This window comes from Thermococcus thioreducens (assembly GCF_002214545.1).
Taxonomy (GTDB): Archaea; Methanobacteriota_B; Thermococci; order Thermococcales; family Thermococcaceae; genus Thermococcus; species Thermococcus thioreducens.
Genome location: NZ_CP015105.1, coordinates 1,217,499 through 1,271,286, shown reverse-complemented (window position 1 = coordinate 1,271,286; position 53,788 = coordinate 1,217,499). Strand labels below are relative to the sequence as shown.

The window sequence follows — 53,788 nt, the reverse complement described above, 5'->3', positions numbered from 1 at the left end:
CTCCTTTCCATTGGACTTTCGAAGGGGTCGTAAACCTTTGAAAACCTATCATACTTTCTGGCTGTTTTTGAGGTGTTCATCAAGTTAACCTCATGAAAACATTTGATTGGCCTTATCCTTTCATCCCTGAAAGATTTGGGGATGTCCTTTCACATTATGTCAATGGTAAGCCTATTATCCCTTCGGCCTCAATGTACAGAGGGAAGCAAAATGGAGAGGTGATGCGAAATGGAGTGGAAGTCCCTGTTTATCGGGCTCCTCATCGGAGCGCTCATAGCCGTTCCCCTTGGGATGGCCCACACTGGAGGATTCGATATCGCGGAGAGAACCGGAAGCCGCTGGGGCTTCGGGCCCATGGGCGGCTACATGCACGGCGGCATGATGGGCTACGGCATGCACGGCATGATGGACGACGAGATGTACGCGCAGATGGAGGAGTACATGGCCAGCGGCAACTTCACCGAGATGCACGATGAGATGGAGCCCCTCATGGAGGAGTATATGACCCAGTACATGGGCGGCAACTGGACGGAGATGCACGAGACCTGCGAGAAGTATATGGGAGTCGAGGAGAGCGGCCAGTGAGCCCTCTCCAGGTTTTCATTGTTGTTGAATTTGTAGTTCCTAGTGGTGAGCGGTGAAAGGTTATGAGAGATGCGGTAAGGGGAACTGTGGCAGTTCTGGCAGTGTTGCTTCTAGCCCTCGGGTACTTTTCATTTGGAGGTAACGGGGTCCAGGACACTTTTCACGGCGTCCTTGTTGAAGGGCGGCCTCTGAACTCCACAAACGCCGTGGTTCTGGCGGATACAAACTGCACTCCGGATCAAACCGGCACAAGGCTCACCTGCACCGCGATAATAGACGCACAAGGCGAGATCCTTAAGGTCAGATACACCCATCCAGTAGAAGTTCCGTGCCTCGCGAGGGGGGACAAGGTTAATATATTAATGAATTCAACTTCATCCGTGGAGATCGTGCGCCTTGGGGCACCATCCATGGAGCACTAGGTGAAGCATATGCCGGTTTCGGAAGCAATACTGATGACTGCCGCGGATATACCGCTGGACTCCCTGAGCCAGGTGACGGAGTTCACTGGAGTAACGTTCTCAATAATCGCCCTCGGAATCCTCAACGCCCTCCGGCCGTCAATATTCCTGATGATAGTGTTTCTCCTGTCGATGATAGCGCTGACGGACGAGAAGAGGGTTTTGAGGGTCGGCCTGGCGTTCACCGTCGGCGCGTTTCTTGGGTACTCGATAATAGCCGTTGCCCTCATGAACCTGCACACCAAGATACCCCTGCTCAGGTACTTTGTGGTCGCCTTTGGGATAACGGTGGGGGCTTACAAGATACTCTCCGCCCTGGGATACGTGAGACTCCCGGTTTCCAGCCCGCTTAGGGAAAAGAGCAACATAATACTTGAAAAGGCCACCTCCCCGCCGGCAGCCTTTGCTGTTGGGGGCGTGATGGCGTTCCTATCGCTGTCCTGTGTGCTCCCTTCGTACCTACTGGTGAGCTCCCTGCTTTCCGGCCAGTATCCCCCTGGGATCACGGCGGCGCTGCTCGTGGTGTTCATTGGAATATCCGTGCTCCCCTTTGCCATAGTCACTCTGGGCTTCCACTACGGGAGCAGATACGCGAGACTTGGAAGGGCCGTGGACAGGCTCTCCTCGGTAAGCGGAAGGGGAGATTTAGTTATGGGCGTGGTGCTCGTGCTCGTGAGCGTGCTCTACTTTGTCCTCTTCCTTTAATTTGAACTTCTCTATGTTCTCCCTCGTCTTCTTGAACTCCCTTAAGCAGGTGGGACAGCAGAGGAAGTAAACCCGGTTGTGGTACTTGTAGACTATCGGCTCCCCCACTATCTCTTTGCCACAGTAGTCGCACTTGAAGGGTATCTTGACCTTCGGGGGAGTGGTTCTCTCAATGCTCTCAAGGACGGGCATTATCTCGATGACCTCGAATCCGGCACCCTCTATGACCTTCCTCAGCTCTTCCATGTCCTCAACGGCGATCTTTATGAGGTACTTCCTGCTTGTGAAGCGGTTTATCTCTATTATCTCCTCAAACTCGCTCATCTTTTCCGGACTGTCCGTCTTGACTATGAGGGCGACAACGTTGTGAGCCCTGAGCAACTCCGGGTTCAGCTTTACGGTATATCCAAGGATCACCCCTTCCTTCTCAAGCTTTTCAAGGCGGGATTTTACTGTCGGCCTGCTGACACCGAGTCTCTCGGCAAGTTCTGATATGCTCAGGCGCGAATTGTCCATCAGCAGGTAAATGAGCTTCAAATCAAGGTCATCTATCTTCATTCCCCTCACCGGTACATTTTATCTCTTCCAAACTATAAAAATCCTCCTATTGCTCTTTCCACTTTGGCAAAAAATAACTTCATGAATTCACTAATGAAGCATTTATTGGAGGTGAACTCCGGTGGAAGTGAATATTAAGATTACCGGAATGAGCTGTGCATCATGTGCCAAAACGATAGAACTGGCACTTAAAGAGCTCGACGGCGTAAAGGACGCCAGAGTAAACCTGGCAACCGAAAGCGCCTACGTAAAATTCGACGAATCGATGGTGAGCATATCCAGCATAATCAGGGCCATCGAAAGCGTTGGCTACGGTGTTGTCAGGGAGAAGAGGGACGCGGTTATTAAAATCGGCGGTATGACCTGCGCCTCGTGCGTCAGGACGATAGAGATGGCCCTCAAGGAGCTCCCCGGCGTTCTGGACGTTAGGGTTAACCTGGCGACCGAGACGGCAAACGTTACCTACGACCCGACCATGGTTGATATGGACGACATAAAGAAGACCATCGAGGAGTTCGGCTACCAGTTCCTGGGCGTTGAGGGCGAGGAGAGCATTGACATAGAAAGGGAAGCGAGGGAAAGGCACCTCAGAGAAATGAAAAAGAAGCTCGTGGTGGCGTGGTTCTTTGGCGGCATAATAACGTTCATGACGTACCGCTGGCTCCTTGGGCTGGACTTTGAGATACCTTACATGCTCTGGATACAGTTCCTCCTGGCGACCCCTGTCATAGTCTACTCAGGAAAGGACATCTTCCTCAAAGCTATCCGCTCGGTGAGGCACAAAACGCTCAACATGGACGTCATGTACTCCATGGGCGTCGGTTCAGCATATATAGCCAGCGTGCTGGCAACCATCGGCGTTCTTCCGGCGGAATACAACTTCTACGAGGCAAGCGTACTCTTACTGGCCTTCCTGCTGCTGGGCAGGTACCTTGAGCACATGGCGAAGGGAAGAACAAGTGAGGCCATCAAGAAGCTCATGGGCCTGCAGGCGAAGAAGGCGACGGTCATAAGGGACGGCAAGGAGGTCGAAGTCCCCGTCAGCCAGGTCAAGGTGGGCGACATCGTGATAGTGAAGCCCGGTGAAAAGATACCGGTTGACGGTGTTGTGCTTGAGGGCGAGAGCTACGTCGACGAGTCAATGATAACCGGAGAACCCATACCCAACCTCAAGAAATCTGGAGACGAGGTCATCGGCGGAACCATAAACAGGAACTCCGTGCTCAAGATCGAGGCGAAGAGGGTCGGTGGCGACACGGTTCTGGCTCAGATCATCAAGCTCGTTGAAGAGGCCCAGAACACCAGGCCCCCGATCCAGAGGATAGCGGACAAAATAGTGACCTACTTCATCCCGGTAGTGCTGACGGTTGCACTGGCATCTTTCGTCTACTGGGCCTTTATAGCCAAGGAGCCGCTCATCTTCGCCTTCACGACGCTCATCAGTGTCCTGGTAATAGCCTGCCCGTGTGCCTTCGGCCTGGCGACTCCAACGGCTCTAACCGTCGGGATGGGCAAGGGGGCCGAGATGGGCATACTCATCAAGAACGGAGAGGTGCTTGAGATAGCGAGGAAGGCAACGGTGGTGCTCTTTGACAAGACTGGAACGCTCACAAAGGGCAAGCCTGAAGTGACTGACGTAATAACCTTCGGCATGGACGAGAAGGAGCTTATAAGGCTCGTCGCCTCGGCTGAAAAGCGCTCCGAGCACCCGCTTGGAGAGGCCATAGTCAGGAAGGCGGAGGAGCTCGGCCTTGAGCTAGAGGAGCCGGAGGAGTTTGAGGCCATAACCGGCAAGGGTGTCAGGGCCAAGGTGCAGGGCAGGGAAATCCTCGCCGGTAACAGGAAGCTCATGACCGAAAACGGCTACTCAGTAAAGGACGTGGAGGACGCGCTTCAAAGGCTTGAAGACGAGGCAAAGACCGCCATAACCGTCGCCGTAGACGGCAAAATAGCGGGAGTAATCGGTATAGCCGATACGATAAAGGAGAACGCAAAGGAGGCCATCGAGGAGCTCCACAGGATGGGCAAGAAGGTCGGCATGATAACGGGCGACAACAGGAGAACTGCAAACGCGATAGCGAGGCAGCTGAACATAGACTACGTCCTTGCTGAGGTTCTACCAGGGGACAAGGCTAACGAAGTGAAAAAGCTCCAGGAGAAGGGCGAGGTCGTTATCTTCGTCGGCGACGGCATAAACGACGCCCCGGCACTGGCCCAGGCGGACATAGGCATAGCCGTAAGCTCAGGAACGGACATAGCCATGGAGAGCGGCGAGATAGTCCTCATGAGGAACGATATAAGGGACGTCGTTAAGGCAATAAAGCTCAGCCAGAAAACCCTATCTAAGATAAAGCAGAACTTCTTCTGGGCGATGATATACAACATAATCCTCATCCCGATAGCGGCGGGGGCGCTCTTCCCGCTCTTCGGAATAATCTTCAGGCCCGAGTGGGCCGCTGGGGCAATGGCGGTAAGCAGTGTCAGCGTCGTGAGCAACTCGCTCCTCCTGAAGAGGGCCAGGATCTGAGCCCTTTCCTTTTATTTCCCGGAGGTGAGGAGATTGATAGTTGAGTATGATGGAAAGATTAACTTCATGGACGGAAAAGCCGTGCTGTGGTTCTCCATCCCGGGCTGTCCACCGTGCAGGATAGTTGATAGCTTCATGGAAGAGCTCAGTGCGGAGTTCCCGGAGATAACGGTCGTCCACATCAACGCCGAGGAATGGAACGACCTTGTGAACCGCTTTGACGTCCTCAACGTCCCGACGCTGATTTACCTTAAGGATGGGGAAGAGGTGGCCAGGCAGAACCTCATACGGAGGAAGGAGGTTCTAATAAGGTTTGAAGAACTCAAAAGGCTCTGACTACTCCCCCGGAATCCCAAGCGGGAAGATGTAGAGCGGTTCGCCCGGCACTTCTAGCACCTTTTTTACCTCATCGTCCCTGAAGGCTCCAACGGCAACGGTGCCCAGGTTCAGGGCAGTGGCCTGGAGGTAAATGTTCTGACCCATGTGGCCTGCATCAATGTGGACGTATCTCACCCCACGCTCGCCGTACCGCCTCGTGGTTCTCTCATAGTGAGCCGTTATGACGATGCTCACCGGAGCAGTGGCAACGCACCTTTGACCAAGGCATGCCTCTGCAAGGGACTTTCTGAAATGCCCCTCTCTGATAAGTTCCAGCCTGTGAGCTTCCCCATCGTAGCGATAAATCCCAGGCTTCAAGCCCTCAACGTTTTCAACAACGACGTAAACCTCGAAGGGGTAGCACGCCCCGGCACTCGGCGATGTCCTCTTCCCCCACCTGTTGATTCCGTAAGCCGCCCAGAGCACCTGGGAGACCTCTTCAAGGGTCAGGGGCTCGTCCTTATACCTCCTTATGCTCTTTCTCCTGTCTATTGCCTCCTCCAGGCCCATTCTACCCTCGCGCTTGGGGGCGGGCAGTTTGATCTTCATATTCACCACCGCAACCTATGATGCTTTTTTCATACATTAGGCTTTTGGTGCCATTTCAAAATCAGGGAAACATCCTGGGCTTCCAAAATGGACAAATTTCAAACAAAACCCATATAAATTCCAAAGTAGAAGTGTCTTAAATACAGGGCGGTGGGAACATGTCCGCTGTTAAGAAATCCCTTCTTGGGGTTGCACTCCTCCTGCTCCTGACTGCCCCCCCGGTCTTGTCTTCGAAAGTTTTAGTATGGAACACCGGAGGCTGGATACTTCACCCGAGGTTTTCTCCGGACGGCCTTTATTTCAGCGATTACAGCGGAAGATTAGGTCTGAAGACCAGCGAAACTCACTTCATCTTCTGGCGCCTGCCGATCATGCCAAACGGGATGTCCGTGAGCGATAGGGTATACATCTCAGCCGACTGGGGGCCTCCAGCCGTTTTTGACCCCATTAATGACACAGTTTACATCTGGAGTTATCCGGGGGTATCGTTTGTCCACGTCTTTGCCGTTCCGGGAAGGGCGTACTACGCCGGAAAAATCAACGAGAGCGGTGGAATAGGAGTTCTCACTGGAAACGACCTCGTCTTCTACGACCTTTCATCCGCAGGAATTGTGAAGGTTTACGACACCTACGCTACTCCAGAGGGGATATACTTCACCGCCGAGCTGAACGAGAGCCCCCGCGGCGGCGTAGGCCTTCTTCAGCCCGAAAACAAAACCTTTATCCTCTGGCGTTTTCCCTCCAACTATTCAAGGCTCATACCGGACGGCATCGTCCTTGGCCACGACGGCTTTCTGTATGCGGCCATAATGGAGGGGGATGCGACAGGACTGGTAAGGTTCTCCCCGGAAAACGGCAGCTTTTTCTTCAAAGAGCTGAGTGGGAGGCCCCTGCACGTGAAGGCCTTTGGAAACAGGATTCTCCTGATGGCTTCTGAGGGGTTCCTCGCGCTCATAGATCCACCGAACGTTACTTGGACCCTCGAAAGCGTCCTTGAGAGCAGAGAATACCGGTTTGAAACGGTCTTTCTTGGAGGGCCCACTAAGACTGAGAACGTAACAAGGGAAGAGCGGGAGATAAAGCCAGAGTACAGAGATGTGGTGAAGGAGGAACTCAACGGGGTCGTCCTCTACAACATACTGGGAACCCACGACTTCGGTGGTGGGTACGTGGGGGAGGGCGGCGCACTCGTCCTTGTTGATGAACTCCGCCCGAAGGTTCATCTCCTCTATGAAAACGGAACCGTCAGGGCGTGGGTAACGCCTGAGGACATATTCACAGCCCCCGTTTTCCTCTACGTCAACGAAAAGCTCGTGAGATGGGGCAAGGAAATAGTCTGGAACGTAACGTTCCTTGCTGGGGAGTACAACCTTACGGCCGTTTACTTCGACGGTGAAGACGTTTACATGAACACGACCCCCGTGGTGAGCGACCTGAGGCCGGGGCTTCTCTGGAGCCGGTCCGTGAAAGTTGAAGGTGGGACTGTAATCTACGGGATGGCCAGCCATCCAGGGGTGCCAGTAAACGTGTCCGGCAGGACGGTATGGACGGACGGGAGGGGCTACTTCTCTTTCTTCGTTGCAAACGCCACGGAGACAGAAACGACCCCTGTAGAAGAAGAAAGAGGGCCCAACCACTGGAGCGTTGCCCTTCTCATATTCGCCGTTTCAATCGGAGTTGCCGGCGCGGTGCTGATTGGAAGAAAGGAACGGAAGGGCTATGCACTCGTGGTAATCGCGCTGATCCTTACCGCGCTGTACTTCACCGTTCCAAAGGCTCCCGGAGAAGCTGGAGAAGAAAAGCCCCTAACGCTCTCCCTCATCGTGGTCATGCCACCTGGCTTCTACGCCTCAAATGTTACGGTAATCGTTGATGGCGAGAATACCGGAAGGACGAACTCGACAGGCATGCTTGAGGTCCCCATCGATTACGGGCTTCACGAGATTAGACTTCTGTCTGGAGGTGCGGAGACGAAGTTTGATGTGGCGATGGCTGAAAACAGGACTTTGACGGTTCCCTTCTTTCCGGGAGTAAACGCGACGCTGACCAACGGTCCCGGCTACGCGGGCTTCTCGGCCTCTGTTGGGAGCGTCACCCTCAGCTCGATGCATCCGGGTACGTACCCAGCCGGGCCTATGAAAGGCGGCGAAACCGGTGGAGAACTCGACTCTGGCCAATGCGACGTCTGCAAGCTTAAGGCGGCGATGGTCGGTGCAGTCGAAGGTGAGGCGTGCAAGCTCTGCTGTCTCCAGAGCAAGAACTTTGGGCCTGCGGTTGTTTTCAACTACTACTTCCACCTTGTGTGGGCGGCAATAGAGCGCTTTGGCTGCATAACTCCCTGGCCACCGATGCCCGAAACGGATTCCATCGTCGGAGGAGCGGCGATAAACAGCTACGCCAGTGACCTGGAGAACAACCTTCCAAAGCCTGGCTGGGGAAGCATACACCCGTGCCTGTCGCCCTTGGATGGCCTTAACCCCGCAGACCCAAGTACAATCTGCAGTGCCCTCGAATGCGCCGACATTAAGTTTGACTGCAACTGCTACGTTACCTGCTCCCTCGGGCCGTTCAAGATGTGGAATGCGTTCATGAAGTGCATCGGGAGCTGAAGTTTTTTCTTTTTTAGCCAGAAGGCTAATAATTCACGGGGGCGATATTAAAGATTGGAACAGACATTCTGGCAACTAAAGCGAGTGCTCGCCCTCCTGATCCTTTCCCTCCTTGAGGTCTGGATTTATGGATTGCTTATCACGGTGTTTTCGGAGTTCAGGATGCAGACCTTGACGGTATCCAAGATCCTGGGCTGGCTTCTCATGCTTCCACCCACGGTAAAGCTCCTCGTGGTGTGGAGAAGCCTTTCAACCGATTGGAGCGGGCTCACCGCGTTTTTACCCACTTACTGACTTTACAGGATGTTTGATGGGATTCTTGCCAACGATTACGGCGACTTTCCGGTGGCGGTGCTCATGCATCTGGCCTGGCTCATCCCGCTGGTGGTGCTGTTTAGGAGAAGGGTGATTTAGCCCTTTCACTTTTGAGAACAGAAAAGAATGGCTAAGAGAGGAAAGAAGCTCAATCAAGCTTCTTGTGGCAGAACCACCAGTCGTAGCACTCGATTTCTCCGCGAGCCTTGGCCTCCTCGCGCTCCTTGATCTGCTCGACGGTTCCGGCCGGCGGGACGATGGCGCGGTCGCCGATGAGCTCGTTGTTGGGCCACTTGTGTGGAAGTGCAACTCCCTTCTCTGTGCTGGTCTTGAGGGCCTTGACGAGCCTGAGTATCTCGTCCCAGTCCCTGCCGACCTCGGCCGGGTAGTAGACTATGGCCCTTATTATTCCCTTGTCATCGACGATGAAGACCGCTCTGGCGGTTATCGTTGCGCCGCTGGGTATCATGCCGAGCTTCTCGGCGAGGTCGCCGCGGTCGTCGGCTATGACCGGGAAGGTTATCTCCTCACCGAGGTTCTCCTTTATCCACTCCATCCACTTCAGGTGGCTGAAGACCTGGTCAACGCTGAGCCCTATGGGCTCGACGCCGAGCTCCCTGAACTGGTCGACCCTCTTCTGGAGGGCGTAGAACTCGGTGGTACAGACCGGGGTGAAGTCGGCGGGGTGGCTGAACAGCATGAACCACTTACCCTTCTCGGCGAAGTACTCCGGCAGCTTTATCACTCCGTGGGTGGTCTTGACCTCAACCTCTGGGAACTTTTCTCCTATGACGACCATTTTCCATCACCTCTCCCTTTTTCTGTGTCGTCTTCAGTATAAACCAATTAGGTTCGAATATATAAACTTTTTGGTTTGCCTAATATGAAGATATTGACAGATATTCGAAGATTTCAATAGGTGTTCCGAATGGATATCGAAGGGCTTCATTAATTTACTGTCACTTTGTAACTAAAATCAAAGTAGGGTTTGTCAAAAATCGACTGTGTGGGGGATTTGTTGTTCAAATCCTCTTCACATCGACCCACGTTGAATGATATGCCGAAGCGTTTCCGTATTTTTCGACGGTTTCATCGGCCGTCAGAAAGTTGGCGTTCCATCCGAGAATTTTAACCCAGAACGCCTTGTAGAGCAGAACGACTCCGGGTGGAACATCATCGCTGAGCCTTGCAATCGTCCTTATACTGCCGTAGTCGTTGAAGACCTCAACGGTGTCCCCGTCCTTAATTCCCCTCTCAGAGGCATCGGAAGGATTGATATAAAGGTTCGGGTCGATCATGACGTAGGTGTTGTGGTACTGGCTCGTTATCGTCATCCTGTGGGTGGGGGGGAGCAGGCGAAGGGGGGATTTCCCTTCGGGCTTCCGGTACTCTGGGAACGGATTCAGACCGCGCCCAACGGCACGCTGGGAGAAGAACTCAATCTCCCCGCTCGGTGTCTCCCACGCCCTCGGCTTCTCCGGGACTTTGACGAAGCCCTCCCTTTTCAGCTCTTCCCAGCTCAGCCCGTTGATTTCTATGACCTTTTTGATGACATCCTCGTCGCCCTCGTAAATGTACGGGTTGTTTATCCCGAGGGCCTTCGCGAGAAGCCTCGTCACCTCGCTGTTGCTCTTCCCGTAGAGCCTCGCAACGGGCTCGTTAAGTGCAACGTAGCGGTGGTAGTAGGAATCGGCTATATCGGGCCTTTCGAAGAAGGTGTTTGCCGGAAGGACGACGTCGGAGTAGAGGGCGGTATCTGTGAGAAAGATGTCGTGTGTGACGACGAAAACGTCGCTTTCCACCAGCGCTTTCCTCAGCCGGTTCTGGTTCGGCAGGCTCGCGAGGGGGTTGGAGTTGTATATGTAGAGGAACTTAATCTCTCCCCTTTCGATGTACTCGGCCAGCTTCATCTGGGGGATCTTCTTGGCGGGTTTGGTCCGCAGAAAGGCGCCCTCGGCATAGGACTTGTCTATCGTCTTCATGTCGTAGATGAAGCCGAAGCGATGACCGACCAGGGCTGGAAGGATTGCAATCGCTCTCACCGCTTCACCGCCTGACAGGGAGCGCTGGAAGCCGTAGCCGATGTGGATTACGCCCCTCTTTTCGGCAAAATCTCTCGCGAATGTCTCTATCTCCTCAACGCTCAAACCGGTCTCCTCACTTACATAATAAAGCGATAGTGTTTTTACATAATTCTTGAATTCTTCAAAGCCGTAAACATTCCCGCGGACGAAGGCTTTGTCGTAGAGTCCCTCCTCGATTATGACCTTAGCAACCCCCAAGGCGAAGAGAACGTCGGTGTCCGGCTTTATCTGGAAGAACCTGTGAGAGCGCTTGGCCGTTTCGGTTCTGACGACATCGACCGTCCAGATTTCGAGGTCGTGTTTTTTGGCGAAGGTGAATCCGTGCAGGTTTGTCCAGAAAGCGTTTATTCCCCAGTAAATTATCAACCGCTGGTTTTTGAGCTCCTCGGGATCCATACCAATTGCGGTTCCATAGACGTCCCTCAAAGCCTCCTGGCCTGCCCTATCGCATATGCCGTAGTCAAGCATGGCAGTGTTGAGGTAGTGGAAAAGCCTCAGCGGAAAGGCATAGTTGACCACACCTCTGTCCCCGGCATATTGATAAACTAAAACGCTTTCGCTTCCGTGCTCCTCAATCGTCTCCCTAAGCTTTCTGGCAATAATGCCGATTGCCCCATCCCAGTCAGTTTTCCGAAACTCACCGCTTCCGCGTTCGCCGGTTCTTATGAGCGGAGCTTTGAGCCGGTCCTCGGCGTGGAACCACCGGGGGAGAAGCGCCCCCTTCGGACAGAGGAAGCCGGCCGTTATCGGGTGTTTGGGGTTTCCCCTAACCGTGAGCCTTCCGTTTTTGACTTTGGCCACCATCGAGCAGGTGTCGTAGCAGTCCCTCATGCAGGCGGAGAAGGGCATTGTAATCCCATAAAAAGGGATTATGTGAGATATAAAAACCCTTTGCTTTAGCTTGAAGGATATAATTTCATTATTTGGGTCGAACTTTGAATCTTTGTGTTAACAAACTGTCGCTCATAACACTTCCAATGATACAAAATGGGGGCAGGTGGGTGATGTTATACTTTTGTTTTTAACTGTGAGTTTACGAAATTCTTTTAAGTCTGGATTATTTGTCCATGATTAGAACATTTCTGAGGTGGTAAGATTGAACCGCCGGATAGTTGGAGTCTTAATCCTCCTGCTCGTACTAATACTGCCCGAAGCTTCGGCAATGACCCTGCCGTGATCCGGGCTCCCCGTTTTCGGGACAAGCTCGGCATACCCAATCCGCCTCGACGGCATTGAGCAGAGCGGCAACATTGCCATCGTCACCTGGGACGTCCCGCCGAACTGTTTGACTGGCTACGGAACGGTCCTCATCAGCAAAGACGGCAGGAGAATCACCGAGCGCGTGAACCTTGGCCGATTGAAGCCATGGGGCAAGAAGGTTGCCGTCTTCCTCAACGTCAGGGAGCCGATTTACGTTAAACTGCGCATCACCTCTGGAAACGGCGTTTTCATGAGTTCATGGGTCAAACTTACACCACAATCCGCGCCGAGATTCTTCCCCACCGGCTATACAGTAACCTACCCCGTGCAGAAGGGGGAAATAAGACCGCAGTTCCTTCCAGCTGTAGGCGCGTTAATCGTCGTTGGGTTAACGATATGGGATGCCTACGACACTTACAAGACGTGCAGGAATTATGGCATGGATTCAATGGAGTGTAAGGTTCAGGGGACGCTCTTCATCGTAGGCCTCGCCGTTCCGGGCGATGAGGAATTAAAACTCGTCACAAAGCTCGGCAAGAAGTTCGGAGTGACGGATGACATTTACAGGATTCTTAAGAGGGCGGGAATAATAGACCATGCCGACGAAGTCATCAGCAAGTTCACCCACATCTTCGACGACATTGTAAAGCACGGCGATGACGCCGCGAGGGCCCTCGATGACCTCGTTAAGGCTGGAGTTTCAAAGGAGGCGGTTGAAGAAGCCGTCAAGCACGGGGCGACGATAAAGGCAGTGAAGGAAGGGATTGAGAGGTTTGCGAAATCAACGTCACCCATAAAGAACTCTTATGGGTACACTATAATCATAGAGAGAGGCAACGAGAAATATGGCCTGATCCACGGCTGGCTAAGACATGTACATGGCTACGAGATGGACTATAAAAGGGAAACATCGTTCTTCCCAATGGGTCAGGAGATAGTGTACTATGTGAACGGTCAAAAGAAAACAATGAAACTCCCTAAGACAATACAGTCTCCAGAGGAACTTTACAACGAGATCGTAAGGTTGATAGAACAGCATAAAGATAAATTAACCGGTGATTATACTGTGGTTCTGCATGTACAGAGCTCTCTTCCGGGCATAGACAAGATAACCTTGGTGTTTAAGAAAGCTGGGTCTAGGCAGTATAAGTTAATAACATTCTGGCCTAAAAGTGGCAGTGCAGTGTTCAAGTTTGAAAGAGGTGGAACGTGGTACAAGTATGACCCATTAACAGGAAAATGGAGAAGAATATAAAACCATGGCGGTGGTGGATTATGACCGTGAACATTTTTCCACTTTATTTTTCAGGCAGGATGCTCCGAGTAATGATAGAGGCCCCAGTTCTGGACGAATGGGGGAGGTTGGTCGACTGTATATTCCCCACCCCAATTTTATTTTTTGTCCAAGGGACTCCCCTGAGTTGGGCCGAGATAAATGGAGAGCTTCATGGAATGGACGCTAACCCCGTTGATTTTTTTGGAGGATTGCTTGCCGCTATAGCTTGCTTGCTAAATGAAAAGGAGTGCCCCCAGCGAGAACTTAGAAAGCAGTGGCTTAAGAATGCCCTTTCATTGGGGTTTGAGGTTAAAAAGGAGTCTTGCTTTTATCTCACTAATCTTGGTATTCAGTATAACTGGTATCTCTTTGAGCGTTTGGGAGACAAGCTTAGAATACATTACCATAACGATTGGGGGGAGGGTACTAAGGGAGTTGTAGAGGTGCCTTTTGTGGAGTTTGCAAGGGATTTAATAAACGTGGCCGAGACATTTACAATGATTTTGGATGAGAACCTTAATGCGATTAGAAGCTATTTGCTAGAGAATAGATGCGACCCCAGCATGTTTGGTTTTGATGAACCAAATATTAAAGAACTTTTTAAGCACATAAAAATATTGAAAAAGACAATTTCGGGGATATAGCAGAATAGAAATAAACTTTCTGGCCCATGGGCCAGAAAATTGTTGATCCCAAAACTGGACGGGTTGTTCAGCTTCCAAAAGTCTTCAGGGATGAGCGCGAACTCAGAGAGTTCCTTGATGAAGTACTGGAGAGGGCGCTTAAGGATCCAAAATACAAGAAGGAGTTCATTGATCACGCTAGTGAGGGTAAGGTCTTTGGAATTTCAGTGGATCTTAAGAAGCTTGGAATCAACGTTGACGGGATTGATGTTGTTAGGTTAGAGTTCAAGTTTGAGAGGGGGGAATTCGTCTTGAAGACTGCTTTTCCTGAGAAGGGTAGTGCCGTGTGGGAGTATAACAAATATCTTGGGTGGAGGGTTAAGCGATGATGGAGTATTTTGATTTAAAGGGAAAGCACGTGTTCGTAAGAGTCTGGACGGAGTACGTGCCATCCCCAGACCCCTTCACTTTAGTTTTTATCATCGATAACACAATACTCGTTGGAATCTGCTGGGACGGAAAACTCGAAGGAGCAGCCGTTAACGTTCACGGATTCTTCCAAGAATTGTTAATGGCCAGCAGTTACATGCTGAGGCCAGATGACCCTAAAGTTCAGGATTTCTCCCAGTCCGAGAGAGAACTCGCCAAGTGGGATAAGTTCCAGCTGAACAACGAGCCAGTAGTGTTTAGGACAACCCTTAATACAGAAGCGGCTGAGTTGTACTACTTCTGCGCCACTGAAGACCTTGCGAGAATCTACTACTACAATGACCTCCTCGAAGTCACTAACTGTCCAGAATTCAAAGGCAAGCACAAGGGTGTTGTCGAGCTTCCCCTCAGGGAGTTCGTTGAGGACGTTTTGAAGGTCAGCAGGGAGTACTTGGAGGAGTACGCTCCGCTTATTGCGGAAATCCAGCGTGAGCATGGGGATACTCCCGAGAATTACGACTTCCTCTGGGAACTCTATCGAGAAGTGGAGGAGCTGTACGAGAGGGGGTTTAACTTGGAAACCTCAGTTAACGGCCGGGAGAAGTAGCTGATGAGGGTCTTCGAGAACAAGAAAAGCAGGAGCTTCTCTAATTGGGGACCGGATGGGATAACTCCAAAAAAGTGCAACTCATAGTGAGATTTAGAAGTTAATAGCAATTATCTCTCCACAATAGGAAAAGATAGTGTTCTCTGAGGCTTTCCAGTAGAGGTATTTCAAAAAACTTTCATGGTGCGATCCTTATCCTTTCCGCGGCTTCCCTCTCCACAAGAACCTTTCCAAGGATTCCCGGAATAATAACTAAGTCTCCTGCCCTGAACGGCCCGTATTCCCTCAGCTCCGGGTCGAGTATCCTGGGCAGGTCAACTTTGATTATGTATGCCTCCCTGGGAACCTTTTTCTTGGGGGTTTCTATCTCCCGGATCTCTTCCTGAACCCCAGCGGCCTCTTCCGGAACCTCCGGCAGCTCTTCACGCTCTATGAACGCCCTGAGTATCGTGAAAATCTGCCTCTCCTCCTCGGTCATTCCGTAGGGGATGCCCTCGACGGCGAGGTCAACGATTTTATGGAGCCTGATTTTGATTATCTCGCGCATGAGCTTTTCTGCTATGCTCAGCTGGGCGAGATAAAGGCGCTCCTCAACGTCCTCGCCCCTCTCACGGGAGCTCTCAGCGCTTAGCTTGAGGGCCTTTATCAGACTGTCGAACTCGCGGTAGAACTCCCCGTCTAGTTCGGTCAGTTCTTGGGAGGAAAGCTCCGCCTCAAGCAGTTCCCTGAGCTTGACGATGTCCACGCTCCCACCAGCCTAAAGATTCAAAGGTGTAAAGAAATGGAGAAATCAGTCCTCGACGCGCGGGGCGAGGAGGAATATCAGCTTGCCCTCGTCCCTTATCGGGTACTCCATCTGGAGGGGCATCTCGTTGCCGAACCGTATTATAACCTCGTCGGCCTTGCCGATGCCCTTTATCATGTCCGCGAGGTAGCTGATTCCGTAGGCGCTCTTCGTTTCTTCCTCGACTTCAAGGTCGAGCAGGCCTTCATCCTCAAGGGTGAGCTTAATCTCGACCTCATTCGTTTCTCCCTCGGCTTTCATGGTGAACTCGTTCTCGGTGGCGATGAACTTGAGGGCGTCGCTGACTAGGGAAGCATCTTTAACCGCCTCCTTGAGGACCTCTCCGAGGACAACGACCTTGGCCGTGAACGGAAGCTCTGGAAGGTCAAGCTCAAGCTCCTCCACCTCGATGAGCGGGAGCTTGAAGGTTCTCTTTGCGGTGCCCTCGAAGGTGACCTCAAGGAAGTTCTCGTCACCCTTCCTGAGGATGAGCGTGTCCTTGTTCTTGCCGCGCTTGAGTATCTTCTTGAAGTGGTCCATGTTGATTCCTATGGTTTCCTCTTCCTCCACCTCGTACTTGGAGAAGATGCTCTCGGGCAGGTTGAGGTCGATGAGAACGACCCTGCTCGGGTCCATGGCCCTCATCGATATCCCTTCCTCGGTTATCTTGAAGGCGGCCTCGTCGATGAGGTTGCTTGCGGTGGCTATAAGATCGGCGAAATCCTTGGCACCATCAAAAACTATCTCGAACGGCATCTTTACCCCTCCTTTAATATATCGAGCATCAGCCTAACCCTTTCTTTCCCGCGGAATAAATAAGCTTTTCCGTTGTCGGTGTCGGGTATTCTTTTATAAGCTTCCTCAAGCTCCTTCAGGGCCTTCTCCGCGAGCTTTCTGAGAGTTTCACGTTCTAGCTCATTCACTCGTAGGCCCTCCAGGTGTGGCCGCACTTGGTGCACCTGTAGAATATCGTGCTCGGCTCGTCTCCAGCCCTTGTCTGCATCTCCCACCAGTAAGCTGTATCGTTGCCGCACTTGGGGCAGGTTATCTTAGTCGTTGGCAGGGTCTTGACGTCCTGCTCGACTACAATGATGCCCTCGTCGGGCTTGTGCTCGACCTTCTGCTTTATGACGGTCTTCTCCCTGTCCTTCTTCTCGTCAAAGGGCTCCTCATAGCCACATGAGCGGCAGACCCAGACCTTCTTTTTCCGATCCGGGAGCATCAAGTTACCGCACTTTGGACAGAACTTCATCTTTCTCACCCCTTTAGCCGAGGGTTCGGTATGTGGGAGGAGAATAAAAAGTTTTGCCAGAAGGGGCAGTCAAAGAACACCGCTGATTTTCAGCCTCATGACCTCGTGTCTGTGGGTTATCCCCACCCATTCTTTCTCGACCGCTTTTCCGAGCGCGAGGCCGAGCAAACGCTTTATCATCCCCGGATAGACCTTTGCAATCGTCTCCTCCTGTGGCTTCACTATCGCCAGGAAGTCCTCGTTCACCTTTTTCAGATGCTTCCTTATTGGTGCCAGCGTCTCCACCGTTGGGTTGAGTTCCATCTGCAGAATTCCCCCGCAGAGAAGCGTTGGATCTCCCCTCGGTGTCGTCCCGTTTTGATTTTCTCCTCGCCATTCGAAAGGTTTATAAGAATTTCAGTCAGAATTATTCTCATGAGAATAATTCCCAGAAGGATAGAGTTGGTCCGCCTCGCATCCCCCGGCTGGAAGATGATCTACGGAAGGAGAAAAACAGGCAAGACCTTCATGGTCGAGCACTTCACCGAGTATGACGAGTTTTTCTTCGTGAACAGGGATGGAACAGTTCACGACAGGCTGAGCGGCGATAAAATAACTTATCCCGAGTTCATCAGGCTCTTTCCGAGGCTCATCAGGGGGAAAAAAAGAATCGTCATCGACGAGTTCCACCGCCTCCCCGAGGAGTTTTTGGATGCACTCCACGCCTACTCCACGGCACTGGAAGGGGAGTTAATCCTTATAACGTCAACCATGTGGCTCGCCCAGAGGCTGCTCTCGATGAAGGAAAGCCCACTCCTCGGAATAGTGTCTCCAGTAAAGATTGGACTCATAGACGAGCGCGAAATCCTCGTGGAGCTGTCAAGGGAAGTGAAGGGAAAGGAACTGGTTGAGGCTTCCGTTTATCTGAGGGAGCCGATGCTCGTGCCGATTTATAATCCCTCGCTGAGGAGCTTTTTGGCCGGGTTTTTCTTATCCTCCGGTTCCTTCATGAACGAGCTGGTGGGAGAGACTTTCAGCGAGGAAGGGCACGAACTGACGAGGATTTACCTTGGAATAATGATGGAAGTCGCGAACGGGAAGGGAACGAGCACCGAGCTGTCCTCCGCCCTTTTCTCCCGCGGACTGCTGAAGAAAGACAACCCTGGAGTCCTACAGAAATACCTCGCGGTACTCACTAAAATGGGCATCCTGCGGAAGTTTTTGGTTCACGGAAAGCGGCGTAAAAAGTTCGTTTATCGCCATGCATCCCCCCTCCTTGACCTGCACTTCTATCTTGAGGTCAAGTACGCCTACACGGAGCTTGAAACACCCCTGGAGTTCATAAGGAAAGCAATCGATTACAAGCTACCGAGGCATGTTGAGGATTTTATAGCTGATTTGCTTGCGAAGGTTTACGGGCTGAGGCAGGTGAGAGTTGAACTCCCGAAGCTTGAGCTTGACGTTGCGTTGCAGGGTTTCAAGAGGCTCGAAATCGTTGGAGAGGTCAAGTGGAAGGAGCGGGTTAAGCGGGATGAGATCAGGAAGATCGAGAATAAGCTGTCGCACTTCGACTGTAAAAAGGTGCTCGTTGTTCCAAGTAAAGATGTCCTTGAGAGGGAACCCAAGGGGATTGAGGTGCTAACGCCCGATGATCTGCTGGAAATAGCAAAGGAAAGCCTTGAGAGAACCCCTTAGCGGAGAACTCCGGGGGATGGAATAACTCCTGCGCTATACTTCTTATTCTCTGCGGTCAAAGTAAGAGGCGGGATACAGTTAACACAGTAAAGCTTGATGGTTAACGGTAGCGTAAAGTTCTATGGGTTTACGAAGTTAATGATAGGGAAGCATCGTGCCTCCTTTGCACCACTTGCCAGTCCTTTGCCTTCTGTAGGCTATGATGAACTCTGTTTTTACGATGATGAACATAATTTACCCACCAGCAAACTACTCGCAAGTAAATTATCCGGTCGTAGTTTTGGGGGTCTCATACCGTCCATGACTCGCTTCTCAGGTTCTTTTTCACTCCCTGACTTTAAACTCCACGCTCGCGTTTCTGCATCCCAGGGGCCATCCGCAGATCCTCTTTACGAGCCTGTACCGCCCGGGAGGAAGATGGGGGTAGGGACGGGGCTCTCCGGGGGACTCGTTTTCCGGCAGGTATTTCAGGGTAACGCTCTGCTTCCAGGAATGGAATGGGGACAGGTCGTAGAGCCTCGCTATAAAGAAAAATGGAGTTTTCATTTCAACCCAGCTCCTGTTTTCCCACCGGTAGAGGAGGTAGCCCTGGCCGAAGTATATGGGCGTCAGACCGACGTTCCTTACCCTCAGTTCCGGCTCTTCTCCGGGTGAATACGTGCTTTTATCGAGGCTTACAGTAAAGTGTGGTCCGCTCAGGCCCCAGAGGAGCATCAGGACGACGATTCCGGCGCCGGTCTTCCACCTCATCCGACCACCTCGAACTCCTCCGAGAGAATTATCTCGCCACTCCTGCCCCCACAGCGCCCCCTGTCAATGCTCACAGTCTTCATAATCCTGTACCTACCGGGCGGCAACGGTTCAAGCTTCCCGGCACCGTCAGAAGCGTGTGTAACAAGGGGCACGGTTTGGCTCCAGTTGCTGCCGGGAGGTATCGTGTAGCCTATACCAGTGAACGAGAACCCAATGTTGAGTTCTTCCCATCTTCCGTTTTCCAGGCGGTAAAGTCTGTAGAAAGAGCCCACGAGAAGTGTCTCGCTCCCTGTGTTCTTTATAGTCAGGATGAGGTCCTCACCGGATTTGTAAACGGTTTTATCAAGTTCAAGGATGGCCCTCGCCTCTCCAGGAGAACTTCCCGTATTGACACCCGGTCCAGCGTAGAGGGCGACCGTGATACCAGTGAGGAATATAAAGAGGCCCAAGAGAACTGTGCTCCTCATCACAACTCCCCAGGAGGTGCTTTCCACTATCCATTGATATCGAACTCAGCCCCGGCCTTAACCGTCGTGCCCCCGAGGTAGACTTCCTTGACTATCTTGTAGTGCCCAGGTGTGAGGCCAAGGTCGGAGAGCTTTACCTTCTGCTCCCAGCTCTTCCCGGGCTCTATTACGACGGCGATCTCTATGAACATCAGATTCACTGGGACTTCCTTCCACTCCCCACCTTCCAGCCTGTAGAGCTTGAAGTGGTAGCTTGTGGTGGCGTTGGTATCGGCGTTGTTTAGGAGTGTGAGAACCATCACGTCGCTTGGGGTGTAGCTGCTCTTGTCGAGCTTCAGAGCGATTCCTTCACCACTCGGGAGGTCTTGCACTCCGTTGCTTCCCCCGCCCTTTGATGCCATGTAGTATCCAATCGGAACCAGCAGGACTATCAGCAGGACCGGAACTATCTTCCTCATGGCAGTTCCCCGGAGAAAACTTGTCCCCAATATTATTAAGGGTTGCCAAAGCTTCAAAGGAGATTGAAGTGATTTCAGCCCTTATTTGACCCATCTTATTTGAAGGCCTTTGCTGTGGTGTCCGGCCGTTAGATATCACAATGATGTATAACTGCGGTGGCCAAACACCATCTGGGGACATTGAGGAGGTGTTTTATAACTTTTTCTAAAATAAAATCCGAGATATGGGTCCAAAATTTGCAAATATCCCAGCTTACACCTCGGTTTGCGGAGATATCCTCAATAAACGCTGGAAAAATCTCAATTACTACATGCCAAAATTGAAAAAAGAACGGAAATCACTCCCTGAGCGGCAGGCCATAGTCGAAGGAGTAGTAGACCCTCTGGAAGTTCTGCCTGAAGTAGAAGACGTCGCGCTCGACCTTCTTCGGATCCTCCCTGTCGATGAGGACGCGCCTGATGAACCTCGCTATCTCCTTCATGTCGTCCTCCATCATGCCAACGCGGGTCATCTCCTGGACTCCTATGCGCAGGCCGCTCGGCTCGTTGACCTTCTCAAGCGGGTCCCAGGGCAGGAGGTTCTTGTTGAGGATTATGCCGGCCTCCTCAAGGAGTGGGGCCGCCCATCCTCCAGCCGCAGGGTGGAGGTCTGAAACGTCAACTATAACCTGGTGGCTCTCGGTGTAGCCCCTGTCCTCGCCGATGACCTTGAAGCCCTCCTCAGCGAGAGCCTCGGCGAGGGCCTTGGCGTTCTTGACGATCTGGGCCGCGTACTTCTCACCGTACTCGAGCATCTCCGCCGCGGTGACCACCTTTCCGGCCATGTGGTGGAGGTGGTGGTTGCTTAGCACGCCGGGGAAGATGGCCCACTGGAGCTTGGCTATCTCCTCGGTTTCTCCAAACCTCTTGTAGATTATGACACCACCCTGCGGCCCCGGGAAGGTCTTATGGGTTGAGGCGGTTATTATGTCAGCTCCTTCGCGGAGCGGATCCTGGAACTGCTTGCCTGCTATAAGACCGAGGACGTGGGCGGCGTCATACATCACGTAAGCACCGACCTCCTTGGCCACCGGGGCGAGCTCCTTGACAGGATGCGGGAACGGGAAGAGCGAACCTCCGAAGACGACTATCTTGGGCTCAATCTCGCGGATGAGCTTTTCAGCTTTATCAACGTCAATGTTGAACTCATCGTTGTCGAACGGCCAGGTGTGGACCTCAAGCCCGCGCATTCCTGCGGCACCGAAGGGCATGTGGCTTATGTGCCCGCCGTGGCTGGTGTGGAGGACTATCGCCTTGTCCCCGGGCTGAGTCAAGCCGAAGAAAGCGGCCTGGTTGGCGTTGGTTCCGGAGATCGGCCTGAGGTCGGCGAAGTCACTCCCGAAGAGCTTGGTGAAGAGTTCTACTCCAATCAGCTCGACCTCGTCAACGTACTTACAGCCCTGATAGTATCTCTGCCTCGGCCAGCCTTCAGCATATTTGTGCATGAACCCGCTCTTAACGGCACGGGTAACGCTGGGGGAGGTCACGTTTTCACTTGCGATGAGGTTTATCGTGTGGCTCCTCCACTTCTCGTGCTCCTCCAGAAAGTTCAGAACCCTATCGCGGTAAGCCTTGTATCCTTCAGCCATGGGAAACACCTCGATGGGGATTTGAACGGGGGGAATATAAATCTTACCTCATGTGTGCACGTGTTCAGAAATGTGCATCACAATACAGAAAAAGGGGCAGAAAGGCTCACTTCCGGAGCCTCGCAGCCAGCCACATGAGTATCGGCAGCACTATGAAGGCCATCAGGTCGCCGGTGTCGCCTGCGAAGGCCAGCACATCGGCGAAGTTCCTGACACCTGCGAAGTAGAGGGCCGCCGGGGGAACAACGGTCAGCGCCCACGCTGCTTTTCTGCCCAGCCTCACGAACTCCTCGTTGTTGCTCTGCTGTGCCAGTGCGATGCCTATGAAGCTCGTCGTTATGGCGAGCAGGGGTATGAAGTTGCCCACGAGCCAGCCAAGGCGACCGTATATCTGCTCAAGCGCCTGCGTTGCCACCTGGGGGGTGGTTCTTCCAAAGACGAGCAGGAACGAGGCCATGAATACCGCGTAGATTGCGGTAGGTATGAGGAACGCCAGCACTAGCACCTTTTTGGTCTCCTCGTAGCTCCCGAGCCCCTTGTAAACGTCCGGAATGATCGTGTGGCATCCAAGGGCGAAGATTGCCACACCGGTTATGCTGAGCAAGCCGCTCCACTCGACGTAGAGCGCTTTTTCTGGCTCTGCATGCGGGAAGAGCATCGCGGTAACCGCTATGAAGAGGGCAAGCATAAAGTAGCTCATTATCAGCTCGGTCTTTCCGCTGGCTTCAAGCCCCTTGTAAACAACAATGGAGGCCAGAACCCAGAATATCGCCGCTCCGACCGTGTCGGTGACCCCGAAGAGGCTCGCAAAGACGTGGCCCATTCCGGCTATATAGGCGAGGATGGCGCCAAAGCTCATCAGGCTCACGCTCAGGTACATCAGCCAGCCGCCGGCCCTTCCGAGGGTCCTCTGGGCGATGGTGCTCATCTGGGCCCCACCCATTTCAGCGCTGAACCTGAGCACTATGAAGGCAGTGCCCAGCATGAGGAGCATTACACCGATGAGAACCCCAATGGCAGGTATCAGGCCCACTTTGCTGGCCGCGTAGGGGAGTCCTAGAACTCCGGCGCCTATCTGGGTGCCAACAAGTATCGCGAGCGCCTCGTTCTTTGTTATGCGGGCCTTGTCCACCCGTATTGTGCTTGTCCGTATGCCCCTCACACCCTTCCTCTTGCGGATATTCTGGATGACAGTGAGCTTCTTGCGGCGCTGGGAGGCCAGCCTTGCCTGATAATACCTCCCGTGAGAGGTCGCAACCTTCTCTCTCCTAACTCCCTCAGACACGGGCATTTTTCTCACCTCGATTAAATGTATGCATGAATACAATTTAAACCCTCGCACGGAAACTTGAATTTGGTCTCAAAGATTCTTCGGTTTGGGGAGGGAGATGGCTCAAGACCGGGCAGAGTTTTTAAGGAATGCCGAGTAGGTGATAACATGATAGAGGAAGCCGCCAAACTGCTGGCCCGCTCAAGGTTCGCGATTGCTTTTACCGGCGCCGGAATTAGTGCCGAGAGCGGCGTTCCGACCTTCAGGGGATTCAACGGACTGTGGAAGAGACACAGGCCAGAAGAGCTCGCAACGCCCGAGGCCTTTCGAAAGGATCCCTACCTCGTCTGGGAGTTCTACAGGTGGAGGATGGGCCTGATAAGGAAGGCCAGGCCAAACGGGGCACACCACGCTCTGGCGGAGCTTGAGCGCATGGGCATCTTAAAGGCTGTTATCACCCAGAACGTGGACGACCTCCACCGCGAAGCGGGAACCAAAAACCTCATCGAGCTCCACGGCAACATTTTCAGGGTGAGGTGCACCTCCTGCAACTACAGGGAAAACCTCAAGGAGAGTGGAAGACTGGAGGAGTTCCTGGCAGAGAAAAGCCTCCCAAGATGCCCGGACTGCGGCTCACTCCTGAGGCCCGACGTTGTGTGGTTCGGCGAACCCCTGCCTAGGAAAGCCATAGAAGAGGCCTTCAGACTGGCCGAGCGGGCGGATCTTGTTCTCGTCATCGGGACGAGTGGCGTGGTCTATCCCGCCGCATACATACCGCAGATAGTCAAGGAGACCGGCGGAAAGGTGATTGAAATCAACCCTGATGAGAGCGGGATAACGCCCATAGCGGACGTTTTTCTGCGCTGTCCGGCTGTGGAAGCGATGGAAAAGCTGATGAGCAGGATTGAGGTGTTGGTGAGATGAGCGGAAGGGTTCTTCTAATAGGGTTCTCCAAGGAGGAGGTCAATGCTCTTAGGGAATCGCTCCCGGTTCCGGCCTTTGAGGTTCCGGAGTACTGCAGGGACTGGGTGGTCAGCGAAATCGTTGAGAAGGCGGAGAATCTGAGCGGCTCAAGCGACTGGCACCTCAGGAAGTTCGTGATAATGCACGGCCTTGACAACGAAACGCTGAAGGACATCATAAGAACCGTTAAGTCCCTCAACCCGGGCAGGGCGATATTTGCAACAACGACCGAGACCTCCCTCACCTGGAGGCTTGAAGACCTTCTAAACGAGCTTATCAAAGAAGACGAATACTTCAGGGCCCTGCGCTGGGCACGGGAAGAGGCCGAAAGGAGGAGGGGGCCCTTCCTCGACATCGGGAAGGGTTAAATATCTTGAGCGAGTAGAGTGTGGTGGGTGAAGGGATGATAAAGGCCGTGTTCTTTGACCTGGACGACACGCTCGTGGACACGAGCAGGCTGGCCGAGATGGCGCGCCGAAACGCCATAGAGAACATGGTACGCCATGGCCTGCCGGTCGATTTTGATACCGCCTATCATGAGCTCCTTGAGCTGATAAACGAATACGGGAGCAATTTTTCGAGGCACTTTGACTACCTGCTCAGGCGCCTCGACCTTCCAAACAACCCCAAATGGATAGCCGCCGGGGTTATAGCGTACCACAACACGAAGTTCGCCTACCTGAAGAGCGTCCGCGGTGCCAGGAGAGTCCTCCTTGAGCTGAAGAAGTCGGGCTATAAGCTTGGCATAATAACCGATGGTGACCCGATAAAGCAGTGGGAGAAGGTAATCCGCCTCGAACTGGACGACTACTTCGACGGCGTCTTCATCTCGGACTACCTCGGCGTTAAGAAGCCGCACCCCAAGATATTTCAGAAAGCCCTGAGGAAGATGGGCGTTGAACCCGGCGAAGCCATAATGGTGGGCGACAGGCTGTACTCCGACATTTACGGTGCCAAGCAAGTGGGCATGAAGACCGCATGGTTTAAATACGGCAAATATGCTGACAGGGAGCTGGAATACCTTGAGTACGCCGACTTTACAGTGGAGAGACTTGAGGACGTCCTGGATGTAGTCAGGGGGCTGAACCTTGAAGAGGAAGAGCGTGCAGATAAGGAAGTTCATGCTGGTTGACAGCGCATACAAGTCTAGGATTCTGAGGGGAGACAAGGTCACAACGATACGCTACGGCGACTACGAGGCCAGGCCGGGAAGTGAGATTTACCTGGTCATCACGCCGAGCGACACGGCTATAGCCAAGGTCAGGATAACCCGCGTCGAGAAAAAGAAAGTTAGGGAGCTCACCAACGAGGATGCAAGGCTCGACGGCTTCTCCGATGTTAAAGAGCTCCTCCGTGAGCTGAGCAAGATATACGGCGAGCTCTACGGCGACGACGAGGTTACGATAATAGGCTTTGAAGTCATCAAACGCTTTGCCGACGGAATACCCCTCAAGTGGCTCAAGGGGCTCAATTACCGTGAACCGGAGGAGATAGCGAGACTCTACCTTGAGAACCAGGAAAAACTCAACCTCAACCGCGAGACGGACTTCATACTGCGCAGGATGTACAACGAGGGCCTCGGAAGGGCCGTTAGAACCTTTGGGCCAAAGAAGGTCCAGGGGGCGCTCCTCAAGGCATATCATGCGCTCTACGCGGCTGGAATAATCTAGCAGAAAAGCTTTTTTACCGGTTTCACCTTCTTAAAGTGCCATGAGGCTGGAAAAAAACCTCCTCGCTCTGACCGTTGCGGTTATCGCGGTGCTGGCTCTTGAGGCCAGCGGTGCGTTCATTGGAATAAACGGATGGGTCAATTCGAAGCTCCCCCTGATAGACACCCCCATGATGAACTTTCTAACTGGACTCGGAGGCGACGTATTTCTGGCACTCTTTACCGCCTCTGCACTGCTGACCGAATGGAAGAAGAACGGCAGGGTCTCTCGGGGCACTCTCCTTTTCATCCTCGCCGTTGTCCTCGGCCTCGCCGCCGTCGGGACCTTAAAGTTCATCTTTGCTGAACCGAGACCCAGGTCTTACGGTTCGGGAATCGGGGGCTACGCCTTCCCCTCCGGCCACGCCTTTAGGGCGGCAATAATAGCGAGCTACGGCTCCGACAGGTGGAGGCGGTACGCCCATCTCTTCTGGGCCTACGCCGTTGGAATAGCCCTCACGAGGCTCCTCCTCCACGTTCACTGGTTCAGCGACGTGCTCTTCAGCCTGCTCTTCGCCCCCTGGCTCTACCTCCTGCTTAAATCACTCCTCGGAGGGAAGTTCCAATGAACGGCTTCCTTGAGGTGTTCCTCCTCTCGCTGGTTCCAACCTTCGAAGGCAGATACGCGATAGTCTACGGCATTGGGAGGGGTTACCCCCTCTGGGAGACCCTCCTGAGTGCCTCCCTCGGAGTTCTGCTCCTCTCGCTGGTCCTCCCTGCCCTGCTCCCCTACATAGACAGGCTGATGCTCTGGCTTGAGGGGACTTTCCTCAGAAAGGTGGCCCACCTCTACCTCTACTACGTCGAGCGCGTGAGGAAGAAGGCCCACCCCTACGTTGAGAGGTGGGGCTTTATCGGGCTGACGATTTTTGTCGCGATACCGCTTCCAGGGACGGGCGTCTGGACTGGAGCGTTAGCTGCTTACATCCTCGGAATAGAGAAAAGGCAGACGGTCCCGGCTTTAATCCTCGGCGGGCTGTTGAGCATGGCGATAACACTGCTGCCGGCTCTGGGCTTGTTCGGGTAAAAAGGAAATGCTTTAGAGTTTCCGGGCAATAGCCACCGCAACAGTCACGAGAGCGATGCCGCCGAGTACGTATGCCACTGTGCCCGAGATGGGGAATCCCCTGGAATTCCCGTTGGTGGAATTTCCCTTGGGGATATCATCATGGTTCTTTATCCTGGGGTCAAGCGTGTACCTCCTACCGCTCAAATCTGTGAGAGTCGCTGAAATAACTCCGCTATCCCCTCCATTTACCCTGACCGTGGTCCTGTAATCCCTGAAGCCTTCCTTTTTGAAGATCAGGGTGTGAGTTCCGGGGGTTAGGTGATGTTGCAGGGCGTTATGCAGGCGGTGGAATTCCCATCGATGTAGAGGTTGGCCCCCTCTGGAACGGACACTACCTCAAACTTCGGGTACGGTGAGAGCGTGAGGTTCAGGATTAATTGCTCTCCCGGTGCAAGGATTACTTCCCTGCTCTCCGCAACAAAGCCGTCAGCGCTCCCTGTGATTTCGTGCTCCCCTGGAGTTACGTTTAGGACGCATTTTCCGGCACACACGGTTTTGCCGTCTACAGATACCTTCGCGTTTTCGGGGTACGTCGTTATAATGAGTGTCGAATTCAGAGGGGTGTTATTCTCTGCATTCCCTCGATTTTCTTCTACTCCGGAGCTTCCCTCAGATGTGCTTTCCAGTCCGTTGGGAAGGTTCCGATACTCTGGAGGGAGACCGTAGACAATCTCCAGCGATATCGCCTGAGTTAACGTGGTGAAGTTAACACCAATCTCGGCTCCATTCACAGTTGGATTCACAATGAAGCTGATACGGGGAGCGAGTCCCCCGGTGATGGTAACGTTGGAGGCAAGTGTTATGTTGTACCCCGGAATCGGGTTGAGCCTGAAGTCCACGCGCCTGCCGTTCATATCAAAGCCGTATCCTTGGGTAGTGTTGGTTATTATCGGCACGAACAGCTTTATGGGTGTCCTTAGTACGTTGTAGCTGGCGCCGAAGACGAGAACGGCCGAGTCCTCAGGGTAGGAGTCTATTTCAACTTTCCTGTACTCCGGGACGTAGGTCGTCCAGTTGAGAAAATGACCGACTGATGCCCATCCGTCCTCTATTCCGTACATCTCTGTGAGATAGTACTCTCCACAGATTTCAACGGGAGTTCCGTTGGGCAGGAGGAAGTAGCCATCTCCGTTGGGGTTCTTCATGAGTTCAAACACCAGTCCGTGTCCGTTTATCGGGCCGTAGGTTGCCGCCATACATTCAAGGGCGGGTTCCGGGCCTTTGAGTTTTGGGGGAAGGCTGATGGATGAACCAAACTGCACTTCAACGGCGCTGGCCCCTTTGGCTAATATGGACTCCTCTATTCTCTCACCTTTCACCTTCACTATTGTGGTCAGACTCTCTTTGATTAGAACCGGGATTTTCACCCTCAGCCTGTTTATCTCCATAATAAGGGTGTAGTTTTCGCCCTCTTTCGATGCAGGGAGTTCCACCCACGCCGGTGCTGTGAAGTTTGTCCGTTCTTCCACGATGAAAACACTTGCGCCAGAATCCGAGTCCACGACTAATACGCCGTAACCGCTTTTTGGAAGCGCACTAACACTCCCAGTCGTGATGGAGAGCAGAAGCATCATGCTGACCAGGATTGCGGTCTTTTTCATTATCCTCACCTCACAGGGGAAATGCTTTTTCCAGCAATGGGTAGACGTCCTCGGGGGAACCAGCGGCCTGTACCTTCCCCGCAGCTATTAAAACAGCGTAATCTGCTATTTCCATGAAGGGGCGCCAGATGTGGGAGATTACCACAAGATTCAGGCCGTTCTTGTGTTCTTCTTTTATAACCTCCATTACATCCCTCATGCCGTTTAGGTCGAGATTGGCCAGCGGCTCGTCGAGGAACACCACCTCCGGGTCTCCCACGAACGCCTGGGCGAGGGAAAGCCTCTTCCTCATGCCCGCGGAGTAGTCTCGAATCTTTTTTGCGATGAATTCCCTGGCCTCGAACATCTCCGCGGCCTTTTGGACGCTCTCTCCATCGCCCCCTCTGGCCTCTGAGATGTATTCCAACCACTCCAGCCCTGTCCTCAGCGGTGGGAGGGCCGGCGGGTCGAAGGAGACGCCGATTCTCCTCTTTATTTGCTCGTTCTTCCAAGGGTCATCTCCGAGAACCTCAACCCTTCCCGCAGTCGGCCTGTACGCTCCGGCGGCGATTTTCAGGAAAGTGGACTTGCCACCCCCGTTGGGGCCGACTATGACCGTTAATCCCTCCGGAATCTCAACCTCAACGGAGTTCAGGGCAAGGACACTTCCGAAGCGCTTTGTAAGCTTCTCTGCCCTCACTATCATTGCCTCACCCCCACCCAGACTAGCGCGGCGAGAACAAATGCTACCGTTCCGCCAATTAGGTACTCAATTTTCAACACTCCTCTAGATGGGTACATCGCGAGGGTTCCAACGGCTATCCTCGCAGTGCCGTTTCCATGGTACACGAAATAGTACGTCCCGGAATCGGGAAGCTCCATCTCCCGGTACATGTTCCCCATTGCGGTCAGGTTCGTGATGAACCTGTTCCGGACGCCATCGAACACCTCGATTTCACACCTATCCAGATTCTCCGTTACGACGCTGATGGCGACCCTTCTTGCGGTCGGGACAAACACCGAAACGGAGGAACCATCGTCACTGAAGAATCCGTAGGCCGTTGGGGTCTCCTGGTAGTACCGGGGAAGAAGTAGCGATTCTATGGTGAAGAGTAGAAGGGCGAGCAGAAGGAACGCTGCAAACCTCTTCACCGGGCATCCCTCCTTTCGCTGAGGATTACCGATGCCGCCAACAGCGTGGAGGGAAGAAAGAACCCAACCCCAGCCACATTCCCGTGGGCGGCAACTGTGTGTCCCATTCCATAGGCCACCGAACTCAGATAGGATGACATAGCGGCGGAGATGCTGAACGGGGGCAGGCTGGATATCCCGAGAATAACCGGGACGTACAGTACTGAGAGTCCCCCCAGAATCGAGGCAAACGAATTCGGTGACAGCAGGGCTATGAAAATGGAAACCGAGACCGTGTAGAAGACCGCAATCAGGAAAAACGTCAGAACATTACTCCAGACCCCGTCTCCGAGTATCCCGGCGAGGAGAGAAGGAGAGCCAGAGAGGACGTATCCCACGGCCAGGAAATAGGGGATCACGAATGATAGGGCCGTCAGAACTAGGACTGAAACAAATTTGATCAGGAACAACTTCCACTTCCTGATCGGGAGCGAGTATACGGTTAGGGCAGCCAGCGAGTCAATCTCACCCCTTACTGAAAGGGTGGAGAGCATAACTGCAACGAAGATAAGAACGCTGTAGGCTTCCTGGGATAAAACTGGCAGGGCAAGCCTTGGAATGGTTTTGGCGTAGTGAACGGCGGATCCCTGGCTGAAGGGGCTCAACATGCCGGTTGCTCCCATACTGAGGGCGTCCTTCAAGAACGCCAGCCCTGCCAGCAAGAACCCGAAGAGGAAAACAACGAGCTTCAGTGGATCATTCAGCTCCCACTCCAACTGGGTTCTAACGGTGCCCATTATTCCACCACCTCACCAGAAGTGAAGCCATCAGTGCCAGAATTCCGGAGTACAGGTAGTACCTCCAGAGACTATCGGGAGGGGAAGAGTTTCCTTCGTCGGGAAAAGCGATGTTCGTGTCATACAGTTTGATGCCGTCTGGCCACACCCCAGCTTCTGATTTTCCGCGGATTCTTCTGTCCATACCATCAATACTAAAAACTCCAAGGGCCATCAGCTCGGTGGAGTGGCTGAAGGTTCCCGCTATCATGACGCCGGTTAGGAAGTCGTAGGTGTACTCTTCCTTTCCCCCTCCAGAGATTGACCAGTTCTCCCCGGCATCGCTGAAGTAGAAACTCCTGGTTGTTATTCCGATGTGGGGCGGCTTGAAGGGTCTGTAGTACGTCAGAACCGTGCTGTTGCCATAGGCACTGTAGGTGACGTTTCCTACCGAGACGTTGGTCTCCATTGAAAGCCCCTTAAGTCTGAAGAGCACTTCCCCGGGTCTCGGTGTATCCGATGGATCGATGAAGAGGGTGGCCTTTCCGATGGGGGTTCCGTTATCAAAGTACGTCATGGTTGTCAGGTTAAGGTTCAGCACCTTCCATATCGTCAGATTGGGGATTATTTCGAGATAGTTGCCCTCGAGGGTGGCATTCACAAACATCACGCTGATGTTAACCCGGGCAAGTTTCTTTTGGATATCGACGATTTCAAAACGAAGGAATATCCCTGTGCAGTCTCCGATTACAAATGGGAAACCGTCTTTTTTCCAGGGAGAATCGTCGCTCAAGCGGCTTATGATGTCGATTCTAACACTGGAAGGAAGCATTTCTGGATAGAGCTGGAACATGTACAGGTCCTTGATGTCCCTTGGGCCGCCTGGGGGTTCAAGGAGCGCGTACGTTGCGTGGGTGCCTTCTTTGAGCCACCTAGCTGTTCCCCATGCTGAGGTGGTTGAGGGCACCTCTTGAAAGGCAAGAATTAGTGCAATTAGTGCAATAACTCTTCCGAGTTTTCCTCTAATCGGAGGCCACCACCAGATGTGACGATTGAATATCTTATAAAGGTTACCTTCAAAAATAAAAATTAATGGACCGCTGATGCCTCAAGTGAGTGCCTTCCCCATTGTCTCCTCTCCCAGCGCCAGAACGTCCAGCGCGCCGATTATCGCCACCACCGCGATCACGAGCACCGCCAGCGCGCTCCCGCTCAGCTCCATTATCCTGCCCGCCAGGATCGGCGCTATTCCGCCTCCTATCCTCGCCATCGCTCCCGCCCAGCCGGTGCCGGTGCCCCTGACGGCCGTTGGATAAAGCTCCGGGGTGTAGGCGTATACCGCTCCCCAGGCACCGAGGTTGAAGAAGCTGAAGGCTACCGCGCTCGCGACTATTGCAGTTTCGTTTCCTGAGCTGGCCGCGAGGTAGAAGCCCACTCCAGCCATTCCCGAGAGCAGAAGATAGTAGGAGAGGGTCTTCTTCCTCCCAATCTTCTCAAGTAGGTAAGCGGCGCTCCAGTAGCCCGGCAGCTGGGCTATGGCGGTGATTATGAAGTACTGAAAGCTCCTGAAGACGGTGATTCCCAGCGTTGCCGAGAGAAACCTAGGAAGCCATATGAAGAAGCCGTAGTAGGCGAAGGCTATGCTGAACCAGGCTATCGTGAGCATGAGGGTCGTTTTACCATAGCGCCTCCAGAGGTCTCCGACCGAGGCTTTCCTTTCCCCTTTCGGGGCCTCAAGCTTAACGCTCACCCCGAGGGCTTTCCTGATGGTCTCCTCGGCTTCCTTAACGCGTCCCCTGATGAGCAGGTAGCGGGGCGATTCAGGCAGGGTTAGAAGAAGCGGCAGGATGAGTATTATCGCGCCGCCGAAGAGCAGTATGTTCCTCCAGTCGGCCTTGACGAGAATCGCAACTACGCCTATGATTATCGTGCCTATCGCCCAGAAGCTCTCAAGGACTGAAATCATCGCGCCTCTCACAGATTTCGGCATGAACTCGGCGAAGTAGGAGCTTGCAACCGGCAGAGAACCGCCGAGGCCGAGGCCGACGATGAAGCGCAGGACTATGAGGGCGTCGAGGTTTCCGGCGAAGGAGCTGACTATCGAGGCAAGGGAGAAGGTGGCAACTGCAAGGGTGAGCGTCTTCTTCCTTCCAATCCTGTCCGCGAGGTAGCCGAAGAGCCACGCCCCAAAGAGCATGCCGAAGAGCGCCGCCGAGCCGAGGGAGCCGAGCTTTGTGAGGCTGCCCTGGAAAGCCGGATCGTTCTTGAGCAGGGCTATGACGAATCCTGCCGAGATGGTATTCACCGCTATGAACGCCCACACCGTTCCGAGGATAGCCAAAAGCGTGTAGTGGAACTTATTCAACCGGGAGTTTTCGATGGCCTCCATCTTCCACCACCCGGTTTCATTTGCATGAAGAAGTTTTTAAGCGTTTTCTCAGCCGTCCCACCTTGTTACGCAGATTTGGGCAATTTCCCGGAGATTTTGGAAAGTAACGTGACTTACGGTTCTTTGACGTTGAGTTTTCCGGTCGTTTTGCCACTCACAAACCTTAAATCCCTCGGAGATTCAACTTCCCATCCCGGGTGGTGGAATGGATTGGCTTGACCGTTTCAGGCTCCTCTTTGTCCTAACCTATGCAGGTTTCCTCGGCAACATTGCGGTGATTTACTATCTTTCTCGGGGGCTGAGCTACGGTGAGATAGGCATCGCGACTGCAGTTTCTGGACTGGGATTTTTTCTCTTCGAGGTTCCCACGGGTGTTGTCGGGGATAAGGTGAGCCGAAAGACGAGCGTTCTGATAGGTCTTTCCATAATCCCCCTTGCGACGTTTCTTCTGCTCTTCCTTCGCAGTTTCTGGGTTCTCATGGTCTCTCAGCTGTTAGGGACGCTGGGGGCTTCCTTCGTGAGCGGGAGCTTTCAGGCGTGGCTCTTCGACAATCTAAGAGCAGAGAACAGAGAAGGTGAATTCAAAGAAATCTGGAGGTCGGCCCAGAAGCTTTCTCTGGTTGTTGCCTCCACCACAACAATCCTCGGCGGGTTCATGGCTCAGTTCCTTGGGTTTGAGATGGCAATACTCCTCACGGTCTTCCTTCAGGTGGTTCAGGTTCCCCTCGCCCTGGGCATACCGGAGATGGGTTTCTCGAGGCCCGAACACCCGTATACAGTTCACGTTCTTGGGGCGTGGCAGGAACTTAGAAAACCGGAAATCGCGTGGCTTATCACCTACCTGCTTTCGGTAACCCTCGCACTCAACCAGTTCAGGAAGTTCTTCGAGCCATACCTTGGAAACGTTCTGGCGGTTTACCTCGGCATGTCCATCATGGGAACCCTTGGAATCCTGGGGATTGTGGAGGTGCTGATAAGGACCGTTCCGAGGTATCTCGGCGTTGCTCTCAAAGGTAGGGCTGGAAAAGCCTTCCATGAGGCTGCACCCTTGGGCGTGCCTCTCGCAACGGTTCTTTCAGTTCTTTATCCGAATCCGGTTTTCATAGTTCTCCTCGGCGTCCTCGCAACGCTCTCTGCCTCCGCCTTCACATTCAACGTCTCGGTAGAGTTCCAGCGCAGGGTTCCAAGCGAGAAGAGGGCAACGATACTGTCCCTGAGGAATATGGTGATGGCGCTTATCACTTCAATCTTCTACGTGGTCTATGGGTTTATGACAGACTTTTTGGGACTTTCGAGAGCCAGGCTGGTTTTTGGAGTTGGATTCCTCCTTCTTGGGGCGGTTTTCAAGCTGGCCAGCCTTGGCCCCCTCAGGGAGCCGCTGGAGCTGAGACATCTGGCGGATTAATTTGATCCCCCTTACCTCTGGAAAACCCTCTTGACTACAGGATCCGGTATGTAGTATTCGCCGTAGCCAGTGTGCTCAAGAAAGCCGTAATCAACGAGGTTTCTTAGATACTTTCTCATGTCTTTGCTGTCTATTTCCCTGCCCTCACGAAGGGTCAGGGCATTTAAGATGTCCTTTCTTCTGGCGGTTGGCTGTGAGGAAGTTATTGTTGCCACTATCTCCATTACTGCCCGGTACCTCGGACTCAGTTCATCAAGCTCCCGGAATTCTGATTCGATGTATCCGCTGGCCTCTTCGAGAACGCTGTCTATAGCGTCCCAGTGGGAACTGCCATCAATCCTGTACGCCCCGTAGTGAGTTAGCCAGCCGGGAACGCCGTCGAGAGTTCTTACCGCCGAAAGGAGTTCTCTCGTCGGCACCTTAACACCGTACTCTGCGAAACCCCTTTCTAAGAATTCAAGGCTTTCGGAAGGATTGAAGCGGGGGAGCCTTATTCTGACGTGATACCGCCCGTATAGCGGGGCGTTGTAATCACCAAAGCGGAGAAATTTCTCAAGGACGCCCACCTGGGAGCCTGTTAATACAACTGCAATATTTTGGAGGGTATCATACACCCACGAAAGGAGAAGCGTAAAATCGTTTCGGGCAAAGCGCAGGTACTGAGCCTCGTCGAACGCTATAACTGTGAGCTCGTGTTTTTCATTTATCTCTTCAAGAGCATCGGTCAGTTCGGCTGGTTTCGATCTGAGCCTTATGCCATAGCCCCTGACACTTACCCCCTCGATGCGAGAGATTGCCCTTGAAAACCTGCCCTTGTTCAGGAGTTCAAGGTCGTTTGTAATGGCCCTCGCGGGGTTGTACATGTTCACCGATGCCGCTTTCCTGGCATCGATAATCAGGTAGGGGATTCTCCTCGTGCGGTGGAGCTCATTAAGGGTGGCGTACAGGAAAGTTGTCTTTCCTATCCTCCTTGGCCCGGTTATCACGAACAAACGTCTTCCGTTCTCAAGCTTTTCAAGGAATTCAAGGAACTCCGCCTTTCTCCCGAACACGTCCGTTATCGAGGTCTTTGGTTCGACGCTGAACAGCATATGCCTACCCCAAAATGGGGTGGGGTACTTGCACTATAAAAACCTTGCCCTTTTCGATGACGGGACCGAAATAGCTGGGATACCCCAAAATGGGGTACGAACTAAAACGTACATCATGCGCCTAACAAAGAGAGATGGAAGGTATGTAGTGGAACTTATTCATGTTGACTTTGAGGGGTACGCGATGCTTTTTGAGTTGAGTGCCACAGGGAGAGCGTCAAAACTCCAGTCTGTCAAGCTCCCTCAACATAACCGTCCATTGTTTTTCGGAATACATAGACGGATCGGTGGCTACTATAAGAGCACCACCAAATCTGACAACATGGTCTTTCAATGAGAGCAGGAACTTGAGTGCATTTTCGAAGCCGTTTTCCAACACCAGATATTCGAAGCAGTCTAAGACAACAATGGAGTGGCCCTTTTCGAGATGTTTTTTGACAAGGTCTATCAGTATCCCTATGTCGGTGGGCCGTACCGTCACAATGTTTTTCCATGGGGCAGTCGAAGCAACCCGAGTAACCCAAAAGACGGGGAACGTGGGAGTCTCATCTTCGGGTGGCGTTCTGGTGATAAGAACCCCGTTTCCTGTGGACTTCATCCTCTGAATGATTGAGGCGAGATGTCTTTTATTGTCCACATAAAATGCGCCATGGGGCATATCACCCACTGGAGCCTTGGGGGGCATTATCTGGAAAAGTGCATACTTTGCCATCCCAATAAACATCATCACCCTGAAGAGTGCCCCAGCGCCGTAAAGATATGGGGCAAGTGCAGTTGTTATTGTCACGGGATATGTGAAGTTAATGGCACCGAGTAGAAATGCACCCATAGGGAACAGCGTGGCAGTGCTCCTTATTCCTATCTCCTTTTTGATGAGGGCGTATCCCGTGGCCATGAGAGACAGCCCCAGGAAGGGCAGGGGAAATGCCATCATGAGCAGGGGGGATGTGTCAAAGAGAGCCGCGAGCAGAACGTATGCAGACCCTCCCACTGAGGTTAAAAGTATCAGAACCTGGCCACCCGCGCTCCCGAGTCGCTCATGGAGGTAGAGGGAGGTTACCAGCAGGAGTATTCCCTCGACCACCGCCAGCAAGGAAAGGAGGGGAACCAAGACTTTGGCCTCGGGGTGGAGTCCCAGATTTTCAAGGATCGGTTTTTGAGCAAGGGCCGCGAGGGAGTCTATCCACAGCGCCAGGCTCAGGAAGAGCAGGAATCCCTCACGTTTCCGTATCCACCTGTAGGTGGTAAACCCCCACGTTGAGAACCTCATCGCAACATTCAGGACTTCCAGCACACACCTCACCTGCTGTTGGCGGTTTGTGTAATAAATATTAAAACGTTTAGTCTGCTTAAAGCCGTTTCACAAAAATAATGTTAAAAAGTTAAAGCATTGTTCACTTCGTCGCCCTGGTTATGCCAACGTCCTCCACGAGAACGTAGGGTGTCGAAACTGGCGTCCTGACCTCCCACCAGTGGATGTGGTGGCTCTCCTTTCCGAGGGCCTTGATTCCCTCAAGGATCCTCTGGAAGTTGTCGCTGACGCGAATGTTCCTTATCGGCCTCAGCTCTCCATTTTCCACGAGGAATATTCCATCCCTCGGGATGGTCGAGAAGTCACCGGCTACGTAGTTCTGGAAGCGGGTGTACCAGACGTTGGTGATGTATATGCCCTTCCTGACCTCGCTGAAGAGCTCTTCCCTGGAGTAGTCACCCGGCTCAAGGACGATGTTCCACGCGTGGGGCATTATAAGGCCCGCGTTGGCCGTCGTCTCCGTCCCGTACTTCTTCGCCATGCTCGTGTTGAGCAGGAAGGTCTTGAAGGTTCCGTTCTCGATTATCGTCGTTTCCCTCGTTGGAACTCCTTCGTCGTCGAACTTCCTCGTTCCGTAGCCGTTGGGCAGGTTTCCAATGTCCTTTATCGTGACGATTTCGTTAGCGACATTTTGACCTAGCTTGTTCACCAGGAAGCTAAAACCGGCCTCTGCCGCGTAGGCCGATGTCATGAAGCTCATGTAGCTCAGCAGATTGGCGAAGGCTAAGGGGTCAAAGATGACGTCGAACTTCCCTTCCGGCCCCTGCTCCGGGTTCTGGGCGAGCTTTGCAATCTCACCGGCCTTTCTTCCAGCTGATTCGGGGTCGAACTTCTTGAGAACCCTCACCGAGTTCGTCCCGTGCCCGCTCTCAAGGTCTCCAATGAATGCCCTAACGCTTATCTCTATCCCGGTGCCTTCGTCAAAAGCTTCAACCCCGTTGCTCGTGGTGAGGTAGAGCCTGTTGTGGTCTGTGTAGAGAACGCCAGCAACTCTTTTGGCTCCCTCCTCAAGGGCCGCATTGATTGCCCTTTCCACGTACTCGTTTGGCTCATCGAGCTCGACTATCGCCTTATCGAAGGTCTCGGGTATATCCTTGTACTCAAAGGGTCCCTCGGCGATGCCGTAGTAGTCCTCCTTGGGAGACATGCCCTTCATGTTGCCCAGGAGGGTCTTCAAGGTCCGCTCGATGTTTTCCTCGCTCAGCTCGGTTATAGTTGTACCAGCTACCCTCTTCTCCAGCTCCACGAAGAGCTCGACCTTCCTCTCGTGCCAGTTCTTGGCGACGGTTATCTCGTTGTTGGCGAAGCGGACCTGACGCCTGTCCATCTCGTAGCCGAGAACGACGACGTCGCCGAAGCCGAGCTCTTTGGCCTTCTTAAGGATGAAATCATTAACGTCGAACATCTCCACCACCTCACGGCCTCCTCAGCGGTATGTCCCTGAGCCTTGCATGCGCCCCGCCCATCCAGACGGGCACTCCCTGCCCGGGCTCGCCTTTGCCGCAGGTTCCTGGGAAGAACTCGACCTCTTTGCCGACGGCATCGACGCTGCTCCAGAGCGCCCTCGTCGTTATCTCAAGGATAGGCCTCCTGACAGGGTGCTTTATCTCGCCGTTCTCGATGAGGTAGGCCTCCCTTCCGATGTACCTCTGCTGGTAGCGCCTGTCGTCGATGTTCCACTCGTTGAAGGACACCATGTAGACGCCGAGCTTGACTTCCTCAATCAGCTCCTCGAAGGAGTAGTCACCGGGCGCGAGGTAGGTGTTGGCCATCCTCACTATCGGCTCGCGGTTGTAGTTGATGGCTCTGGCTGAAGCGTTCGACCTCTGGCCCAGCTTTGCCGCGTATTCCCTATTGGTGAGGAACTCCGTGATTATTCCGTCCTTGATAAGGTAGCGCGGCCTCGCCTTGACGCCCTCGTCATCGTAGAGGTAGAACCCCCAGCTGTTCGGTATCGTCGGGTCCTCTATGACGGTGACGGCTTCACTCCCGATCCTCTCGCCGAGCATGTCCGGCTTTACGAAGCTCTCTCCGGCCTGAGCCGCTTCCCTTCCGAAAATCCTGTCGGCCTCGTATGGGTGGCCGACGCTCTCGTGGACGGCTATCCCAGCGACCTCTGGGCTTATGACCAGATCCACTTTCCCCTCCGGTGGCTTCTGTCCCTCATAGATGAGCTTCTTTAGGGCCTGGACGTCCTTAACCGCCCAGCTCCACGGCTCGTCCTTCTCGATGAGCTCCAGCCCACCGGAGAACGCCCTCTGGACGAAGGGGGCCTGCTCCATCTGGCCGTTTTCAAAAACCACGAGGTTGTAGGTTATGGAAACGCGCGGAATCTTGCTCTTGACGTAGGCGCCTTCGCTGTTGATGAAGATCTTCTTCCAGAGCTGGTCGGAGTAGCCGAGGTAGCGCATCGGTACGTTCACGCCCGTTGCCTTGACGTCCTCCTCAATTTTCCTGAGGAGTTCGAGCTTCTCCTCCGGTGAAACGTCGCGGAAGTCCTTCTTCATCTTGACCTTGTAGGAGACGCGGTGGAAGTCCTCCTCGCTGAAAACTATTGGCTCATTTCTCACTTTGGAGGCCGCTTTGGCCAGCTTGACGGCCTTCTTGACGGCCTCGCTCACGCTCTCCTTCGTGAGGACGTTCGTGCTCGCGAAGCCCATTCCTCCATCGACCAGAACCCTTACGCCGATTCCCCTCTCGGCTATTATGCTCAGTCCCTCAGGGTTGCCGTTCTTCATTGCCAGAGAAGTGCCGTTCTTCTCCTCGAAGCGCGCCTCCGCGTAGCTCGCCCCCAGTTCGAGGGCCTTCTCAACGGCGAACTCTACGAGTTCATGCATGCACATCACCTCGGTTTACTGCATAGAATAGTGCGTCCGGAAGTATAAAAGTCTTTCCGTTAAGATGGCGGTCGAAAAAAGACTTTAATCGCAGGGCTTCCAATGCCTTGTGGAGCTAAAACAAGGGAGGGTTGCTTTTTCTTTTGAAAGCCTCGCCCTTCAGGGCGGGGAGGAGGTCAGAGCAGTCTTCAGGACATGCTTGAACTCCTCAAACTAAAGGCGAAGGAACTTGAAGAGGAAGAGATAAGCGAGGAAGAAGCCAAGGAGCTTGCGAGACTTGAAGAGGAGACATTAAAGGACGGAATTCTCTGGGAAGAAGCGAAGAGAGAACTCGAATCCTGAGGCCCTCAAAACTTCTCCTCGCACGTGCACGGGTTGTTGCCGCAGTAGGGACAGACGCCGGGGTACTTCTTCTTTGCTGCTTCCTCGATGTCTATCCCGAGGAGGTTCGCCAAACTTGCGAGCCACGCCAGAACATCTGCAAACTCCTCCTCCATAGCTTTCCTGTCGTTCTTTCTTATCGCCTCGCTCAGCTCTCCAACCTCTTCCACGAACCAGAGGAAGGTCTTATCAACCCCGCGCTTCGAGTCCTTGTGGAAGTAAATGTCGTGGATAAGCTTCTGAAATTCCCTGATCTCCATTTTCCCCACCGGTGAAGGGAGAAGAAAAGGGCTTAAAAATCACTCGCTATTTCTATCAGCTTCCTCATGTGGATTGCCGCCGTGTCGAAGACCTCGACAGAGACGTCGCCCTGCTTTATCGCCAGCGGCAGCTCGGTGCAGCCGAGAATGACACCCTCGATGCCGTATTTCTCCGCGTACCTTTCGATAAGATCGACCAGGTACGGTTTGCTCTTAAGGTTCTCAAAGGCCAGCTCCTCGAAGATTATCCGGTTGATTTCGTCAATCTCTTCCTCGGAGGGCACTATGACATCAAAGCCCGCCCCCTTGAGGGCATCCTTGTAGAAGTCCGCCGTCATTGTGGTCTTGGTGCCGAGGAGGAGAACCCTCTTAACGCCCCTGCGCTTCATTTCCTCGATGAGTGCATCTATTATGCTCACCATCGGGACGTTTACAGCTTTCTGGACGTCCGGGAAGACTATGTGGGGAGTGTTGGCCGAGAGCGATATTATCTCCGCCCCTGCCCTCTCAAGGGCCTTTGCGGCCTTTATGAGTATCTCCTTCCTCCCCTCCCAGCCGCGGGGATTGTTCTTGAACTCTTCGAAGTTTATCGAGTAGATTATGAGCTCCGGGAAGGTGAAGGGACCGAACTTCTCCCTGCTTATCTCTATGTATTTCCTGTAGTAATAACAGGTTGATTCCGGGGTCGTTCCGCCGATTATGCCTATCCTCTTCATGTGCGTCACCGTATAGAGTCCTCCCCGAGAGATATGAACCTTTTGGTTTAAAACCGAAGGTTAAAAGAAAAGTAATTGGAACTCCTCACCCGATCACCGAAACTACCTCATTGAGGAGCCTCTCAGCAAGCTCCCGTTTGCTCATTCTGGGAAGTTTTTTGACGAAGTCCCTGCCCACGAGGATGACTTCGTTTTCCTCGCTGCCAAAGGCCTTAAGCGTGTTGGCCACAACGAGGTCGCTCCCTGCCCGTTTGATCTGTCCTCTCGCGGCTTCGATGAGCTCCTCCTCGCTCAACCCCGTCTCGGCCTTGAAGCCGACGAGAAAAACGTCTGGCTGAAGTTTCTTTACCCTGTCTATTATCTTCGGCGTTGGTTCAAGCTCAATGGTTAGAGTTTTTCCGCTCTTTATCTTCACGCTGGCCTTCTCCTTAACACGGAAATCGCTTACGGCGGCGGCTAAGACAACTACGTCGTACTTCTTTGCCTTCAGCTCGCGCTCTATTGCTTCAAGCATCTCCTCAACAGTCTCGACCTCAACCTGGTTCTCGACGAAGCTCGGCACGCTGCCCTTCGTCCTTATCAGAGTGACCTCAGCTCCCCTCAAATCGGCCTCCTCAGCTATGGCGACGCCCATCTTCCCGCTGCTCGCGTTGGTTATGTAGCGTATCGGGTCTATGTACTCCCTTGTCGCCCCAGCGGTTACCAGAACTCTCTTTCCGGCTAGGTCTTTCCGGTGGAGCTTCTTTATCACGCGGTAGACGATCTCGTCAATCGAAGCCACCTTTGCCTTGCCCTCCTCAAACTTCGGCCCTATGAACTCGACGCCGAGCTCCTTGAGCTTCTCGATGTTCTGGACGACAATCGGATGCTCATACATGCTGGAGTGCATTGCCGGGGCGATCATTATTGGTGTGTGTGCGAAGGCCGTCGTCACAACGGTTGTAACTGGTGTGTCATCAATTCCGCAGGCAATTTTCCCTATCGTGTTCGCCGTAGCGGGACAGACGAGGATCAGGTCGGCTTTGTTTTCGTGGTCTCCGGCGAGCTCGACGTGCTCTATGAAGCCGGTGATTTCAGTTACGACTGGATTTCCGGTGGCGAACTCCATCGCGTAGGGATGGATTATCTTGGTGGCGCTCTCGCTCATCACTGCGTGGACCTCCGCCCCGTGGCGGATAAGCTCCCTTGCGAGCTTAACGCATTCAACGGCGGCTATACTGCCGGGAATGGCCAGGACAATCTTCTTTCCAACGAGTTTCCGGCTTTTGGTGGCGTGGATAAGCTTAACGTGGTGGAGCATGATGGCACCTCCAGAAGAGGGTTGCACTAACTCATATATAATACTTGGGAGGCTCAAAGCTCCCTCACGGCGTCCTCCTCGAACCTACTAACCTCTTCCTTCGTGCCCACCCATACGACTATGGTCGGCTCGACTGTTATCATGCCGTCCCTTATCATGGGCTTTATCTCGTTTATGGCCCTCTCAATCTTGTATCCCCTGTCAACCACCTCCACCACTATGGGCAGGTCCGTTGAAAGCCTCATAACGTCTGCCGAGTGAACCTTGCTCTTCTTGCCGAACCCGTAAATGCCCCGGTAAACGGTTGCACCGGCGATTCCCATCTCCCGGAGCCTCTCGACTATCGCCTTGTAGAGGGGCTTTCCATCAAAGCGGTCGTTCTCGCCTATGTAAATGCGAAGGCGAAGCGTGTTCCAGTGCTCGACCTCAACCACAAAATCACCTCCTTGCAAGGACGAACCCGAGGAATATTAGGCCTATTGTGATTATAACGTTTGCCGAGATGTTCAGAAGGGCCAGGGAATACTCCCTCTCGCGCAGGAGCGAGAAGGTCTCGTAGGAGAAGGTTGAGAACGTGCTCAGTGCCCCGCAGAAGCCCGTTCCGAAGAAGAGCCTCCATTCGGCTGAAATTCCTATGCCCCAGAAGAGCAGGCCGTACAGATAGCCCAGGATCAGGCTGGCTATGCTGTTCACGAGGAGCGTCCCAACCGGAAAGTCCCTGTAAACCGGGAGTATGCCTGAGATGTAGAACCTCGCCAGCGCGCCTAGGGCCCCGCCGAGTGCGATTGCCAGTACTATCCTGGGGTTCATTTTCCTCACCTTGTTTTTGTTCTTCCTGTTTCTCTGGGTGCGTCTGGCAGTGCATACTTAAAATTTTGGTACCTGGATGTATCCAGGGAGAGCACGTTCAGTCCGGCGGAGTCAATGGATGTGTTCATTCTCTACCCTCGAAGTTGAGGTAGTAGTGTATCTTCTCCTCGGCTTCACTGTAGTCCCTCTTCGGAAGCCCCAGCTGCTCCCGGAGCCGTTTGTTCTCGGCGATCATGGCGGAGATCTGTATCGCAAGGTTCTGGTTGTCCATGGCGATGTAGTACGAGCGGAACTTCAGGGGAGACCATTTGCCCTCCAGCTCGTAGAGCTCCTCATCAAGCCGGGCTATCTCTTCTTTGAGCCTTTTGAACGTCGTCTCGTTGGCTTCTGGATCGTCATCGAGGTAGCCGTGAAGGAGGATTATCCTGACCGCCTCCTCCGGTCGGAAATCGTAGCGTTCGCAGAGCTTCCCAATCTTCTCGAATGTCTCGTCCGGAATTCTGAACGTTACCCTTCGCCAGCCCCGCTTTGGTCTTATCGTGATTTTCATTCTCTACACCCAAGCTCCGCTCTAAGCCTCCTGTTTTCCTCGCTGAGCTCTTTCCGGAATGCCATAAGGAACTCCTTGTCCCGCTTTGCGGTTTCCTCGAACTCGACGAGCTCGGTGTAGCTGACCCTCATCTCGGCCAGCTTTTTTTCCAGCCCATCCTTTCTTTCGAGAAGGAGGCGAAGCTTTAGAACCCTGAGTGTCCTCTCAAGCCCCTCCAGGTCATGGAACCTCTTCTCTATCTCGCGCTTGTTTTTCCTTATGGTCTTCAGCTCGTCGTTTGTGACCTCTATCTCCAAGGGAACCTCCTCCTCTTTCGCTCCTCGCAGTGTTTCATGGCGATTCCCGTTTCGATTCCCTTCAATGCTTCTATCGTCAGGGGAAGTGCCGATATCTCCTCCTTCGTTGGTCGCTCCCTGGCCCTGTAGTCAAACTTGTCAATAAATGAGCCGAGCCTTTCCCTGAGAACCCTCAGCTTTTTCATCTGAATCCTTTCCAGCCTTTCCGCCGCGGTGGAGTTCTCCCGTCGGAGGATTTGGAGGAGCATTACGTAGTGTCTCCGGCAGAGCACCGATTCGGAGCGCTCGTATTCGGGCAGGAGCTCTTCAATCCTTTCCGCGAACGCGTCTATCGTGCCTTTCTCCTTCTCCTCCATCAGCCTGCAGAGGAAGCATTCCCCTTCCTCCGGAAACGTGCCCCTCTCAAGGTGTTCTATGTACGTCCCAAGCATGTGTTCATAGATTATGGCCACGCCCAGTGGCCCCAGCAGGGGCTCCGAATATGCCTTTCTGAGGGTTTTCCATGCGTGGTAGGTGCAGAGGCCCAGGCTTTCTTTGAACTTCTCCCTCACGTCCGGGTTGTTCACGTGCTCATACAGGATGGTGTCTATCTCCGACTCCTCGTATTTGCGGAGTATTCTGCAGACGGGACAGCCCTCCCCGAGGGCGTCCCTCAGATACATGCCGATCAGGTCCATACCCACCACTCAGATGAACCTCTTCATGAAGTCCAGCACAGCCAGCGCCCGGTATGTGTTCTGGAAGTTCGAGATGCCCAGCTCCAGCGAACGTCTGAAGCCGCCGTTGGAGTTCTGAAGCTGGCGGATGAACCAGATGTGCCTACTGGGGCAGGTAGGTGCCTCACCCTGCAGTTCAAGCCCTCTGGAAGCGTAGAACGTGGGCTCAAGGTAGGGGGGAAGGCTGTATGGAACCTCCGTAAAGCCGCCCCACTCGCCGCAGAGTTCGCAGTTCTTGAAGTGGGGGCTTTTAGGTGGCCTGTAGCCGAGGGCGTGGAGAGTATAGAGCGCCTGATACGTCATCGTCGTAGTTGGCCCCTTAACGCCGTAACCGTTTCCGTTCCTGAACTTCATGACGAAGGTTCTTATGGCTTCCTTCTCGTCGGGGCTGAAATCATAGCCTATAGCCTTGAACGCCTTAACGACCCAGTAAGTTGCCTCCAGCGGCGTCGCCGTTCCAAACTCCTCGCTTCCACCGAGACCAACGGCGAACCTGCCCTCAAGGGGGTTGTACTTGGTGAAAACGATGTTAAGGTGCTCCATCGCGATGTCTTTTGCTCCCAGTATTGCCAGACCCTCCATTGCCATCGCTATCGCAACGACCGCCGTCTGGGGCTGTATTGCCTTTTCAAGGAACTTGATCGTCTTTTCTTTTTCAGGAACCTCCATACCAAGGAGATCGTAAATCTTGACCGCGTAGTACGTGTCGTTGACGTTGGTGTCGTCGAGAACGCTGACAAAGCAGTAACCGCCGTCCTCGTGGCGTCTCTCCTCTATATACCTGATGAGCAAATCAGCGTTAACGAACCTTCCAATTTCATAAAGCTTCGAGCCCATTCCACCGCCTCCCTAAGCTTTTGACGGAGAACAGGCGTCATCAGCCCTTAGCGGGCGGTTCGGCTCGAAGCCCGGGCGGACGCCATCGCCCGAAAGACCATCTGAAAGGCGTTTAAAAACGTTTGTGGTGCAATTACCTAATAACCTAAAAATTTAATAAGAATAAAACGGCCTTTCATTTGTGATGAAATCATGGAGTTCATAGCCTTCACCTACGTGGGCAACTTTATGGAGAGGGAGGTAATAGACGAGGTTGTTTTCACGGTCTTTGACGAGGCCAACCGCTTCTTTCGTGAGAACGATATATCCCTGAGGTTCCTGTACATCGGAAAGCTGAAGCTCGAGCCGGGCTATCTGATAAGCCTCAACACCCCCGAGGGCAAAATGCGAGTTTACCCCTTAGAGGCCCTAGTTGATGTCCTCCACGCCAGGCTCCTCCACGAGATAGAGGAGAGACCTGACATAAGGATGGACAAGATATTCGCCCTCACGACCTTCCCTCTCGTGTCCAGAAACCCCTACTTCGACTTCTACGAGCGCTTTTTGGGCATCCACGAGACAAGGCTTGGATTGAGGATAATGGTGCTCTCCATGAAGCCCTTTGAGCCCCCGGAACTCGGGGAACTGCTGAAGGCCGCTTCTGGCTCGGAAACTCCCGATGAGGAGATTAAACGACGTGTGAGGGGAGGGCTTTCCCTCTTCAAGGACCGCGTCCTTAAGGGAGTCCTCCACGAAGTTGGTCACGGCTTCGGTCTTGAGCACTGCTCCAACGACTGCGTCATGAACTCCCCATCCACGATGGAAGAATGGGATTCCCGGATGCTCGGCTACTGCGACTCCTGCTTCATAAACCTCAAGCGAGCGGTCGAGTGGTCGGAGTTCAACCTTGGCCACGGCGAGCCCAAATGACCTCCTTCCCGCCGTGAACGGCGAGGCTTTCAAGAGAAAAATGTAAAAAGTTTTAGGTTTTTGGACGTTATTTCTTAGTGATGTGGCTCGGCCGGATTTCCAGATGGGGGAGTGAGGGAGCAAGAAGAGCGCTGTCGCGCTACTTCTCGATCCTTGAGGGGATGGAGGAGCCTGTCTTTTCCATCACAAAGCGGGTAGAGGTCAGATTCAAAGACGGTCTCTCCTTTGATGAACTATGGAACCTCCATGCCGAGGGGATGGATAAGTTAAGGGAAAATGACCTGAGTGAGAAACCGGAGAAAAACCTCCTTGAGCTCAAGGCACTGATTGCCAGCAGGATTCTGGAGTCCTGCACGCTGTGCGAGATAAAATGCCGCGTGAACAGGAGGGAGGGCATCGGCTACTGTCGCGTGAGGGAGAGCCTTATCGCCAGCGACTTCCTGCACTACGGCGAGGAACCTGAGCTGGTACCCTCTTATACCGTCTTCTTCTCCGGCTGCAACTTCCGCTGTGTCTTCTGTCAGAACTGGGACATCAGCCAGCACCGCGTTGGGGTTGAGCACGTTCCCGAGTTCATGGCGCTGAAAATCGAGGAGGCCTTCAGGAGGGGAGCCAAGAACGTTAACTTCGTTGGCGGCGAGCCGACGCCCCACCTGCCATTCATTCTGGAAACCCTGAGGCACGTCAGAGTCCCTATTCCCGTCATCTGGAACTCCAACATGTACATGAGCGAAGAAGCCATGAGGCTCCTTGACGGCATCGTTGACGTTTACTTGGCCGACTTCAAGTGGGGAAACGATAGGTGTGCCTTGAGGTATTCTAAGGTTCCCCGCTACTGGGAGGTCGTGACGAGAGACTTCCTCCTTGCTGCGGGGCACTTCGGAGCGGAGTTTCTCGTAAGGCATTTGGTGATGCCTGACCACCTCGACTGCTGCACGCGGCCGGTGCTGGAGTGGATAGCCGAAAATCTCGGAAAGGACGTCAGGGTAAACGTTATGTTCCAGTACAGGCCGGAGTATCGGGCAGATGAATATCCCGAAATTAGCAGGGGATTGAGTGTAGAGGAGAGACAAAAAGCGGCCCAAATCGTTGGAGAACTCGGTTTTAGAAACGCTCTGGTGTCATGAGGGGAATAATCTTTTTAACAGATTTCTGAGCAATATTAGTTTGTGGTGATGCTAATGAAAGTACTGACGAATATGGTAAAACTAAACCAAGATATAATCCCAAATGAAATTTATCTCTACAAGATTTTTAATAAGCCTGAAGATGGGATGAACATATACAAGATTGCATATAGAAATCATGGGATAGTCATAGATCCTCAAAACAGGATTATTGCAACTCCAAGCGAGCTGGAATACTCAGGTAAATTTGCAATAGAGGACGAAATATCATTCAATGAACTCCCTGAAAACTATCAGAATAGGCTTGTTCTTAGAATCCTGCGGGATAATGGAATTTCAGATCACGCCCTATCCCGGACACTACAAAAATATAGAAAGCCGAAACCCTTTGGAGATTTTGAGGTTATCCCTGAGATACGATCGTCAGTAATTAAGCATGGCGGTGATTTTTACCTTGTATTGCACTTATCCCACCAAATCCGTAGCAAGAAGACATTATGGGAGCTGGTAGGGCGAAACAAAGATGCCCTAAGAGACTTCTTGAAAGAACACCGAGGAACTATACTATTAAGAGATATTGCCTCAGAACATAAGGTTGTCTACAAACCCATCTTTAAAAGATATAATGGTGATCCAGATCTTATTGAAGATAATTCTAATGATGTGGAACACTGGTATGACTATCACCTTGAAAGATACTGGAACACTCCTGAATTAAAAAAAGAATTTTATAAGAAATTTGGACCTGTTGATTTAAATCAACCGATAATTTTAGCTAAACCTCTGAGACAACATAATAGGGGAGATTTGGTACATCTTTTGCCCCAGTTTGTTGTTCCAGTATACAATGCAGAGCAATTGAACGACATTCTTGCATCAGAGATCCTAGAATACCTAAAACTTACCTCCAATCAAAGAATATCTCTTCTTTCGAGACTAATCAATGACATCAAAACAAATACAAATATTATAGTATCATCCTTAACTGAACTCGAGGCCAATACATTCGATGTGGATTTAAATGACATGTTACAGGTTAGGAATGCCGACAACGTTAAAGTCACACTATCTGAATTGGAAATATCAAAAACAAGACTGTTCACGTGGATGAAGAGTAGAAAATATCCGGTTATACTGCCATATGACATCCCGCAGAAGCTTAAAAAAATCGAAAAAATACCCGTATTTATAATTGTTGATTCTGCTCTTTCACGAGATATTCAAACCTTTGCTAAAGATGAGTTTAGGTACTTAATAAGTAGTCTCCAGAAAAGTCTTTCAAACTGGGTAGACTTCCCAATTTTAGATATTAGAGACAAGTATATCTTCACAATAGATCTAACCTCAGATAAGGATATTGTAAATTTGAGTATCAAGCTAGTAAATCTAATGAAAAATGCAGAATTGGGACTAGCACTTATAGCAACTCGGACAAAGCTCCCAAATGAAACATTTGATGAAGTTAAGAAAAGACTGTTTTCAGTTAATATTATTTCACAAGTAGTTAACGAAGCAACGTTGTACAAAAGAGATAAGTACAATGAGTCTAGACTTAATTTGTATGTTCAACATAATCTACTGTTCCAAATATTGTCAAAACTGGGTATTAAATATTATGTTCTTAGGCATAAGTTTAGCTATGATTATATTGTTGGAATCGACGTTACCCCTATGAAACTTTCTCACGGGTATATAGGGGGTAGTGCTGTGATGTTTGATTCTCAGGGATATATTAGGAAAATAATCCCTGTTGAGATCGGAGAGCAGATGGGTGAATCTATAGACATGAAAGAATTTTTTAAAGATATGGTCGTACAATTTGGAAAATTTGGAATTGACTTGGAAGGAAAGAGCATTCTAATACTACGCGATGGAAAGATAACAAAAGATGAGGAGGAAGGGCTAGCATATATCTCAAAGGTATTTGGGATCAAGATAACAACATTTAATATAGTCAAACGTCATCTGCTAAGAATTTTCGCTAATCGGAAGTTATATCTGAGATTAGCAAATTCTGTTTATCTTTTACCCCATCGTATTAAGCAGTCTGTGGGAACTCCTGTTCCATTAAAGCTCAGCGAAAAGAGGCTTATCCTAGACGGAACAATAACCTCTCAAGAGATAACATATAATGATATTTTTGAAATATTGTTATTGAGTGAATTAAACTACGGAAGTATCTCTGCGGACATGAAATTGCCTGCCCCGGTACATTATGCACATAAATTTGTTAGAGCACTCCGTAAAGGATGGAGAATAAGGGAAGAACTTTTGGCGGAGGGATTTTTATATTTTGTATAATTCTCAATTTTAACCTCCAGCTCTCGCCAGTCTAAGCGTCTCCATAAACCTCTCGATTTCCTCCTCGGTCCCCTCGATGGTGAGCCTGTACCGGGGCATGCCGTGAAACGGCTCTGCCTCCTCCACGCTGATAGAAACCCCTGCCTTGGACTTTCCAAGTATCTCTCTCAGCTCCCCCGGAGGGATGGCGGTTATGAGTTCCCTTCTCATAGCATCAACCCATCGCGGTTTCAGGATTTATAGCTTCCGCCCACCGAAAGCTTTATAAAGGAAGGTAGCATATGTAATATTACAATTACACATGGAGAGGTGATGTGACATGAAGAAGTTGCTGGCTGGATTTATGGCACTGGCCGTGTTCGGCCTGATATTTGGGGCCGTTGCGGCCTACCAGGGCACTCCGGGGCCTAACCCGGAGGTTGAGAGAGGCACTACACCAATGGCCTACGCCAGGGGCATGGGGCATGGGAACGGCGGCATGATGGCTGGAGAAGGCACTCCATACATGGGGCTCGGAGTTAAGTCGGCGAACCTCACAGAGGTCAGCGTTGACCCGGCGGAAGTCCAGGACTACCTCGCCCAGCTTAGCGTTGAGGAGTTCACCAACCCACGCGGCATAACCGTCCAGAAGCTCGTCTACGACGGCGACTACGTCGGGAAGGTCGTGGGTGACTACGACCTCAGCGGGCTGGACGTCTATGCCGCCTACGAGACCATCCACGGGGTTAAGGTCTTCCTGGCCTACGATGGCGACATAGTGGGCTTCGTCCTGATGAAGTGAGGCCCCTCCCCCTTCATTTTTTGACCTGTTTTGACTTGGAGGGGACGTCCGTGGGGATCGTTGAGATTGTTGGCAGTTCCATCATACCATTTGGGCGGAGAGAACCCGCTGGCCCTGCCGGGGGCCGTCCCGGATAAAGAAAATGACACTGGGAACTTCTAGGATTCTTCCGCAAGTCTTTTGGCTTCTTCCAGAACCTTCGCCGCGTGGCCTCTGGCGCGAACGTTGATCTTCTTCCAGACGATTTCACCGTTCGGGTTGAAGATGAAGGTGCTCCTAATGACCCCCTCATACTCTTTCCCGTAGCGCTTTTTCTTGCCCCATGCTCCAAGGGCTTTTATGAGTTCTGCCCCCGGGTCGCTGAGAAGCCGGATTCTTAGACCGTGCCTCTCTTTGAATTTTATGTGGCTCTTTACGGAGTCCTTTGAAACGCCGATAACCTGGAAGCCCAGCTTTTCAAACTCTGGGAGGAGCTCAGTAAACTCTTTCGCTTCTGTTGTGCATCCTGGCGTGTTGTCCTTAGGATAGACGTAGAGCACGGTCCACTTCCCGAGGACTGCATCCCCGAGGCTTATCTCTTTCCCGTTCTCATCAACCACCCTGACCTCAAGCGGGTTCATACAACCACCAAAGTAATTAGGACAACCTAATTCATAAAAGTTCCGGTAACGTTATTTAGGTGGTGCGATAAAATGGGGTCTCAGGTGAGACCATGAGGCTGCCTTCCCACAAGACAAAGATAATAGCCACGATAGGGCCCGCTTCACTTAAGGAGAGGACGATTGAGGCCATGATAAAGGCGGGGATGAGTGTCGCCAGGATAAACTTCGCCCATGGTGATGAAGAACAACATGCAAAGACCATAGAACTGATAAGAAAGGCATCCAGCCGGCTGAACAGGCCGGTTGCAATCCTGGGCGACCTGCCGGGCGTCAAAATCAGGGTAGGGGAGATAGCGGGTGGTTCAGTTGTTCTGAGAAGATGGCAGACCATAACGCTGACCACGAGGGACGTGGTTGGAAATGAGGCTGTGATCCCAATACAGTTCAAAGACTTCCCAAAGCTGGTATCGAAGGGAGACGTTATCTACCTGAGCGACGGGTTTATAGCACTCCGCGTTGAGAAAGTTGAAGGGCAGGACGTAACGTGCAAAGTTCTGGTTGGTGGAACCCTCTTCTCCCATAAGGGCATTAACATACCAAATGCGAGGATGGCGATAGACGCGATCACAGAGAGGGACCTAGGGCTGATAGAGTTCGCCATAGAGCACGGTGTCGACGCAGTTGGGATAAGCTTCGTCGGCTCGGCCTACGATGTGTTAAAGGTCAGGCGTTTTATAGAGGAAAGAAACGCCAGCATGTTCATTATATCCAAAATCGAGAGGCCTGACGCCGTCAGGAACTTTGACGAGATCCTGAACGCTTCTGACGGCATTATGATTGCCAGGGGCGACCTCGGTGTTGAGATGCCGATAGAAAAACTTCCGATACTCCAGAAGAGGCTCATTCACAAAGCTAACTGTGCCGGCAAACCTGTGATAACCGCAACCCAGATGCTTGAGAGCATGACCGAAGAGAAACTGCCAACGAGGGCGGAGGTCACAGACGTCGCCAACGCCATACTGGACGGAACCGATGCGGTCATGCTCTCAGAGGAGACCGCCGTTGGCAAGTACCCCGTGGATACCGTGAAAATGATGGCAAAGATAGCCAAGACAACGGAGGCTTACCGGGAGTCCCAGTGGACGTCGATGATGGCCGAGATGAAGCCGGGGGAGAGGTCTGGCCGTGCCCGGAGAAGGACGATAAAGGACGCCATTGCAAGGAGCATAATGGAAGCCCTGAATTCAATAGACGTCAAGTACATACTCACCCCAACGAGAACCGGCCAAACGGCGAGGCTGATATCGAGGTTTAAACCCAGGCAGTGGATTCTGGCGTTTGTAACTGACGAAAAGGTGGCAAATAATCTGATGTTTTCCTATGGAGTCTATCCATTCGTCGTGAGCGAAACCAGCGAGGATGAGATACTTAGGGTCATAAAAGGCCTCGGGCTTGTAAGGGAGAACGACACCGTACTGCTGACGAAGGGGACACCCATAGGCAAAACTGTAGGGACGAACACGATTAGAATCTTTTCGGTTTGAGATTTTTATCCAATTATGGGCGTTGGCATCAACAAAAGGAAATCAAGGTGCAGTGGGAAGACAGGGCGTCAATGGCGGAAATAAACAAGACAAAAATAAGAATACGTGTGCTGCCCGGGTCAGTATTTTCCTCGATTCCCTCACTCCTCCGCCCTAAGCTTCAGCGAGGTGTGCTCCTGCTTGAGCTCCTCCAGCTTCTCCAGTATTTTTTCACTGGTCTCCCTGAGCTGCAGTGCCAGCTCTTCGAGCTCCTTTATCCGCTCTTCCAGCGCCCTCTCGCGCTCCTCGATTTCCTCCATTGCCATTGCAAGCTTCTCCTCCTCGCTCTTTCTGTAGACTTCGATGCTCAGTCCCCCGTAGTCCCATTTGATCGTCCCCTCCTCGATCCTGAAGGGCACGGTTATCCTGATGACGTCGCTCTTCTCAACTCCAAGCTCCTGGAGCTTCTCGAAGATTTTCTGGTTCAGCTCTCCCGCCGCTCTGATGACCTCTCTCGGGTCGACTTTCTTTCGCGTCAGTGCGAAGAGGACGCGCCTCACTTTGTAGGCGTAGCCAGAGGCACGAACGAATCCCGTACTCAGCCTCATGGCCACCACCATAAGTGTTTTATCCTTTGGGAAATAAATAACTAACGGTGAGAAAAATGAACATCCTGATATTCGGCCCTCCCGGAAGCGGCAAGTCCACCCACTCCAGGACAATAACCGAGCGCTACGGCCTGACGTACGTCTCCTCCGGAGACATGATACGCGCTGAAATCGAACGTGGGAGCTCTCTCGGCAGGGAACTGGAGAGGTACCTTGCGCGCGGGGAGCTGATACCGGACACAGTCGTAAACACTCTGATAATCTCCCGGCTGAGGCGCGACAGGAGAAACTTCATCATAGACGGCTATCCGAGAACCGCGGAACAGGTTCTGGCCCTTGAGAACTACCTCTACGACCACGGTATGAGCATAGACGTCGCCATGGAGATATCCATCTCCAAGGAGGAGAGCGTTGAGAGAATCTCGGGGAGGAGGATCTGCTCCAAGTGCGGGGCGGTCTATCACCTCAGATACCATCCCCCCAAAGTTCCGGGAAAATGTGATGTATGTGGTGGAAAGATCGTACGGAGGGAAGATGACAGGCCGGAGATAGTTGGAAGGCGCTACGACCTCTACGTAAGGAACATGGAGCCAATAATCAAATTCTATAAGAAACAGG

The 53,788-nt window shown here is 52.6% G+C and carries 63 protein-coding genes, 1 pseudogene and 1 riboswitch (2 of these 65 only partly in view); of the genes and pseudogenes, 26 read left to right on the top strand and 38 right to left on the bottom strand.

The window, feature by feature from the left end; translation table 11 throughout:
* A protein-coding gene (locus A3L14_RS07005) for a class I SAM-dependent methyltransferase (RefSeq protein ID WP_055429260.1) crosses the window boundary here: on the bottom strand, positions 1-80 show its 5' end (the start). 574 nt of this gene lie to the left of the window's left edge; only the first 80 of its 654 coding nucleotides appear in the window; the start codon lies at positions 78-80; its stop codon lies beyond the left edge, outside the window.
* A 148-nt stretch (positions 81-228) separates the two neighbouring features.
* Between A3L14_RS07005 and A3L14_RS07000 the strand changes: the two genes are divergently transcribed.
* The 3 genes from A3L14_RS07000 (at position 229) to A3L14_RS11710 (ending at position 1,751) form a co-directional block, all read left to right on the top strand.
* Positions 229-585 (top strand): hypothetical protein, encoded by a 357-nt coding sequence (locus A3L14_RS07000; protein ID WP_055429261.1) that lies wholly within the window; start codon positions 229-231, stop codon positions 583-585.
* Positions 586-647: 62 nt separating this feature from the next.
* The gene (locus A3L14_RS06995) at positions 648-1,007 is read left to right on the top strand and encodes a hypothetical protein (RefSeq protein ID WP_055429262.1); all 360 of its coding nucleotides are present in this window, start codon (positions 648-650) and stop codon (positions 1,005-1,007) included.
* A gap of 9 nt (positions 1,008-1,016) precedes the next feature.
* Positions 1,017-1,751, top strand: coding sequence for a cytochrome C biogenesis protein (locus A3L14_RS11710; RefSeq protein ID WP_157628435.1), 735 nt, complete (start codon positions 1,017-1,019; stop codon positions 1,749-1,751).
* Here A3L14_RS11710 and A3L14_RS06980 read toward each other — a convergent pair.
* Complete coding sequence (locus A3L14_RS06980) at positions 1,692-2,309, bottom strand: TRASH domain-containing protein (RefSeq protein ID WP_074631190.1); 618 nt, start codon at positions 2,307-2,309, stop codon at positions 1,692-1,694. The two genes, A3L14_RS11710 and A3L14_RS06980, sit on opposite strands and share 60 nt — an antisense overlap.
* Before the next feature lie 121 nt (positions 2,310-2,430).
* Here A3L14_RS06980 and A3L14_RS06975 point away from each other — a divergent pair, with 121 nt between their 5' ends.
* Both A3L14_RS06975 and A3L14_RS06970 read left to right on the top strand, forming a co-directional pair.
* Positions 2,431-4,836 carry a heavy metal translocating P-type ATPase gene (locus A3L14_RS06975; RefSeq protein ID WP_055429263.1) on the top strand — a complete coding sequence of 802 codons (2,406 nt, stop codon included), beginning with the start codon at positions 2,431-2,433 and terminating at the stop codon, positions 4,834-4,836.
* Between the two features lie 33 nt (positions 4,837-4,869).
* The gene (locus A3L14_RS06970; protein WP_055429264.1) at positions 4,870-5,172 is read left to right on the top strand and encodes a thioredoxin family protein; all 303 of its coding nucleotides are present in this window, start codon (positions 4,870-4,872) and stop codon (positions 5,170-5,172) included.
* On the opposite strand, the gene A3L14_RS06965 is transcribed toward A3L14_RS06970, so the two are convergent.
* Positions 5,173-5,763: a SagB/ThcOx family dehydrogenase gene (locus A3L14_RS06965; protein WP_055429265.1), complete on the bottom strand. Its 591-nt coding sequence runs from the start codon at positions 5,761-5,763 to the stop codon at positions 5,173-5,175.
* A gap of 158 nt (positions 5,764-5,921) precedes the next feature.
* On the opposite strand from A3L14_RS06965, the gene A3L14_RS06960 reads away from it, so the two are divergent.
* Both A3L14_RS06960 and A3L14_RS12075 read left to right on the top strand, forming a co-directional pair.
* On the top strand, positions 5,922-8,372 hold the full coding sequence (locus A3L14_RS06960; protein WP_055429266.1) for an NHL repeat-containing protein: 2,451 nt from the start codon (positions 5,922-5,924) through the stop codon (positions 8,370-8,372).
* Positions 8,373-8,450: 78 nt separating this feature from the next.
* Positions 8,451-8,786 (top strand): annotated as a pseudogene (locus tag A3L14_RS12075) (ABC transporter permease); the annotation flags it as partial.
* A gap of 49 nt (positions 8,787-8,835) precedes the next feature.
* Here the strand turns inward: A3L14_RS12075 and A3L14_RS06950 are convergent.
* Both A3L14_RS06950 and A3L14_RS06945 read right to left on the bottom strand, forming a co-directional pair.
* Positions 8,836-9,486 carry a peroxiredoxin gene (locus tag A3L14_RS06950; protein WP_055429267.1) on the bottom strand — a complete coding sequence of 217 codons (651 nt, stop codon included), beginning with the start codon at positions 9,484-9,486 and terminating at the stop codon, positions 8,836-8,838.
* 223 nt (positions 9,487-9,709) lie between these two features.
* Entirely contained in the window at positions 9,710-11,620 is a 1,911-nt protein-coding gene (locus A3L14_RS06945; protein WP_088886119.1) for a molybdopterin-dependent oxidoreductase, read from the bottom strand.
* A gap of 436 nt (positions 11,621-12,056) precedes the next feature.
* Here A3L14_RS06945 and A3L14_RS06935 point away from each other — a divergent pair, with 436 nt between their 5' ends.
* The 4 genes from A3L14_RS06935 to A3L14_RS06920 are packed head-to-tail and all read left to right on the top strand — an operon-like array spanning position 12,057 to position 14,906.
* Positions 12,057-13,226 carry a hypothetical protein gene (locus tag A3L14_RS06935; protein ID WP_198300084.1) on the top strand — a complete coding sequence of 390 codons (1,170 nt, stop codon included), beginning with the start codon at positions 12,057-12,059 and terminating at the stop codon, positions 13,224-13,226.
* 20 nt (positions 13,227-13,246) lie between these two features.
* Positions 13,247-13,891, top strand: coding sequence for a hypothetical protein (locus A3L14_RS06930; protein ID WP_055429270.1), 645 nt, complete (start codon positions 13,247-13,249; stop codon positions 13,889-13,891).
* 26 nt (positions 13,892-13,917) lie between these two features.
* A complete protein-coding gene (locus A3L14_RS06925) occupies positions 13,918-14,259 on the top strand; it encodes a hypothetical protein (RefSeq protein ID WP_055429271.1) in 342 nt (113 codons plus the stop codon).
* Positions 14,256-14,906 carry a hypothetical protein gene (locus tag A3L14_RS06920; RefSeq protein WP_083391969.1) on the top strand — a complete coding sequence of 217 codons (651 nt, stop codon included), beginning with the start codon at positions 14,256-14,258 and terminating at the stop codon, positions 14,904-14,906. The genes A3L14_RS06925 and A3L14_RS06920 overlap by 4 nt, the downstream gene beginning before the upstream one ends.
* A gap of 178 nt (positions 14,907-15,084) precedes the next feature.
* On the opposite strand, the gene A3L14_RS06915 is transcribed toward A3L14_RS06920, so the two are convergent.
* From A3L14_RS06915 to A3L14_RS06900, 5 genes are all read right to left on the bottom strand, one after another.
* Positions 15,085-15,651, bottom strand: coding sequence for a DNA replication complex subunit Gins51 (locus A3L14_RS06915; protein ID WP_055429272.1), 567 nt, complete (start codon positions 15,649-15,651; stop codon positions 15,085-15,087).
* Positions 15,652-15,696: 45 nt separating this feature from the next.
* Complete coding sequence (locus A3L14_RS06910; protein ID WP_055429273.1) at positions 15,697-16,446, bottom strand: DNA polymerase sliding clamp; 750 nt, start codon at positions 16,444-16,446, stop codon at positions 15,697-15,699.
* Positions 16,447-16,448: 2 nt separating this feature from the next.
* On the bottom strand, positions 16,449-16,613 hold the full coding sequence (locus tag A3L14_RS11835; protein WP_162840163.1) for a hypothetical protein: 165 nt from the start codon (positions 16,611-16,613) through the stop codon (positions 16,449-16,451).
* Positions 16,610-16,942 (bottom strand): transcription factor S, encoded by a 333-nt coding sequence (locus tag A3L14_RS06905; protein ID WP_055429274.1) that lies wholly within the window; start codon positions 16,940-16,942, stop codon positions 16,610-16,612. The genes A3L14_RS11835 and A3L14_RS06905 overlap by 4 nt, the downstream gene beginning before the upstream one ends.
* A 69-nt stretch (positions 16,943-17,011) precedes the next feature.
* Positions 17,012-17,245, bottom strand: coding sequence for a hypothetical protein (locus A3L14_RS06900; RefSeq protein ID WP_055429275.1), 234 nt, complete (start codon positions 17,243-17,245; stop codon positions 17,012-17,014).
* A 111-nt stretch (positions 17,246-17,356) separates the two neighbouring features.
* On the opposite strand from A3L14_RS06900, the gene A3L14_RS06895 reads away from it, so the two are divergent.
* Positions 17,357-18,616, top strand: a complete 1,260-nt coding sequence (locus A3L14_RS06895) for an AAA family ATPase (protein ID WP_055429428.1) — start codon at positions 17,357-17,359, stop codon at positions 18,614-18,616.
* Positions 18,617-18,940: 324 nt separating this feature from the next.
* On the opposite strand, the gene A3L14_RS06890 is transcribed toward A3L14_RS06895, so the two are convergent.
* The 5 genes from A3L14_RS06890 to A3L14_RS06870 form a co-directional block, all read right to left on the bottom strand.
* Positions 18,941-19,366: an immunoglobulin-like domain-containing protein gene (locus tag A3L14_RS06890; protein WP_055429276.1), complete on the bottom strand. Its 426-nt coding sequence runs from the start codon at positions 19,364-19,366 to the stop codon at positions 18,941-18,943.
* Positions 19,363-19,836 carry an immunoglobulin-like domain-containing protein gene (locus A3L14_RS06885; protein WP_055429277.1) on the bottom strand — a complete coding sequence of 158 codons (474 nt, stop codon included), beginning with the start codon at positions 19,834-19,836 and terminating at the stop codon, positions 19,363-19,365. Before A3L14_RS06885 ends, A3L14_RS06890 begins: the two co-directional genes overlap by 4 nt.
* A gap of 26 nt (positions 19,837-19,862) precedes the next feature.
* Positions 19,863-20,294 carry an immunoglobulin-like domain-containing protein gene (locus A3L14_RS06880; protein ID WP_055429278.1) on the bottom strand — a complete coding sequence of 144 codons (432 nt, stop codon included), beginning with the start codon at positions 20,292-20,294 and terminating at the stop codon, positions 19,863-19,865.
* 338 nt (positions 20,295-20,632) lie between these two features.
* Entirely contained in the window at positions 20,633-21,922 is a 1,290-nt protein-coding gene (gene glyA, locus A3L14_RS06875) for a serine hydroxymethyltransferase (protein WP_055429279.1), read from the bottom strand.
* Positions 21,923-22,028: 106 nt separating this feature from the next.
* On the bottom strand, positions 22,029-23,213 hold the full coding sequence (locus tag A3L14_RS06870) for an aromatic amino acid transport family protein (protein ID WP_055429280.1): 1,185 nt from the start codon (positions 23,211-23,213) through the stop codon (positions 22,029-22,031).
* Between the two features lie 147 nt (positions 23,214-23,360).
* Here A3L14_RS06870 and cobB point away from each other — a divergent pair, with 147 nt between their 5' ends.
* Genes cobB through A3L14_RS06840 form a run of 6 tightly spaced genes read left to right on the top strand, consistent with a single transcriptional unit; the run spans position 23,361 to position 26,890 of the window.
* Complete coding sequence (gene cobB, locus A3L14_RS06865; protein ID WP_055429281.1) at positions 23,361-24,116, top strand: NAD-dependent protein deacetylase; 756 nt, start codon at positions 23,361-23,363, stop codon at positions 24,114-24,116.
* A complete protein-coding gene (locus tag A3L14_RS06860) occupies positions 24,113-24,523 on the top strand; it encodes a DUF3783 domain-containing protein (protein ID WP_055429282.1) in 411 nt (136 codons plus the stop codon). Before cobB ends, A3L14_RS06860 begins: the two co-directional genes overlap by 4 nt.
* A gap of 35 nt (positions 24,524-24,558) precedes the next feature.
* Positions 24,559-25,287, top strand: coding sequence for a TIGR02253 family HAD-type hydrolase (locus tag A3L14_RS06855; RefSeq protein ID WP_074631191.1), 729 nt, complete (start codon positions 24,559-24,561; stop codon positions 25,285-25,287).
* Positions 25,244-25,825 (top strand): ASCH domain-containing protein, encoded by a 582-nt coding sequence (locus tag A3L14_RS06850; protein WP_082431993.1) that lies wholly within the window; start codon positions 25,244-25,246, stop codon positions 25,823-25,825. The genes A3L14_RS06855 and A3L14_RS06850 overlap by 44 nt, the downstream gene beginning before the upstream one ends.
* A 40-nt stretch (positions 25,826-25,865) precedes the next feature.
* Positions 25,866-26,432 (top strand): phosphatase PAP2 family protein, encoded by a 567-nt coding sequence (locus tag A3L14_RS06845; protein ID WP_055429283.1) that lies wholly within the window; start codon positions 25,866-25,868, stop codon positions 26,430-26,432.
* Positions 26,429-26,890, top strand: coding sequence for a COG2426 family protein (locus tag A3L14_RS06840; protein ID WP_055429284.1), 462 nt, complete (start codon positions 26,429-26,431; stop codon positions 26,888-26,890). The genes A3L14_RS06845 and A3L14_RS06840 overlap by 4 nt, the downstream gene beginning before the upstream one ends.
* Positions 26,891-26,902: 12 nt before the next feature.
* Here the strand turns inward: A3L14_RS06840 and A3L14_RS12070 are convergent, their stop codons facing one another.
* The 7 genes from A3L14_RS12070 to A3L14_RS06810 all read right to left on the bottom strand — a co-directional run bounded on the left by A3L14_RS12070 (position 26,903) and on the right by A3L14_RS06810 (position 32,808).
* The gene (locus A3L14_RS12070) at positions 26,903-27,166 is read right to left on the bottom strand and encodes a hypothetical protein (protein ID WP_394335159.1); all 264 of its coding nucleotides are present in this window, start codon (positions 27,164-27,166) and stop codon (positions 26,903-26,905) included.
* 20 nt (positions 27,167-27,186) lie between these two features.
* Positions 27,187-28,533 carry a PEGA domain-containing protein gene (locus A3L14_RS06835; protein WP_055429285.1) on the bottom strand — a complete coding sequence of 449 codons (1,347 nt, stop codon included), beginning with the start codon at positions 28,531-28,533 and terminating at the stop codon, positions 27,187-27,189.
* Positions 28,534-28,543: 10 nt separating this feature from the next.
* A complete protein-coding gene (locus A3L14_RS06830) occupies positions 28,544-29,218 on the bottom strand; it encodes an ABC transporter ATP-binding protein (protein WP_198300083.1) in 675 nt (224 codons plus the stop codon).
* The gene (locus A3L14_RS06825) at positions 29,215-29,664 is read right to left on the bottom strand and encodes a hypothetical protein (protein ID WP_055429286.1); all 450 of its coding nucleotides are present in this window, start codon (positions 29,662-29,664) and stop codon (positions 29,215-29,217) included. The genes A3L14_RS06830 and A3L14_RS06825 overlap by 4 nt, the downstream gene beginning before the upstream one ends.
* The gene (locus A3L14_RS06820; RefSeq protein ID WP_055429287.1) at positions 29,661-30,440 is read right to left on the bottom strand and encodes an ABC-2 transporter permease; all 780 of its coding nucleotides are present in this window, start codon (positions 30,438-30,440) and stop codon (positions 29,661-29,663) included. The genes A3L14_RS06825 and A3L14_RS06820 overlap by 4 nt, the downstream gene beginning before the upstream one ends.
* Positions 30,427-31,386: a hypothetical protein gene (locus A3L14_RS06815; protein WP_055429288.1), complete on the bottom strand. Its 960-nt coding sequence runs from the start codon at positions 31,384-31,386 to the stop codon at positions 30,427-30,429. The genes A3L14_RS06820 and A3L14_RS06815 overlap by 14 nt, the downstream gene beginning before the upstream one ends.
* A gap of 141 nt (positions 31,387-31,527) precedes the next feature.
* Positions 31,528-32,808, bottom strand: coding sequence for an MFS transporter (locus A3L14_RS06810; protein WP_055429289.1), 1,281 nt, complete (start codon positions 32,806-32,808; stop codon positions 31,528-31,530).
* Between the two features lie 205 nt (positions 32,809-33,013).
* On the opposite strand from A3L14_RS06810, the gene A3L14_RS06805 reads away from it, so the two are divergent.
* Entirely contained in the window at positions 33,014-34,213 is a 1,200-nt protein-coding gene (locus A3L14_RS06805) for an MFS transporter (protein WP_055429290.1), read from the top strand.
* 11 nt (positions 34,214-34,224) lie between these two features.
* Here the strand turns inward: A3L14_RS06805 and A3L14_RS06800 are convergent, their stop codons facing one another.
* The 4 genes from A3L14_RS06800 to A3L14_RS06785 form a co-directional block, all read right to left on the bottom strand.
* Entirely contained in the window at positions 34,225-35,304 is a 1,080-nt protein-coding gene (locus A3L14_RS06800) for an AAA family ATPase (RefSeq protein ID WP_055429291.1), read from the bottom strand.
* A 217-nt stretch (positions 35,305-35,521) separates the two neighbouring features.
* Positions 35,522-36,607 carry a DUF835 domain-containing protein gene (locus tag A3L14_RS06795; RefSeq protein WP_232473288.1) on the bottom strand — a complete coding sequence of 362 codons (1,086 nt, stop codon included), beginning with the start codon at positions 36,605-36,607 and terminating at the stop codon, positions 35,522-35,524.
* A 91-nt stretch (positions 36,608-36,698) separates the two neighbouring features.
* Positions 36,699-38,021 (bottom strand): TldD/PmbA family protein, encoded by a 1,323-nt coding sequence (locus tag A3L14_RS06790; RefSeq protein WP_055429293.1) that lies wholly within the window; start codon positions 38,019-38,021, stop codon positions 36,699-36,701.
* A 10-nt stretch (positions 38,022-38,031) separates the two neighbouring features.
* The gene (locus A3L14_RS06785; RefSeq protein WP_055429294.1) at positions 38,032-39,453 is read right to left on the bottom strand and encodes a TldD/PmbA family protein; all 1,422 of its coding nucleotides are present in this window, start codon (positions 39,451-39,453) and stop codon (positions 38,032-38,034) included.
* 195 nt (positions 39,454-39,648) lie between these two features.
* On the opposite strand from A3L14_RS06785, the gene A3L14_RS11830 reads away from it, so the two are divergent.
* On the top strand, positions 39,649-39,795 hold the full coding sequence (locus A3L14_RS11830) for a hypothetical protein (protein ID WP_162840164.1): 147 nt from the start codon (positions 39,649-39,651) through the stop codon (positions 39,793-39,795).
* A 5-nt stretch (positions 39,796-39,800) separates the two neighbouring features.
* Here A3L14_RS11830 and A3L14_RS06780 read toward each other — a convergent pair whose 3' ends face one another.
* The 9 genes from A3L14_RS06780 to A3L14_RS06740 form a co-directional block, all read right to left on the bottom strand.
* Positions 39,801-40,094, bottom strand: coding sequence for a MazG nucleotide pyrophosphohydrolase domain-containing protein (locus A3L14_RS06780; protein WP_055429295.1), 294 nt, complete (start codon positions 40,092-40,094; stop codon positions 39,801-39,803).
* Between the two features lie 32 nt (positions 40,095-40,126).
* Entirely contained in the window at positions 40,127-40,810 is a 684-nt protein-coding gene (locus tag A3L14_RS06775) for an aspartate/glutamate racemase family protein (protein ID WP_055429296.1), read from the bottom strand.
* 85 nt (positions 40,811-40,895) lie between these two features.
* Positions 40,896-42,110 (bottom strand): bifunctional phosphopantothenoylcysteine decarboxylase/phosphopantothenate--cysteine ligase CoaBC, encoded by a 1,215-nt coding sequence (gene coaBC, locus A3L14_RS06770; protein WP_074631193.1) that lies wholly within the window; start codon positions 42,108-42,110, stop codon positions 40,896-40,898.
* A gap of 53 nt (positions 42,111-42,163) precedes the next feature.
* The gene (locus A3L14_RS06765) at positions 42,164-42,544 is read right to left on the bottom strand and encodes a DUF190 domain-containing protein (protein WP_055429297.1); all 381 of its coding nucleotides are present in this window, start codon (positions 42,542-42,544) and stop codon (positions 42,164-42,166) included.
* A gap of 4 nt (positions 42,545-42,548) precedes the next feature.
* On the bottom strand, positions 42,549-42,920 hold the full coding sequence (gene crcB, locus A3L14_RS06760; protein ID WP_055429298.1) for a fluoride efflux transporter CrcB: 372 nt from the start codon (positions 42,918-42,920) through the stop codon (positions 42,549-42,551).
* A gap of 124 nt (positions 42,921-43,044) precedes the next feature.
* Positions 43,045-43,470, bottom strand: a complete 426-nt coding sequence (locus tag A3L14_RS06755; RefSeq protein ID WP_055429299.1) for a hypothetical protein — start codon at positions 43,468-43,470, stop codon at positions 43,045-43,047.
* A complete protein-coding gene (locus tag A3L14_RS06750; RefSeq protein ID WP_055429300.1) occupies positions 43,467-43,766 on the bottom strand; it encodes a hypothetical protein in 300 nt (99 codons plus the stop codon). The genes A3L14_RS06755 and A3L14_RS06750 overlap by 4 nt, the downstream gene beginning before the upstream one ends.
* The gene (locus A3L14_RS06745; RefSeq protein ID WP_074631195.1) at positions 43,757-44,443 is read right to left on the bottom strand and encodes a DUF6062 family protein; all 687 of its coding nucleotides are present in this window, start codon (positions 44,441-44,443) and stop codon (positions 43,757-43,759) included. Before A3L14_RS06745 ends, A3L14_RS06750 begins: the two co-directional genes overlap by 10 nt.
* 9 nt (positions 44,444-44,452) lie before the next feature.
* Complete coding sequence (locus A3L14_RS06740) at positions 44,453-45,319, bottom strand: prenyltransferase/squalene oxidase repeat-containing protein (RefSeq protein ID WP_055429301.1); 867 nt, start codon at positions 45,317-45,319, stop codon at positions 44,453-44,455.
* Between the two features lie 24 nt (positions 45,320-45,343).
* Positions 45,344-45,418: riboswitch (Fluoride riboswitch) on the bottom strand.
* A gap of 93 nt (positions 45,419-45,511) precedes the next feature.
* Here A3L14_RS06740 and A3L14_RS06735 point away from each other — a divergent pair.
* The 3 genes from A3L14_RS06735 (at position 45,512) to A3L14_RS06725 (ending at position 49,656) form a co-directional block, all read left to right on the top strand.
* Positions 45,512-46,228: a zinc metalloprotease gene (locus A3L14_RS06735; RefSeq protein ID WP_055429302.1), complete on the top strand. Its 717-nt coding sequence runs from the start codon at positions 45,512-45,514 to the stop codon at positions 46,226-46,228.
* Positions 46,229-46,308: 80 nt separating this feature from the next.
* The gene (locus A3L14_RS06730; RefSeq protein WP_055429303.1) at positions 46,309-47,355 is read left to right on the top strand and encodes a radical SAM protein; all 1,047 of its coding nucleotides are present in this window, start codon (positions 46,309-46,311) and stop codon (positions 47,353-47,355) included.
* A 48-nt stretch (positions 47,356-47,403) separates the two neighbouring features.
* Positions 47,404-49,656, top strand: coding sequence for a Piwi domain-containing protein (locus A3L14_RS06725; RefSeq protein ID WP_055429304.1), 2,253 nt, complete (start codon positions 47,404-47,406; stop codon positions 49,654-49,656).
* 9 nt (positions 49,657-49,665) lie between these two features.
* Here A3L14_RS06725 and A3L14_RS06720 read toward each other — a convergent pair whose 3' ends face one another.
* Positions 49,666-49,866, bottom strand: a complete 201-nt coding sequence (locus tag A3L14_RS06720) for a TIGR04140 family protein (RefSeq protein ID WP_055429305.1) — start codon at positions 49,864-49,866, stop codon at positions 49,666-49,668.
* A gap of 109 nt (positions 49,867-49,975) precedes the next feature.
* Here A3L14_RS06720 and A3L14_RS06715 point away from each other — a divergent pair, with 109 nt between their 5' ends.
* Positions 49,976-50,437, top strand: a complete 462-nt coding sequence (locus tag A3L14_RS06715) for a hypothetical protein (protein ID WP_055429306.1) — start codon at positions 49,976-49,978, stop codon at positions 50,435-50,437.
* A gap of 158 nt (positions 50,438-50,595) precedes the next feature.
* On the opposite strand, the gene A3L14_RS06710 is transcribed toward A3L14_RS06715, so the two are convergent.
* Positions 50,596-51,057: a peroxiredoxin gene (locus A3L14_RS06710; RefSeq protein ID WP_055429307.1), complete on the bottom strand. Its 462-nt coding sequence runs from the start codon at positions 51,055-51,057 to the stop codon at positions 50,596-50,598.
* Between the two features lie 92 nt (positions 51,058-51,149).
* Here A3L14_RS06710 and pyk point away from each other — a divergent pair, with 92 nt between their 5' ends.
* Complete coding sequence (gene pyk / locus A3L14_RS06705) at positions 51,150-52,583, top strand: pyruvate kinase (RefSeq protein ID WP_055429308.1); 1,434 nt, start codon at positions 51,150-51,152, stop codon at positions 52,581-52,583.
* 140 nt (positions 52,584-52,723) lie between these two features.
* Here pyk and A3L14_RS06700 read toward each other — a convergent pair whose 3' ends face one another.
* The gene (locus tag A3L14_RS06700; protein ID WP_055429309.1) at positions 52,724-53,170 is read right to left on the bottom strand and encodes a single- stranded DNA-binding family protein; all 447 of its coding nucleotides are present in this window, start codon (positions 53,168-53,170) and stop codon (positions 52,724-52,726) included.
* A 56-nt stretch (positions 53,171-53,226) separates the two neighbouring features.
* Here A3L14_RS06700 and A3L14_RS06695 point away from each other — a divergent pair, with 56 nt between their 5' ends.
* Positions 53,227-53,788, top strand: the 5' portion of a protein-coding gene (locus A3L14_RS06695) for an adenylate kinase (protein ID WP_055429310.1). 113 nt of this gene lie beyond the right edge of the window; 562 of the gene's 675 nt are visible here — the first part of the coding sequence; it begins with the start codon at positions 53,227-53,229; its stop codon lies off the right edge, out of view.

Excerpts from the sequence above, each read along its gene's own strand:
- A3L14_RS07000 (WP_055429261.1), top strand. The coding sequence starts at position 229 with ATGGAGTGGAAGTCCCTGTTTATCGGGCTCCTCATCGGAGCGCTCATA.
- A3L14_RS06995 (WP_055429262.1), top strand. The coding sequence starts at position 648 with ATGAGAGATGCGGTAAGGGGAACTGTGGCAGTTCTGGCAGTGTTGCTT.
- A3L14_RS11710 (WP_157628435.1), top strand. The coding sequence starts at position 1,017 with ATGCCGGTTTCGGAAGCAATACTGATGACTGCCGCGGATATACCGCTG.
- A3L14_RS06980 (WP_074631190.1), bottom strand. The coding sequence starts at position 2,309 with ATGAAGATAGATGACCTTGATTTGAAGCTCATTTACCTGCTGATGGAC.
- A3L14_RS06965 (WP_055429265.1), bottom strand. The coding sequence starts at position 5,763 with ATGAAGATCAAACTGCCCGCCCCCAAGCGCGAGGGTAGAATGGGCCTG.
- A3L14_RS06960 (WP_055429266.1), top strand. The coding sequence starts at position 5,922 with ATGTCCGCTGTTAAGAAATCCCTTCTTGGGGTTGCACTCCTCCTGCTC.
- A3L14_RS06950 (WP_055429267.1), bottom strand. The coding sequence starts at position 9,486 with ATGGTCGTCATAGGAGAAAAGTTCCCAGAGGTTGAGGTCAAGACCACC.
- A3L14_RS06945 (WP_088886119.1), bottom strand. The coding sequence starts at position 11,620 with ATGCCCTTCTCCGCCTGCATGAGGGACTGCTACGACACCTGCTCGATG.
- A3L14_RS06930 (WP_055429270.1), top strand. The coding sequence starts at position 13,247 with ATGACCGTGAACATTTTTCCACTTTATTTTTCAGGCAGGATGCTCCGA.
- A3L14_RS06925 (WP_055429271.1), top strand. The coding sequence starts at position 13,918 with ATGGGCCAGAAAATTGTTGATCCCAAAACTGGACGGGTTGTTCAGCTT.
- A3L14_RS06920 (WP_083391969.1), top strand. The coding sequence starts at position 14,256 with ATGATGGAGTATTTTGATTTAAAGGGAAAGCACGTGTTCGTAAGAGTC.
- A3L14_RS06910 (WP_055429273.1), bottom strand. The coding sequence starts at position 16,446 with ATGCCGTTCGAGATAGTTTTTGATGGTGCCAAGGATTTCGCCGATCTT.
- A3L14_RS06905 (WP_055429274.1), bottom strand. The coding sequence starts at position 16,942 with ATGAAGTTCTGTCCAAAGTGCGGTAACTTGATGCTCCCGGATCGGAAA.
- A3L14_RS06900 (WP_055429275.1), bottom strand. The coding sequence starts at position 17,245 with ATGGAACTCAACCCAACGGTGGAGACGCTGGCACCAATAAGGAAGCAT.
- A3L14_RS06895 (WP_055429428.1), top strand. The coding sequence starts at position 17,357 with ATGAGAATAATTCCCAGAAGGATAGAGTTGGTCCGCCTCGCATCCCCC.
- A3L14_RS06890 (WP_055429276.1), bottom strand. The coding sequence starts at position 19,366 with ATGAGGTGGAAGACCGGCGCCGGAATCGTCGTCCTGATGCTCCTCTGG.
- A3L14_RS06885 (WP_055429277.1), bottom strand. The coding sequence starts at position 19,836 with ATGAGGAGCACAGTTCTCTTGGGCCTCTTTATATTCCTCACTGGTATC.
- A3L14_RS06880 (WP_055429278.1), bottom strand. The coding sequence starts at position 20,294 with ATGAGGAAGATAGTTCCGGTCCTGCTGATAGTCCTGCTGGTTCCGATT.
- glyA (WP_055429279.1), bottom strand. The coding sequence starts at position 21,922 with ATGGCTGAAGGATACAAGGCTTACCGCGATAGGGTTCTGAACTTTCTG.
- A3L14_RS06870 (WP_055429280.1), bottom strand. The coding sequence starts at position 23,213 with ATGCCCGTGTCTGAGGGAGTTAGGAGAGAGAAGGTTGCGACCTCTCAC.
- cobB (WP_055429281.1), top strand. The coding sequence starts at position 23,361 with ATGATAGAGGAAGCCGCCAAACTGCTGGCCCGCTCAAGGTTCGCGATT.
- A3L14_RS06860 (WP_055429282.1), top strand. The coding sequence starts at position 24,113 with ATGAGCGGAAGGGTTCTTCTAATAGGGTTCTCCAAGGAGGAGGTCAAT.
- A3L14_RS06855 (WP_074631191.1), top strand. The coding sequence starts at position 24,559 with ATGATAAAGGCCGTGTTCTTTGACCTGGACGACACGCTCGTGGACACG.
- A3L14_RS06845 (WP_055429283.1), top strand. The coding sequence starts at position 25,866 with ATGAGGCTGGAAAAAAACCTCCTCGCTCTGACCGTTGCGGTTATCGCG.
- A3L14_RS06840 (WP_055429284.1), top strand. The coding sequence starts at position 26,429 with ATGAACGGCTTCCTTGAGGTGTTCCTCCTCTCGCTGGTTCCAACCTTC.
- A3L14_RS06835 (WP_055429285.1), bottom strand. The coding sequence starts at position 28,533 with ATGAAAAAGACCGCAATCCTGGTCAGCATGATGCTTCTGCTCTCCATC.
- A3L14_RS06830 (WP_198300083.1), bottom strand. The coding sequence starts at position 29,218 with ATGATAGTGAGGGCAGAGAAGCTTACAAAGCGCTTCGGAAGTGTCCTT.
- A3L14_RS06820 (WP_055429287.1), bottom strand. The coding sequence starts at position 30,440 with ATGGGCACCGTTAGAACCCAGTTGGAGTGGGAGCTGAATGATCCACTG.
- A3L14_RS06810 (WP_055429289.1), bottom strand. The coding sequence starts at position 32,808 with ATGGAGGCCATCGAAAACTCCCGGTTGAATAAGTTCCACTACACGCTT.
- A3L14_RS06805 (WP_055429290.1), top strand. The coding sequence starts at position 33,014 with ATGGATTGGCTTGACCGTTTCAGGCTCCTCTTTGTCCTAACCTATGCA.
- A3L14_RS06800 (WP_055429291.1), bottom strand. The coding sequence starts at position 35,304 with ATGCTGTTCAGCGTCGAACCAAAGACCTCGATAACGGACGTGTTCGGG.
- A3L14_RS06790 (WP_055429293.1), bottom strand. The coding sequence starts at position 38,021 with ATGTTCGACGTTAATGATTTCATCCTTAAGAAGGCCAAAGAGCTCGGC.
- A3L14_RS06785 (WP_055429294.1), bottom strand. The coding sequence starts at position 39,453 with ATGCATGAACTCGTAGAGTTCGCCGTTGAGAAGGCCCTCGAACTGGGG.
- A3L14_RS11830 (WP_162840164.1), top strand. The coding sequence starts at position 39,649 with ATGCTTGAACTCCTCAAACTAAAGGCGAAGGAACTTGAAGAGGAAGAG.
- A3L14_RS06780 (WP_055429295.1), bottom strand. The coding sequence starts at position 40,094 with ATGGAGATCAGGGAATTTCAGAAGCTTATCCACGACATTTACTTCCAC.
- A3L14_RS06775 (WP_055429296.1), bottom strand. The coding sequence starts at position 40,810 with ATGAAGAGGATAGGCATAATCGGCGGAACGACCCCGGAATCAACCTGT.
- coaBC (WP_074631193.1), bottom strand. The coding sequence starts at position 42,110 with ATGCTCCACCACGTTAAGCTTATCCACGCCACCAAAAGCCGGAAACTC.
- crcB (WP_055429298.1), bottom strand. The coding sequence starts at position 42,920 with ATGAACCCCAGGATAGTACTGGCAATCGCACTCGGCGGGGCCCTAGGC.
- A3L14_RS06755 (WP_055429299.1), bottom strand. The coding sequence starts at position 43,470 with ATGAAAATCACGATAAGACCAAAGCGGGGCTGGCGAAGGGTAACGTTC.
- A3L14_RS06745 (WP_074631195.1), bottom strand. The coding sequence starts at position 44,443 with ATGGACCTGATCGGCATGTATCTGAGGGACGCCCTCGGGGAGGGCTGT.
- A3L14_RS06740 (WP_055429301.1), bottom strand. The coding sequence starts at position 45,319 with ATGGGCTCGAAGCTTTATGAAATTGGAAGGTTCGTTAACGCTGATTTG.
- A3L14_RS06735 (WP_055429302.1), top strand. The coding sequence starts at position 45,512 with ATGGAGTTCATAGCCTTCACCTACGTGGGCAACTTTATGGAGAGGGAG.
- A3L14_RS06730 (WP_055429303.1), top strand. The coding sequence starts at position 46,309 with ATGTGGCTCGGCCGGATTTCCAGATGGGGGAGTGAGGGAGCAAGAAGA.
- A3L14_RS06725 (WP_055429304.1), top strand. The coding sequence starts at position 47,404 with ATGCTAATGAAAGTACTGACGAATATGGTAAAACTAAACCAAGATATA.
- A3L14_RS06720 (WP_055429305.1), bottom strand. The coding sequence starts at position 49,866 with ATGAGAAGGGAACTCATAACCGCCATCCCTCCGGGGGAGCTGAGAGAG.
- A3L14_RS06715 (WP_055429306.1), top strand. The coding sequence starts at position 49,976 with ATGAAGAAGTTGCTGGCTGGATTTATGGCACTGGCCGTGTTCGGCCTG.
- A3L14_RS06710 (WP_055429307.1), bottom strand. The coding sequence starts at position 51,057 with ATGAACCCGCTTGAGGTCAGGGTGGTTGATGAGAACGGGAAAGAGATA.
- pyk (WP_055429308.1), top strand. The coding sequence starts at position 51,150 with ATGAGGCTGCCTTCCCACAAGACAAAGATAATAGCCACGATAGGGCCC.
- A3L14_RS06700 (WP_055429309.1), bottom strand. The coding sequence starts at position 53,170 with ATGAGGCTGAGTACGGGATTCGTTCGTGCCTCTGGCTACGCCTACAAA.